Source organism: Streptomyces sp. NPDC037421 (assembly GCF_055602105.1).
In genome coordinates this window covers 525,619-580,832 of record NZ_JBVJWV010000001.1, presented here as the reverse complement: position 1 = coordinate 580,832, position 55,214 = coordinate 525,619, and the positions used below count along the sequence as shown (strand labels likewise).

Here is a 55,214-nt window from a genome sequence, read left to right as displayed (position 1 = left end):
GCCCCCGGCTACGGCTCCGACATCGACCCGCTGAAGTACCTCCGGAACAAGGGCGTCGGAATCTGACCCCCGCACGTGCGGCGGCACGGCCGTGAGCAGGATCAGGCCGGCCGCCGCCAGCGCGCCGCTCGCCAGCGCCGCCACCGCCCCGGCGGTCCCGTACCGGAAGCCCTCGTCGAACAGTGAGATCCCGACCGCGGCCGCGACCACCGGGTTGACCACGGTCACCGTGGCCAGCGGCGCGGTCAGGCCGGCGCCCCGGTAGGCCGCCTGCGACAGCAGCAGCCCCCCGGCCGCCAGTACGGCGATCGCCGCCAGGTCCGGCCACAGGGAGCCGAGCGCGCCCGGGGAGAAGCCCTCGGCCACCGCCTTGGTGAACACCGAGCCCATCCCGAAGGCCGTACCGGCCGCCGCGGCCAGCAGCACGCTGCGCAGCACCGCCCGGCGCATCCGCCCCGCCGCCAGCACCAGCACCGCCACCCCGGCCGCCGTCACCGCCAGCAGCAGGCTCCGCTCACCGCCCGCCAGGGCCTGCCGCCCCGCTCCTTCCCCGCCCGTCAGGGCCAGCAGCCCGGCCAGGCCCGCCGTCGCCAGCAGCGCCCCGCGCCAGGCGGCCGCACCGGCCCGGCGCCGTACGAACGCGGCCGCCATCGGGAGCGCGAAGACGATGGTCAGCGCACCCAGCGGCTGCACCAGGCTCAGCGGCCCGTACGCCAGCGCCACCACGTGCAGCAGCGCGCCCAGGCCGTTCAGCGCGACCGCCGCCCACCAGCCCGCGCGGCGCAGCGGCGCGTAGGGGCGGTCCGGCGAACTCGCCGCCACGTGTTCCTGGACGATCGCGCCACCCGCGTACGCGACGGCGGAGACCAGGCAGAGCAGAACCGACAGGGCCAGGGCACTCATGAGATCCACCATGCCCCAAAGGAACGCGCCGTTCATCCGCCCGCAGACCCCTTGATCGCGGGCCGAGTCATCCTCCTGGCATACACCAGCGGGAGTACGCGCAAGCCGCCCCAGAGGGACGAAGGGTCTTGATCCCCTCCATACCGTGACAGCTCACTCGCGGTCCGTGAGGCGGACGGGAACGGGTTTGGTCCCGGGCGTGTCGGATCCGTACAGTTTCCGTTTTGGGGACTTCCGCAGCAGGCGGACGCGGACGAGCGAGCAAGGAACGGCAGCGGCCATGACGGTGACCGAAGACAACCACGCATACGGGCCGGGCATCGACCCCGAGCGCCTCGCCGTCTGCCTCAGCGTGCTCGACGAGCTCGACAAGATCGACGTCGACCACCCCGACGCCATCACCGTACGCCGCGCCACCGCCGGCATCTACCGCACGGTCAAGCAGCGCCGCCGCCAGGAGCGCCGCGCCGCCAAGACCGCCAACGACAAGGCCGTCACCGAGGCGACCGCGACCGGCTCCGCCGAGCGCATCGACGACGAGACCGAGGGCATCCTGCCCTCCTCCGTCACCGAGGCCGGCCGGATCGCCGGGATACTCCAGCGCCCGCGCTCCTGCTACGTCTGCAAGACGCGGTACGTCGAGGTCGACTACTTCTACCACCAGCTCTGCCCGGACTGCGCCACGGAGAACCGCACCAAGCGGGAGGCCCGCGCGGACCTCGCCGGCAAGCGCGCGCTGCTCACCGGCGGCCGGGCCAAGATCGGCATGTACATCGCGCTGCGGCTGCTGCGCGACGGCGCGCACACCACGATCACCACCCGCTTCCCCAAGGACGCCATCCGCCGCTTCAAGGCGATGGAGGACTCGGCGGACTGGATGCACCGCCTGGAGGTCGTCGGCATCGACCTGCGCGACCCGGCCCAGGCCGTGGCGCTCGCCGACCAGGTGGCCGAGGCCGGCCCGCTCGACATCCTGATCAACAACGCGACGCAGACCGTGCGCCGCCTCCCCACCGCGTACGCCGCGCTCGTCGAGGGGGAGAGCGCCCCGCTGCCGGCCGGCGAGCTCCCCGCCCACCACGTCATCGGCGCCTTCAATTCGGGTGCGGTCGACGGCCTGGCGGCGCTGCCCGTCGGCGTCAGCGGGCTGGAGGCCCAGAAGGTCGCCGACCTCGCCCTCGTCGCGGGCAACGCCAGCCTGGAGCGGCACCTCGCCGGCACCGCCATCGACGCGGGCGGCCTGCTGCCCGACGTCGTCGAGAGCAACACCTGGGTGCAGACCATCGACCAGATCTCCCCGGTCGAGCTGCTGGAAACCCAGCTGTGCAACTACACGTCGCCGTTCATCCTGATCAGCGCGCTCCGGCCGGCCATGGCCGAGGCCGCCCGCAAGGCGTCCAGCGGGCGCGCGTACGTCGTCAACGTCTCGGCTATGGAGGGCGTCTTCAGCCGCGGCTACAAGGGCGCCGGGCACCCGAACACCAATGCCGCCAAGGCCGCGATGAACATGGTGACGCGGACCAGCGGCCAGGAGATGTTCCAGAGCGACCGCATCCTGATGACCTCGGTCGACACCGGCTGGATCACCGACGAGCGCCCGCACTTCGACAAGCTGCGCCTCGCCGAGGAGGGCTTCCACGCCCCCCTCGACCTGGTCGACGGCGCCGCCCGCGTCTACGACCCGATCGTCCGCGGCGAGGCGGGCGACGACCTCTACGGGGTCTTCCTGAAGGACTACGCCCCCGCCAACTGGTAAACGCCTCACGAGGGGCCGGCCGTCTCCCGGGACGGCCGGCCCCTCACTCGTACGGGCGAACCGTCCCGTGGATTCCGTAAGCCCCGGCCGCGACCAGTTCCAGCAGCGGCCGCCAGTCCTCCACCACCCCGGCGTCCAGGCCCGACGTGCCGCCCGACCGCACCGCCTGGCGCAGTGCCTCGGCCGCCGCGTCCCCGGCCGCCTCCGGCCCGTCGTGCCTTGTCAGGCGGGCCACCCGGTCGCCCAGCAGGGGGCGGACCGCCTCGGCCGCATCGCCCCCCTGGGCCGACAGCAGCGGGCCCAGGAAGTGGACCAGCCCGGCCACTTGGAGCTCCTTGTCGAAGGGGTGCGAGCGGCGGAGCAGGGCCGCCGTCCGGAGCCCCGGGCCGCCCTGGTGCGCGTGCAGGAGTTCCATCAGCTCGTCGACACTGTCGATCGTGGGCAACCCCGACATAGCCACAACGGCTCCCTCCGTCGTCCGCGCGCACGCGCCACCGCCGACGAGCAGATCAGCCCCGGCGGACACGCCGGCGTACGACTTCCTGAACTCGGGGCGAAAACAAGCGGTCCAGCGCGGATTTTACCGTTCCATCGAGCGGACCCCCGCTCATATGTGTACCCTAAGGCGCAAGGAGCCCCACCCGGGCACCGCTCCACCAAGGCGCCACCGCGTCCGGACGAACCTCTATTCCCCCCTATCCGGCGCGCGGTCCCGCCCGCCGGGTTACGCGACACATAGGGAGTGCGCGGTGACTGAGACCAAGAAGACCGACCCGACTCTGGAGCTCACGGGACGGGTGGCGAGCACGCGGTCCGACGAACTCGGCAGCCTCGAGGTCTGGGCCCGCTCCGCACCCATCCGGCTGGCCGGCTACGAGGACGACCTGGCGGAGCCGCACATCCTGCCCGGCATCGACTGACGGCACCGGCACCGGCACGGCCCCCGGGCCGCCGCCCCGCAGACCCGATCCGCGCCCCCGCGCCCCACGGCGACGGGGGCGCGGCACGTGAGACGGCCCCTTCCCCGAGGTTCCCGCGGGGCCCTACGCCGTCAGCGTCATCGCTCTGGGCGATCACGTCTTCCGCCGCCCCGCCGCGCCCGGCAGTGTCGGGCCCATGAGACTCCTGATGCTGGGTGGGACCGAATTCGTCGGGCGCGCGATCACCGAGGACGCCCTGGACCGGGGCTGGGAGGTGACCGTCTTCCACCGGGGGCACCACGCGCCGGCGCCCGGAACCTCCGCGCTGCACGGGGACCGCACCGCCCCCGACGGGCTCGCCGCCCTCGCCGAGGGGGAGTGGGACCTGGTCGTCGACACCTGGGGCGGCGCCCCCACCGCCGTCCGCGACAGCGCCCGGCTGCTCGCGGACCGGGCCGGCCGGTACGCGTACATCTCCAGCCGCTCCGTGTACACCTACCCCGCACCCGCCGGGCAGGGCGAGGACGGCCCGGTGGTGGAGGGCTCACCCGACGCCGGCTCGACCGCCTACGCCGAGGACAAGCGGGGCGCCGAGCTCGCCGCCCTCGCCGCCTTCGGCGACCGGGCCCTCCTCGTGCGCGCCGGGCTGATCCTCGGCCCGTACGAGAACGTCGGCCGGCTGCCCTGGTGGCTGAACCGCACCGCCCGCGGCGGCCCGATGCTCGCCCCCGGCCCCCGCGACCTCCCGCTCCAGTACATCGACGTACGCGACCTCGCGCGCTGGACGCTGGACGCGGCCGGGGCCCGTCTCGGCGGGGCCTACGACCTGGTCTCCCCGGCCGGCCACGCCACCATGGGCAGCCTCCTGGAGGCGTGTGCCGCCGCCACCGGCGGCACGCCCGAGCTGCGCTGGACCGACGCGGCCGCGATCCGGGAGGCCGGGATCGAGCCGTGGACCGAACTGCCGATCTGGCTCCCGGAGGGCGAGCTGCACGACTACATGTTCGGCAGCGACGTCACCAAGGCCCTGGGCGCGGGGCTCACCTGCCGGCCGGTCGGGGAGACCGTCGCCGACACCTGGGCCTGGCTCCGCTCGATCGGCGGGGAAGCCCCGCAGCGCCCCGACCGTCCGCGCAAGGGGATCTCCGCGGAACGGGAGGCGGCCCTACTCGGGCTCTGAGGAGGCGGCCTCCGCGAGGCGGGTCGGCGGCAGGTACTCGCGCAGCAGCCGGCGGTGCCACCAGGCACCCGTCTCGCGCAACTCCCGCCAGGTGGTGAACCGGTAGCGGTACAGCCTGGCCCGCACGAAGCGCGGCGGGGCGTCCGGGAAGGGATTGTGGCGGATCAGCCGCAGCGTGTCCCGGTCGCCCGCCAGCAGCCGCTCCACGAACGGCCCGAACCAGTCCCGGGCGTAGCCGGGGGAGAGGGCCGCGAACCACATCAGCCAGTCGAGCCGGAGGTGGTAGGGGGCGAACTGGCGCGGGATCCGGCGCAGTTCGGTCGGTTTTCCCTTGAAGCCGTACTCGCGCCAGTCGCCGTCCTCGCGGGGGACGCGGTCGGAGGTGCCCTCGACGACCACCTCGTCGCGGATCCGGCCGACGGTGCCGAAGGCCCCGTACGTGTTGACCAGGTGCAGGGAGTCGAAGGACCGGTTCATCACCTGGCGGCGCGAGAACAGGTTGGCCACCGGGTGCCGGCTGAGCACCAGGACCAGCACGGTCACCGCGCACACCAGGACCGCGTACCAGACGGGTGCCCCGCGCGAGGCGGCGGCGGGCGGGGGACCGGCGATCCCCGTGAAGTCGACCGCCGAGAGGGCGAGGGTGATCGTCAGCCAGTTCAGCCAGGCGAAGTTCCCGGACAGCACCAGCCACAGCTGGGTGGCCACCATGATCCCGGCGGCGTACGAGGCCACCGGCTGCGGGGTGAACAGCAGGACCGGCACCACCAGTTGGGTGAAGTGGTTCGCCGCGCACTCCGCCTTGTGCAGCGGTTTCGGCAGGCGGTGGAAGAACCAGCTCAGCGGGTTGGGCATCGGCTGCGTCTCGTGGTGGTAGTAGAGGCACGTCAGCCGGCGCCAGCAGGCGTCGCCCCGCATCTTGATCAGCCCGGCGCCGAACTCCACCCGGAACAGCACCCACCGCAGCAGCCACAGCACCAGCACGGGCGGCCCGGCCCGGGCGTTGCCGAGGAAGACGGCGAGGAAGCCGACCTCCAGCAGCAGGGACTCCCAGCCGAACGAGTACCAGGTCTGGCCCACGTTGACGATGGAGAGGTACAGCAGCCACAGCAGCGCCCACATCCCCATGGCGGCGCCCAGCGGCACCAGGTCCCCCACCCCGGCGGCCAGCGCCGCGGCCACGGCCGCCCCGGCCCAGGCGCAGCAGGCGAAGAGCCGGTCGGAGTAGCGCAGTTGGAACAGGCTCGGGGCGTGGCGGAAGGGCACGTACCGCACGTAGTGCGGGACGGGCAGCATGCCGTGCGCCCCGATCAGTGCCCGGAACTGCAGGGCGGCGCCGACGAAGGCGAAGACGTAGACACCGGCCAGGGCCCGCTGGAAGACCAGCCGGCCCAGCCAGTAGCCGGGCGCGGTGAACCAGTCCATCCCCTCCAGTATCAGCCGTGGGCGGCCAGGGCGCGCAGGTGGCGGCCGAGCAGCCGGGCGTAGCCCCGCTGGAGCACGGGGACGAGAGGGCCCGCGAGGCGGGTGTACCAGGCGGTGGGGCGGCTGAAGGCGGTGACCTCGAACCACACGGTCCCGTCGGCGGCGATTTCCACCACGAAGGACTCCTCCCCGCATTCGGGATGCCCGGTGAGGGTCCCGTACGCGAAGCCGGCCCGGTCGGGACCCTCCGGGGTCCAGATCACCTCGCACGGCACGGTGATCCGCAGCGGGCCGATGCCGAGGCCGATCTCCACGCGGGCACCCGGAACGGCCGGCCCGTCCGCCCGGACGCTCGCCCCGGTCGCCCGGTGCGCGCCGAAGGCGGTGACGGCCGCGCCGGCCGCCTCGAACACCACGCGGCCGTGCCCGATCCGGGTGCGGTGGTGGAGGTGGTGGTAGCCGTCGGGCAGCGGCCGCCGCAGCGTCGCGCCGCGGTCGGGGTAGTTGAGGACGGGACGGGCGGCGTTGATGAGGCGGGTCATGGCGGGATCTCCGATCGGGCTGGTGCGGGCGGCGGTCGTCCGGGCCGCGCGGGGTGGGGGTCAGGGGGCGGCCGGCGTGGGCCGGGCCCCGGCGGTGCGGTCTGGGGCGGGCGCGGCGGTGCGGTCCCGGGTGAGGCGGCGCCAGGCCAGCAGCGAGCACAGGGCGAAGCCGAGCGCGTTGCCGAGGCCGTGGGTGGCGGCCATCCAGGTCAGGGTGGGGTGGACGATCCCGGTGGCCTCGCCGGCGGCCCACCACAGGGCGAGCAGCATGGTGGCCACCAGCACCGCGGCCGAGGTGGCGAGCAGCGCCCCCGTGCCCCGGTCGCGGGCGCGGGGCCGGACGTCCCTCCAGGTCGCCAGGGCCACGGCCCACATCCCGGCGGTCAGCACCACCGCGCCCAGCAGCTCGGCCCAGTCGTCGACGAAGTAGCCGAGCAGGACCAGCAGGGTCCCCGCCGGGACGCTGTACGCCGCCCAGCGTGCCCAGTGCCCGGCCGTCGCCGCCCGGCACACCAGACCGGCGACCAGGGCGGCCGTGAACCCGGCGAAGTGGAAGTGCGGGACGGTCAGGGCCAGGACGTCCAGGTCGAAGCCGAACAGCCGGTACCCGGCGCGTTCGGCGACCAGGGCGCAGGCGGCCACCGAGGGCGAGGCCAGCGCGGTGAACGCGGCGACCTCGGCGGGCGCCGGCGGTCGGGTGCGCGGCAGCCGGGCGGCGCCCCGGCAGGCCAGGGCCAGGGCGGCCGCGGCGTAGAGCCCGGCGGGCACGGTGGCCGCAGGGCCGCGCGGCAGCCACAGGCACAGGGCCCCCGGGGCGGCGGCCAGGGGCCACAGCCGGGCGGCGGTCCGCAGGCCGGCCGGGTCGATCAGGCGCAGGCCCACGGGCACGACCCAGCCCATCCCGAGGGTGACGATCAGGTTCACGAGTACCGTCACGACCGCTCCTTTGAACGTGTTCAAGCAGTGCCCCCGACCCTAAGGGCTCTGTTGAACATGTTCAATACCGGGGTGGGGGCGCTCCGGTTGCGGTGCCGCGGGACATGCGTCAGACAAGAGGGAGCAACCGGGGCGAAAAGGGAGAGCAGCGTGAACGACCTGAACGACGTGCCCGCACCGACATCCCGTCAGGAACCGCCCCGTCAGACACCGCGCCGTCACGTGCCCGTCCGCACGGCCCTCTTGGCACTCCTCGGCCTGATCGCCGCGGGCTGCTCCGGCGCCGCCCCCGAACAGACCAAGGGCCCGGTCCCCGAGAGCCTGGAGCTCACCCTCCAGCCCGTGGGAGCAGCCGGACCCGACCCGTTCACCCCCTCCTCCGCCACCGCCGAGTCGGCCCCCCTCCAGCCCCCGCTGCCCAACGCGACCGGCCGCGGCATCCGTACGGTCGGCGCCGCCACCCCCGGCCTGTACGGCGGGACCAACCGGCTCGGCAGCTGCGACGTGGAACGCCAGGTCTCCGCCCTCACCTCCGACGACGCCAAGTCCCGCTCCTTCGCGCAGGCCGCCGGGATCGAACGGGAGAAGATCCCCGACTTCCTGCGGGCCCTCACGCCGGTGGTGCTGCGGGCCGACACCCGGGTCACCAACCACGGCTTCCGGGACGGACGGGCCGAGGGCTACCAGTCGGTGCTCCAGGCGGGGACGGCCGTCCTCGTCGACGACCACGGCATGCCCCGGGTGCGCTGCGGCTGCGGCAACCCCCTCGCCGCGCCGCGCTCCGCCAAGGGGAACCCGGTGCTCAAGGGCGACCAGTGGAACGGCTACCAGCCCACCCAGGTCATCGTGATCGAGCCGACCATCCAGGTGATCAAGAGGCTGGTCATCGTCAACATCGCCGACAACACCTGGATCGAGCGCAAGGCGGGCGACGACGGCGCCCAGGACAAGGTCCCGAGGACGGTTCCTCCCTACGACCCCGCCGACGGCATCCCGAACGCGCCCGCGACCCCGCCCGACGACCCCGCCGACCCCTGCGCCGGGGCCGACCCCGGCAACCGGCCCCGGACCACCCCGCCCCCAGTCCCTCCGACCCCGCCGGCCGGCCCCCCGGCTGCGGGAGAGCCCCCGGCCTCGGACCTGGTGCCGCCGCCCGGCCTGGACGTGGCACCGTCCCCCGCCGCGGACGCTGCACCGCCCCCCGCCCCGGACGCGGATGAGCCACCCGCCTCGGACCTGGTGCCGCCGCCCGGCCTGGACCTGGCAACGCCCCCCGCCCCGGACCTGGCAACGCCCCCCGCCCCGGACCCGGTACCGCCCTCCGGCCCCGGCGCCGCCGGCCCGCCGGCCGCCGCCCCCTCGCCCAGCCCCTGCCCGTCCCAGGCCGACACCGCGCCGCGCGCGCCCGCCAGCCCCCAGGAACGGCCCGGCGGCGCCCTGCCGCCGTCCGACGGCCCCGCAGCCACCCCGCCCGACGCCAACGGCGACCTCCCGCGCGACCTGCCCGGCAACGTCCCGCCCGACCAGGGCCTGACCCACACCCCCGACGACGGCCCGGGCACCGGCAACGATCCCGCCCTGCCCCCGGACCCGGCCGATCCCGCCGCTCCGGACGGCTTCCCCGACGGGCAGCAGGCCGACGACCAGCCCCCGTACCTGGAGAGCGCCTGACGCGGCGCTGTGTCATGGTGGACCGGTGCCGAGCACCGTATCGCTGCCGGAGGACTGGCCCGCACACGCGGACCGTTCCCTGTCACTGAACCGGATGGGCAGTTTCGACTGGGACCTGGTCACCGGGCTCATGCACATGGACGCGGCGGCCCTCGACGTCTTCGACACGACCCCGGACGAGTACGACGGACGGCCGGGATCGCTGTCCCCGCGCGTCCCGCCCGCCGAGTCCACCCGGCTGGACGCCCTCGTCTCCAGCGCCCTCAAGAGCGGCGTCGACACCTACGGCGCGTACTTCCGCATCCGCTGCCGCGACGGGAACCTGCGCTGGACCCACACCCAGGGCCGCGTCATGCGCGACCCGGACGGCCGCCCCTACCGGATCATCGGCATCGTCCGCGACGCGACCGAGGAGCTGAGCCACTCCGCCGAGCGCCTCGGCCTCGACGAGGAGCGCCGGCGCCAGACCTCCGTGGTCGAGAGCACCACCGCCGCCCTCGCGCACGCCCGGACCGTCCGCGACGTCATCGACGTCATCGGCGACGCCCACGGCCTGGAGCGGCTCGGCTCCATGGGCATGGTGATGGGCCTCGTCGAGGCCGGCCGGATCCACCTGGTGGCCGAAGGCCCCGCCGACAGCTTCGTCCCCGGCACCCGCTACACCCGCATCGACGAGCAGTACCCGATGAGCGAGGTCGTCCGCTCGCTCCAGCCCCGCTTCCTCGACTCCGCCGAGGAGTTCGCCGAGGGGTACCCCGACCTCTGGTCGAAGATCTCGTACATGCGGATATCGGCCGCCGCGTACCTGCCGCTGATCGCGCAGGCCCGGCCGATCGGCGCGATCGGACTGCTCTACCAGGACAAGGACGGCTTCACCCAGGACGAGCGGAACCTGCTGGTCGCCCTGGGCAGCAGCATCGCCCAGAGCCTCCAGCGCGCCATGCTGCTGGAACAGGAGCACGACCTCGCCGAGGGCCTCCAGCAGGCCATGCTGCCCCGCCGGATCCCGTCGGTCCCCGGGGCCGAGATCGCCGTGCGCTACCGGTCCGCCCGGATGGGCCAGGACATCGGCGGCGACTGGTACGACGTCATCCCGCTGCCCGGCGGCCGGGTCGGCGCCGTCATCGGCGACGTGCAGGGCCACGACACCCACGCCGCGGCCGTGATGGGCCAGCTGCGCATCGTGCTGCGCGCGTACGCCGCCGAGGGCCACTCCCCGGGCACCGTCATGGCCCGGGCCTCCGTGTTCCTGTACGAACTGGACACCGACCGCTTCGCGACGTGCACCTACGTGGAGGCCGACCTCTCCACCGGCGTCCTCCAGGTGGTGCGCGCCGGCCACATCGACCCGCTCCTGCGCACCCGCGACGGGGAGTGCCGCAGGCTGCCCGTGGAGGGCGGCATGCCGCTCGGCCTGTCGGCGGAGTTCGGGCGCCTGGAGTATCCGGTGACCACCGTGGAGCTGGACCCGGGCGAAACGCTCCTGCTGTGCACCGACGGGCTGGTGGAGCAGCCCGGCGCCGACCTCGACGACGGCGTCAGCCTGCTGACCTCCCTGGTCCGCGGCGGCCCGGCCGACCTCCAGCGGCTCGCCGACCGGCTGTGCGAGGTCGTCGACGACCGGGGCGGCGACGACGACATGGCCCTGCTCCTGCTGCGCCGCCAGGGCGAGGACACCCGGCCCGGCGGCGGCCGGCTCCAGCAGCACGTGGCCCCCGGGGACCCCGAGGCGCTCGTCGCCGCCCGGCACATGATCGGCGCTGCCGTCCGGTCGTGGGGCGCACGGGAGCGGGCCGACGAGATCGAACTGGTCGCGGACGAGCTGATCGTGAACGCCCTGATGCACACCGACGGCCCGGCGATCGTGACCCTGCGCGTCCTGGCCGGCCCGGAGCGCCGGCTGCGGGTGGAGGTGGAGGACCGCTCCAGCGCCCTCCCGCGCCGCCGCGAGGCGGGGGAGGCGGGGGTGTCGGGGCGGGGCCTGATGCTGGTGGACCGGCTGGCGGACGTCTGGGGCGTGGAGTCCCGGGGCAGCGGCAAGTGCGTGTGGTGCGAGTTCGTGATGGGCTGAGTGCCGGGCCGGGCGCCGGTCGAGCCCCCGCCCGGTTCCGGTCGCGGGCCGCGTGCCGGGGCGCCAGTCTGGGAGGGTGCCCGAGCTGCCGGAGGTCGAGGCCCTGAGGGAGTTCCTCGACGAGCACCTCGCCGGGCGGGTGGTCGAACGCGTCCTCCCGCTCGCGGTCAGCGTGCTCAAGACCTACGACCCTCCCCCCACCGCCCTCGAAGGGCAGCCCGCCGGACCCGTGTCCCGGTACGGCAAGTTCCTCGCCCTGAGCATCGGCCGGCTCCACCTCGTCACCCACCTGGCCCGGGCCGGCTGGCTCCGCTGGCGCGAGGACTTCCCCGCGCAGCCGCCCCGGCCCGGCAAGGGCCCGCTCGCGCTGCGCCTCGTACTGGACGGCGGCGGCGGCTTCGACCTCACCGAGGCGGGCACGCAGAAGCGCCTCGCCGTGTACGTCGTGCACGACCCCCGGGAGGTACCGGGCATCGCCCGGCTCGGCCCCGACCCGCTCGCCGAGGGCTTCGGCAGGGAGGCCTTCGCCGCGCTGCTGGCCGGGGAGCGGAGGCAGATCAAGGGCGTGCTCCGCGACCAGAGCGTGATCGCCGGGATCGGGAACGCGTACAGCGACGAGATCCTGCACGCCGCGAAGGTCTCGCCCTTCAAACTGGCCGCCTCCTTCGACGAGGAGCAGGTCACCCACCTGTACGGGGCCGTGCGGGACACCCTGCGGGCTGCCGTGGAGCGGGCCCACGGGCTGGCGGCCCAGGACCTGAAGGCCGAGAAGAAGAGCGGGCTGCGGGTCCACGGCCGGGACGGCGAGCCCTGCCCGGTGTGCGGGGACACCGTCCGCTCGGTGTCCTTCGCGGACTCCTCGCTCCAGTACTGCCCCACCTGCCAGACCGGGGGCAAGCCGCTCGCGGACCGCAGGCTCTCCCGCCTCCTCAAGTGACCGGGGCCCTGCGTAGACTCCGGCACCATGGCCGAGCAGCAGCCGCCGCCCCGGCGGGAGATCGTCACCGGCGTCCCGCGCGGCGCCCGCCGCCGTCCGCCCGCGCACACCCCCGCCCGCTCGGAGATCTCCGAGCAGACCAGCCTCGGCGCCACCTACGTACGGGCCCTGATGCGCAGCCAGCTGCGCGCGGGGCTGGGCGCGCTGGCGGTGCTGGCCCTCGTGCTCGGGCTGCTGCCGCTGGGCTTCCTGCTGCCCCGGGCGGCCGCGGGCCCGCTGGTCTGGGTCGCGCTCGGGCTGGTGGCGTACCCGGTGATGTGGCTGATCGCCCGCTGGTACGTGGGCCGGGCCGAGCGCAACGAGGCCGACTTCACGGGCCTGGTGACGGACCCGGCCGAGTCGGCGTAGGCCTTCCCGGCGCCGGGATCCCAAGGGCTGCCCCGTGATCCCCGGCGGGCGCACGACGCCGGCTACGGCACCTCGCCGCGCTGTCGGAACGCCCGAACGCGCCCAGTACGGGGGCGCCCCTGCGCCTTGCGGCGCACCGCATCCGACGCCGTGCGCCGGTCCACCGGGGAGTACGGGGCAGCCCTCAGAACAGGTGCATCGCCAGGTGCCCCAGCGGCAGGCCGAGCTGCCAGGCCGGGGTCCAGACGCGGGCGTTCTCGTCCAGGGCCGGCGGGTTCTCGCCCTGGCCGTGCCGGCCCGGGTCGAGGTTGGTGGCGAAGAGCTCCGTGTGGTCCAGCCAGCGCCATGCCGCCCGGGCCAGTTCGAGGTCCGGGTCCTCGCCGCGGCCGCGCTCGCGGGCCTCCTCGCCCAGCGCGAGGAACCGGGTGTGGACCCAGTCGCGCCAGGGGTGCCCGTACGCCGTCAGGGAGAGCCACTCGTCGAGCTGCGAGACCACCCGGATCCCGGACAGTTCGCCGGCCGCGTCCGAGAGGTAGATCGTCAGCGCGAGGGTGTCGCGCCCGGCCCGGAACTCCAGGGTGCTCACCGGGATCAGCCGCCCCGTGCGCAGCAGTTCGTCGGCGATGTACTCCGCGTAGAGCCACGCCATGGGCACAGCCAGTCCGCCGTCACTGGTGCCGTTCATACCCTCGGGCTGCACCGTGCCACCCTCTCCCGCGTGTCGAGCCTGCCGCCGTCACCCCCGAGCCTTCACCGGACGGCTCGCGGAACGGGGGATGTTTACTCAACTTGCACGGACTGGTGCCGATATCGGTGTGCTCCGTGTCCGGATCGTGCGCATCGGGGGCGTTCCTTGAGTGTTTCTCCACCGGGCCCGCGGTGCGGAGCACCCTTCAGGCGCCGAGCCCGTACCCCTGGAGCCCCTTCCGCAGGGCACGCAGGGCGTAGTACGTACGGGACTTGACCGTTCCGGCGGGGATGCCGAGCTCCGCCGCCGCCTCGGCCACCGAGCGGTCCTGGAAGTAGACCTGCATCAGCACGGCCCGGTGCTCGGGCCCGAGGCTCCCCACGGCCCGCCGTACGTCGATCGCGGTGACCGAGCCGGCCACCGCGTCCTCGGGGGCGGGCGCCTGCTCCAGACCGTCGGGGTCGACCTCCTGCGGCCGCGACAGCCGCGCCCGGCGGGCGTCGATCGCGAGCCGCCGCGCCACCGTGAACAGCCACGGCCGCATGGACTCGTGCCCGGTCGCCAGTACCTCCGGGTGCTGCCACACGCGTACGAGGGTCTCCTGGACGAGGTCCTCGGCGCGCTGGGCGTCCCCGGCGGTGAGGCCGAGCAGGAATCCGAACAGGGCCCGCCCGTGGTCGCGCTGGAGTTCGGCGAGCGCCTCGGGTTCCGTGCGCTGGAGGGTGGGGGAGGGCGACACGAGTGGCTCCTTCCGGGTCCGGGGTCCGCTGGGCTGCCGGGCCGAGGGCCGGGCCGTCCGCCGGGCGGTGGGCCGGGCCGCGTGCCGGGCTGTGGGCGTCCCACTCACCCTCACCTGCGCGGAGCCGCCCGGGAACCGTCCGGCGGGGGCGTTGCGCCCAAGGCCCCGGGTCGTCCGGTGGGCGGCCGCGCCGGGCGACGAACGGTCGAACGGCGCGGCGAACGGCCATGGGCCGTCGGGGTGCGACATGGCCGCAGGACGGCGCCGCTCCTTGACTTGAAAGCCCTTCTCCTATGGATTTCGGTTGATCCGACAGTCCTACAAAGGGGAGCTGGGACAGATGACCAAGCGCACCCGGCGGGCCCTCGCCCTGCTGACGGCCCTGCTGCTCCCGGCATCGGCGGCCGGCTGCTCCACCGCCGGTGACCGCGCCCCGGCGCGCCTCGGCCCCAGCGCCGCCGGGGCCCCCGCCGGCACGGCCCCGGCCGCCCCCTCCGCCGCCCGGGGGTTCACCCTGGTCGCGAGCGGAGACGTACTCCCGCACACCTCCGTCATCAAGCGCGCGGCAGCCGACGCGGGCGGCGACGGCTACGACTTCCGGCCGATGTTCTCCGGGGTCAAGCCGGTGGTCTCGGCGGCCGACCTCGCCCTGTGCCACATGGAGACCATCTACGGCGAGGACGACGGCCCCTTCAGCGGCTACCCCGCCTTCGTCTCCCCGCCCACCGTCGCCGACGCCCTCAAGGACGCCGGGTACGACGGCTGCTCCACCGCCTCCAACCACACCCTGGACGACGGGGCCGAGGGGCTGAAACGCACCCTCGACCGCTTCGACAAGGTCGGCCTCGGCCACGCGGGCTCCGCGCGCACCGCCGCCGAGGCGGCGAGGACCACCCTCTACACGGCGGGCCCGGCGAAGGTCGCGCACCTCGCGTACACCTACGACACCAACGGCTACCCCATGCCCGACGGACAGCCGTGGGCGGTCAACCTGATGCGCCAGGACGAGATCCTCGCGGACGCCCGCGCGGCCCGGAAGGCCGGGGCGGACGTGGTGCTGGTCAGCATCCACTGGGGCACCGAATGGCAGACCGAACCGGACGGGACCCAGCTCTCGCTGGGGAAGGCGCTCACCGCCTCGCAGACCGGCGGACGCCCGGACATCGACATGATCCTCGGAACGCACGCCCACGTCCCGCAGGCCTACGAGAAGGTCAACGGGACCTGGATCGTCTACGGGATGGGCGACCAGGTCGCGGGCGAGATGTTCAACCACTCCGGCGCCCGCGACATGCGCGGCAACTACGGCTCCATCGCCCGTTTCACCTTCGCCCCGCCCGCCGCCCCCGGGCAGCGCTGGCAGGTGACCGGGGCCGAGTTCGTCCCGCAGATGATGGACCTGTCCACCGGCAGGGTCGTCAACCTGCCCGCCGCCCTCGCCGAGGACCCCGGCGACGAGGAGTACGAGAGTGCCGACGAGGCCGTCACCGAGGCCGTCCTCAGCCGCGGCGCCGCCAAGGACGGCCTGAAACGCGCCCGGTAGGGGGCTTGCGGGAGGGGCCTGCGGGACGACCGTCACCGTCCCCGGTCGTGTCCGCCACCGGCGCGCCCAGGGAGGCCCCGGCAGCGAGCGCCGGCTGGACGCACACCAGGGCCGGCAGTGCGTTCTGCCGCCGGGCCGGCCCCGCCGCGCAGGCCGCAGACAGGAGCGAGGACTCCGAGCCGTCAACCCCGGCGAGGATCACCTTCGGCCCGTCGGTGCCGCGCTCGAATCCCGTGTTCACGTGCTCCGTCACCCTCCCGAGGCCATCCGGTTCGGCGCGCGGAGCGGCGCGGCCCTCCCTACAGTGCCAAGCATGACCGCCACGCTGGAGGAGACCCGGGGGACCCGCAACCGCTTCCTGCACCGGGTCCCGGACGCCTTCGGGGCGTTCTTCGGAACCCTGGGCCTGGTGTGCGCGCTGCTGGCGCTCTCCCCGACGCTGCGCAGGCTCCTGCGGCCGGTGGTGCGCTTCCTCGACGACTTCGTGGTGCCGGTCAGCGAAAACCTCGCGTACGCCGTCTTCCTCTTCCTCCTCGCCGCCGCCCTCGGCACCCGCAAGAAGATCGCCTGGTGGATCGTCGTCACCTATCTGGCCCTGCTGATCCTGGTCGACCTGCTGATCATCGCCGACGGCGACTTCTGGGTCGGGGGCCCCTCGATGGTCCTCGCGGTGGCCGCCCTCGGCGTCCTGGTCGCCGCCCGCAAGGAGTTCTACGCGGCCTCGCGCCCCGGCGCCGTCTGGCGGGCCATGCTGGTGCTCGGCCTCGGGCTGCTCGGCGCGGTGTTCCTCGGCTGGGCGCTCGTCGCGCTCTTCCCCGGGACCCTGCCCAAGGGGCAGTGGCTGGACTGGGCCGCCAAGCAGGTCTTCGGCGGGCTCTTCTCCGCCCGGCAGTTCGACGGCCGCCCGCCCCGCCCGCTCTACTTCCTGCTCGGCCTCTTCGGCGCCCTCGCCCTGCTGAACGCGGCCGCGACCCTGTTCCGCTCGCAGCGGCTGACGGCCGCCCTGCACGGGGACGAGGAGCCCCGGATCCGGGCGCTGCTGAGCGCCTACGGACGGGCCGACTCCCTCGGCTACTTCGCCACCCGGCGCGACAAGGCCGTCGTCTTCGCCCCGAACGGCAAGGCCGCCGTCACCTACCGCGTCGAGGCCGGGGTCTGCCTGGCCAGCGGCGACCCGGTGGGCGACCCCGGCGCCTGGACCCCCGCCATCGACGCCTGGCTCGCCGTCGCCCGCCGCCACGGCTGGCAGCCGGCCGTGATGGGCGCCTCCGAGGACGGGGCGACCGCGTACGCCCGCTCGGGCCTGAGCGCCCTCCAGCTCGGCGACGAGGCCATCCTGCACGTCGCCCACTTCGACCTCGACGGCCGTGAGATGCGGGTCACCCGGCAGGCCGTCAACCGGGTCAGGCGGACCGGCGCCACCACCGTGATCCGCCGCCACTCGGCCCTCACCGAGGAGGAGATGCGGACCATCGTCGACCGGGCCGACCACTGGCGCGACACCGAGACCGAACGCGGCTTCTCCATGGCCCTGGACCGGCTCGGCGACCCCGAGGACGGGGACTGCCTGCTGGTCGAGGCCTTCGACGCGGGCGGCGAGCTGATCGCCCTGCTGTCCTTCGTCCCCTGGGGCAGGGACGGCATCTCCCTCGACCTGATGCGCCGCGACCGGTCCGCCCCCAACGGGGTCATGGAGTTCATGGTGGCCCAGCTGTGCGCGGCCGCCCCCGGCCTCGGCGTGCGCCGGATCTCCCTCAACTTCGCCGTGTTCCGCTCGGCCTTCGAGGAGGGCGGGCGGATCGGCGCGGGCCCGGTGCTCAAGCTGTGGCGCCGGCTGCTGCTGTTCTTCTCCCGCTGGTGGCAGCTGGAGGCCCTGTACCGCTCCAACGTCAAGTACGGCCCCGAGTGGTACCCGCGCTTCCTCTGCTACCAGGACGCCGGCTCGCTCGCCCGGGTCAGCCTCGCCTCCGGCATCGCCGAGGGCTTCGTCTCCGTACCCAGCATGCGCAAGCTCTGGGGCAACGGCCACGCCAAGGGCCTCACCGCCCCCGCCAACACCGCCGGGCTGCCCTCCATCGACTCCCTGGGCCTGGACCTCGTCGGGGAGGACGGCGAGCGCGCCCAGGCCGAGCGGCTGCCCGAACAGGTCCGGGTGCGCCACGCCAAGCTGGAGCGGATCCGGGCCGCCGGGACGGACCCGTACCCGGTCGGGATCCCGCAGCGCACCCACACCGCCGCCGCCCTGAAGGCTGCCCCCCCCGGCCGGACCCCCGGCGCCCGCACCGGCGAGCAGGTCACCCTCGCCGGGCGGGTGATGGTCGTACGCGACCTCGGGGGCGTGGTCTTCGCCGTGCTGCGCGACTGGACCGGCGACGCCCAGCTGATGTTCACCCGCGACGAGTCCGGCCCCGGCGTGCTGGACGCCTTCACCTCCCAGGTCGACTTCGGCGACCACGTCGTGGCCACCGGCCGGGTCGGCGCCAGCCGCAGCGGGGAGCCGTCCGTCGTGGTCGGCTCCTGGCAGCTCACCGGCAAGTGCCTGCGCCCCCTCCCCGACAAGCGCAAGGGCCTGGCCGACCCGGAGGCCCGGGTCCGGCGCCGCTACCTCGACCTGGTCGCCAGTCCCGACGCGCGGGACGTCGTACGCGCCCGCTCCAGCGCGGTGCAGGCACTGCGCCAGGGGCTGCTGGACCGCGGCTACCTGGAGGTCGAGACCCCGATGCTCCAGCAGATCCACGGCGGCGCCAACGCCCGGCCCTTCCGCACCCACATCAACGCCTACGACCTCGACCTGTACCTGCGCATCGCCCCCGAGCTCTACCTCAAGCGGCTGTGCGTCGGCGGCATGGAGAAGGTCTTCGAGATGGGCCGCACCTTCCGCAACGAGGGCGTCTCCTACAAGCACAACCCCGAGTTCACGATGCTGGAGGCCTACCAGGCCTTCGCCGACTACGACGTGATGCTCGACCTCACCCGGGAGCTCATCCAGGGCGCGGCGACGGCCGCCTTCGGCTCACCGGTCGCGCACAAGGCGGGCCCCGACGGCAAGCTCGTCGTCCACGACATCTCCGGGCCCTGGCCGGTCAAGACGATGTACGGGGCCATCAGCGAGGCCCTCGGCGAGGAGGTCGACGCCGACACCGAGGAGCACCTGCTGCGCGTGCTCTGCGACCGGGCGGGCGTCCCGCACGGCCCCGACGACACCCGCGGTGACGTGGTCCTGGAGATGTACGAGAGGCTGGTGGAGGAGCGGACGAAACTCCCCACCTTCTACAAGGACTTCCCGACCGACGTCTCCCCGCTCACCCGGCAGCACCGCAAGGACCCCCGGCTGGCCGAACGCTGGGACCTGGTGGCCTTCGGCACCGAACTGGGCACCGCCTACTCGGAGCTGACCGACCCCGTGGAGCAGCGCCGCCGGCTGACCGCCCAGTCGCTGCTGGCGGCGGGGGGCGACGCCGAGGCGATGGAGCTCGACAACGACTTCCTCGACGCCCTGGAGTACGCGATGCCGCCCACCGGCGGGCTCGGCATCGGGGTCGACCGGCTGGTCATGTTCCTCACGGGCCTGACGATCCGCGAGACGCTGCCGTTCCCCCTGGTGCGACAGGGCTGATCAACGGAGTGGCTGGTCCGGGAGGGTGACGGGGGCCGGGCGCGTCCGCGCCTCTCGACATCTCCGGCGATGTCGTTGATACGTAGTAATAATGAAAAATGACGAGCCGACAGTGGGACGACGCGTGCTCCTGCGTACCGCCGTCTTCCTCGGAATCGCCGCCGCCTCCGGACTGCTCAGCGCCGGCGAGGGCGGCCCCCAGGGCGGGTCCACGGCCGGCGCCCCCGCACCCGGCACCCCCGCTCCCGCCCCCGGAGCCCCCGGGCTGCGCCCCGAAGGCCCCCCGGACAAGTCCTACCGGCTGCGGCCCATGACCGCGGAGGCCCCCGCCCGGCCCCCCGCCGCCAAGCCCGCCGTCCGCACCCGGCCCATCCTGGAACTGCCGGCCGGGCCGGACACCGGCAACGCCATGGTGCTCACCTTCGACGACGGCCCAGACCCCCGCTACACCCCCGCCATCCTCGACACCCTCGCCCGGTACGGGGTCCGGGCGATGTTCTTCGTCTGCGGGGAGATGGCCACCGAGAACCGCGACCTGCTGCGCCGGATGGCCGCCGAGGGCCATGTCATCGGCAACCACACCTGGACGCACCCGCTCATCCCCAGCCTTTCCCGTTCCGCCCTGGAGGCGGAGATCGGGCGCACGAGCGAGGTCGTGCACCAGGCGGCCGGGCAGGCCCCGCTGTGGTTCCGGGCACCCTACGGGGCGTGGAACCGGGCCGCCTTCGAGATCGGCGCCGAGCTGAACATGGAGCCCTTCGCCTGGACCGTGGACACCCTCGACTGGAAGGAGCCGGGAAGCGCCACGATCATCTCCCGGGTGCTGTCGGGCGCCGGGCCGGGGGTGATCGTGCTGAACCACGACGCCGGCGGCGACCGTTCGCAGACCGTCCGGGCGCTGGAGGCGTACCTGCCGCAGCTGCTCGGGCGCGGCTACCGGATGACGCTGCCGACCCGCTGAGGCCGGCCCCGGTGGTCCCCCTCCCGGTGCGCCCGGGGGACCACCGGGGCGGTGCGGCCCTCGTCTGGTGAAACGTTCCGTCAGCGGGCCGCCACCATCCGGGCGAAGACGACCACGTTGCCGTCGTAGCCCTTGGCCTTGGAGTAGCTGCCGCCGCAGGTGATCACGCGCAGCTCGGGGTGGCCGGTGTCCCCGTACACCCGGGAGCCGGGGAAGGCCTCCTTCGAGAACACCTCCACGCCGTACACCTCGAAGACCGCGGTCCGCCCGTCGTAGCGCTCCACCTCGATGCGGCTCCCCGGCTTGAGCGAGCCGAGGCCGTAGAAGACCGCCGGGCCCTGCGCGTTGTCCACGTGGCCCACGATCACCGCGGAGCCCTGCTGGCCCGGCGAGATGCCGTTGAGGTACCAGCCCGCGAGGTTGCGGTCCTGCGGCGGCGGGGCGTCGATCCAGCCCTGCGCGTCCAGCCCGACCGTCATCACCGGCGCGTCCACGTTGATCGTCGGAATCCGGATGCGCTGCACCGACGAGTGCTCCAGCACCTCCATGTCCGCCGGCGGCCTGGGCGCCTGGGCCGGCAGGTGTTCCGCGCGCGCGACCGCCGCCGCGGCGGTGGGCTGCGGCGGCCCTTCCTCGGCGTTCGCCCCGTTCCTGATCATGGCGAGGCCGCTGAGCATGACCAGCGCGAGCACTCCCCAGGGGGAGCGTCTCCTCGGCCGCTGCTCGCACTCGTCCTCGGTCATGGCTCTCCCTTCCCGACGCGGGGGTCCCGACCCGCGTTCCAGTCCCTCCCCGGTACGCCCTTCTTCACGCACGCTAAGGGTGCACGGTCGGGACGGCGATCGGGGAAGGGCGAACGGGTGGTCGCGTCCGGTTGGGGTGCGCCCATCCAGGTATTCGTCACATAAATGCCTGACGGCTCATGACCTGCGGATCCGTCAGATGATCAGTGTGCGCTTCGGCGTGTCGCTCAACCGGGCGGCCCAAAGGCGGAAATGCGCTGGTTGCACGGCGCCCCGAGGGTTCGTGATGGGAGGCGTTCTCGTCGATCTGCCCGGGCCACCGCTCCGGGGCGCTTCCCGCTGGAGGTTCCACCATGCGTGTTCTGCGCGCTCTCACCGTGACCGCGGCCGCCTGCGCCGCGATCGGTCTCAGTGCCTCGTTCGCCGCCGCGAACTCGCCGCAGGGCGGCGGCAACGGGCCCAGCAACGTCACCGTCAATCCGTACTCCGTGCACCAGGGCGCCTCGATGCAGGTCAGCGCCGCGGGCTGCGGCCACGGCGGCACGGTCTGGTCGAACGGCAACTTTCCGCAGACCAACCTGTCGGCCGGCTCCATCGGCTTCGCGACCGTCCGGATCTTCAACCACGCCTCGCCGGGCAACCACACGCTGTCCGTCAAGTGCCACGACAACAGCCTCGTCGCCACGCACCGGTTCACGATCCTGCCGGGCAACGGAGCACAGGGCGGCGTCGGCGGTTCCTTCGGCCCGTCCACCGCCGAGACGGCCATCGGCGCGGGCCTCGTCGGCGCCGCGGCGCTCGGCGCGGGCGCGCACGTGATCCGCCGCCGCCGTCCGGCCGGCTCCCGGGGCTGACGCGCCCGCGAGCCGCGGCCACGGTCCGCCCCGGGTCCGGGACCCGGGGCTGCCGTTCGGCCGGGCCGCCGGCATCAGGGGCGGGGCCTGGTGTTCGGTGCGGGGTCAGTGGCCGCGTGCCGGGCGGCGCCGGCGCAGGGCGTACGCGGCACCGCCCGCCGCGGTGGCGAAGAGCGCGGCGCCCACCCCGAGTTCCACGAGGTCCGTCCCGGCCACGCTGCCGCCGAGGCCGCCGCGCACGCCGAGGGCGGCCGCACTGCTGCGCGGGGCCGCGGCCGAGCCGCGCGCGGTGGGCGTGATCCGGGCGGCCGGGGCGGTGCGCGCGGTGGTGGGGGCGGTGGCTCGCGGCCGGACGCCGGTCGTGGTCTCCGCGGCGGGGGTGCGCCGGACGCCGCTGGTGGAGCTGGTGCTGGGAGTCGACGTACCGCCGGCGATGGTGAGGTCGGCGGAGCCGTTCTCCCCGTTGCAGGTGAACGTGACGGAGTACAGGGCTCCGCGCCGGGCGTCGCGGTCGATCGTGGCCCGGACGGTCTGCCCGCGCGGGATGCTCACGGTGTCGAAGACCCCGGAGGAGGCGGTGGCGTACGCGGCGTCGCAGCCGGTGACGGAGAGCACCACCTGGCCGCCGGGGGCGACCGTGGAGGGGGTGACGGCGAAGCCGAAGGAGGTGACGGGCGCGGCCTCGGCCGCCGTGGCGGCGGGCTGGCCGAACGCGCCGAAGGCGCCGAGCGCGAGGAAGGCGCCGGCGCTGAGCAGGGCGGTGGCGGAGCCGCGTATCGCACCCATGGTCGGTCCTCCGGATCCCCGAGGAGCAGTCGCGCAGCGTTTGCGCAGGTGAGGGTCGTGCACCTCGTTGTCCGCCACGCTAGGCGCCGGTCCGGTGACCCGCGATCAGGAGCGGGCGAATGGGGCACGGCCGTAGGCCGAACCGGCGACGGGAGGCCCGCTCCCGGTTTCCCGGGAGCGGGCGCGCGTTCAGTTCTTCAGCTCCAGGTGCGGGAACTGGGCGAGGAAGGGCTCCGCGGTGGCGGAGATGCCGCGGCCGAAGGGCGAGTCGAAGTCCCAGATGAGGAAGAGCAGGAAGGCGATCAGCGCGCTGAACAGGCCGGCCAGCAGCATCTCGCGGAAGGACCGGCGGATCTGCAGGGTGAAGATCAGGCCCACCGTCACCAGGGCCCCGGCGATCAGCCCGAACCACACCACGCCGGGCATGGTGGCCCCGGCGCTCTGGCCGCGCGAGTTGCGGGCGTCGTCCACGATCGCGACCTGGTCGACCAGCGGCTGATAGGCCTGTCCCTCGTGGTCGGTCTGCGGCTCGTAGTCGGTGACGTCGCGGCGGATCTTCTCCAGCAGCTCCCCGCTGCGTTCGGTGAGGTCGCCGCCGTCGGCCATCCTCTGCCACTCCGTGTCGACCACGTAGGTCACGTACGCGTCGACGTCGGAGCGGATCTTCCGGCGCACCTCGACGGGGTAGACCTCGGAGCGGACGCTGATCTCGTGCAGGGCCTGCGCCTCCTGGCGCACGTACTCCTGGGCGGCCCCGCGGCCCTCCCAGACGCCCGCGATCGCCAGGCCCAGGACGATCGCGTAGATCACCCCGATCATCATCGTCATGTACTCGATGACGTCCGGGGTCTCGTTCGGATCGTCGTCCTCGCCGATCCTGCGGTGGTTGAAGAAGGCGATGGACAGCACCACGGCACAGGCCGCGGCCATCGCGAGGGACAGGACGAGCCATTCCGACAAGATGACTCCCAATCGATGAGCGGTGGGTGCGGCCTACCGCGGGCGCAGCGCGACGATCGCGAGCACGGCCGGGGCGGCGGTCATGAGGGTGAAGGTGACCGGTGAGATGCGGTGCTCCACCGGTTTGCGGGCGGGGGCGTGGTATCGGGGACGGGCCACGGGCTTGGACGTGGGAGCCGGAGTCGGCGCCGGTGCGGGCGGCGGCTCGGGAGCGGGTGGCGGCGGGGCGGGTGCCTTGTACACCCGCGGTGGCGGTGGCGGTGGCTTGGGGGCCGGTTCGGGCGGTGGCGGCGGGGCCGGGGCGGGCCGGGACGGCTCGGGGGCCGGTGCGGGCGGCGTTGGCGGGGTGGGTTTGGGCGGCGGCTTCGGTGGCGGAGGGGGCGGCGGCGGAGGCGGCGGCTTGGGGGTCGGTTTGGGCGGGCACGGCGGGGGAGGCGGCGGCGGGCAGTCGTGCGCGTGCCCCTTGCCGGGGTGGCCGCAGGCGTGTCCGTGGCCGTGGCCGCCGTGATGTCCGCCACCCCGGCCGGCCCCGCTGCCGCCGCTGCCGGCGAACGCGTACAGCTCGACGGCGGCTCCGCCGTCCGCGGTGCCGATCGTTGCGTAGGCGCAGCTATCGGCCACGGCGGGCGTGGCGGAAAGCGACGCCCACAGCAGGACCGGGACCGCCAGCAGGCGTCTGGCACAGGCTCTGTTCACCCGGGGAGCATGGGCCCGCGCGCGCCCGCGCACGTGAGGCCCGGTGTCGGTTCGCCTGATCGGGTGGAGTGTGGAGCGTAGATGTTTGAGCCAGTTCCGGACCGCTTCTGAGTGTTCGCGGGTGAAATCTCAAATGGTATTTGTCGGCTTCTTCTTCGCAGGTGGCGGGGTCCGCACGTGCCTTTGGTGTGTGACCAAGAACGGACCGCCAATTTCCGCTTTTGCTCGCCCTGTTGGGAAATGATCAGTACATTCGGCTCGGACAGCAGTCCGACCACCGTCCCACCCCCCGGACGGAACCCGCCCGACCACGGCACGACGAGGCTTGGAGACCCCGATGGAACGCCCCGCCTGGGCCCCGCCGGGCATCGACATATCGGTGCCCAGTGTGTCCCGCATCTACGATTACTACCTGGGCGGCTCCCACAATTTCGAGGTCGACCGCCAGGCCGCCCGCCGTGCCATGGAGTTCATGCCGGGCCTGCCCAAGATCATGCAGGCCAACCGGGCGTTCATGCGCCGCGCCGTCCGCCACGCCGTGGCCGAGGGCGTCACCCAGTTCCTCGACATCGGCTCCGGCATCCCGACCTTCGGCAACGTCCACGAGATCGCCCGGGCCGCCAGCCCCGAGGCACGCGTCGTATACGTGGACCACGACCCGGTGGCCGTCGCCCACAGCCGTGCCGTCCTGGCCGGGGACGAGCGCACCGGCGTCGTCCCCGCCGACCTGCGCAAGCCGAAGGACATCCTCGGCTCCGCCGAGGCCGGCCGGCTGCTGGACCTCGAACGGCCCGTCGCGCTGCTGCTCGTCGCCGTACTGCACTTCCTGGAGGACACCGACCGGCCGTACGAGGCCGTCGCCGAGCTGCGCGACGCGCTGGCCCCGGGCAGCATGCTGGTCCTCACCCACGCCTCCTACGAGGGCATCCCGCTCACCGAGGAGGTCGCGGGCGGAGCCGTCGGCGTCTACCGGGACATCCGCAACCCGCTCGTCATGCGCACCCACGAGCAGATCACCGGCTTCTTCGAAGGGTTCGAGCTGGTGGAGCCGGGCCTGGTGTCCATGCCCGACTGGCGCCCCGAAAGCACCGGGCCCCTCGTGGAGGGCGAAGAGCCCGAGGACCCGTACGCCTTCTCGGGCTACGGCGGCGTGGGACGCAAGGCGTGAGACTCCCCGCCCCGACGCCCCCGCCCGCCGGCCCGCGCCCGGCCGGCCCCGCCCCCGTCACCGCCGCCCCCGTCACCGCCGCCTCCGTCACCCCCGGCCCCGGCGCCGCCTCCGCCGAGGCGGGGACCGCCGGACGGCAGGAGCCCCCGCAGGGTGCGGCGGACCGCGCCCAGCCGCCCGGCCCGCACAGGGGCCGGGCGCCGGTGCGTGAGCTGCGCAGCGGGCTGGAGGACCGGATCGCCCGCTTCGCCACCATCTGGGGCCGTGCCATCTTCCCCGTCACGGCGACCTCCCTGACCCGCCCCGAGTTCGAACAGCACCTCGTCCCCCTCACCCGGACCCTGACCGAGGCCCTGCACGCCCGCCCCTTCGACGCGGGCGTCGCCCAGCGCGTCGGCGAGGAACTCGTCGCCGTCCACTGCACCGACCCCGAGGCACTCGCCGGCACCCTCGGGGTGGTCGAGTCCTACCTCGTGCTCTACTGCGGCCCCGACGGCGCCGGAACCGAGGGCAAGGAGGAGTACCGCTCCCGCTGCGCCCGGCTCCAGCACGGCATAGCCGCCGGCTTCGCCCGCGCGCTGCGCGAGCGCACCCTGCGGGAGCAGGAGGCCATCGCCCGCTCCGCGCTGACCGCCCGCACGGACGCCCAGCAGGCCCTGCACGCCAGCGAGGAGCGCTTCCGGGCGGTCTTCGAGGGCGCGGCCGTCGGCATCGGCATCGCCGACCTGGAGGGCAACGTCCTCGAGGTCAACGACACCCTGCTGAAGATGTTCGGCGGCCTGGAGGGCCACGTCCGCAGCCGCAACGTCAGCGAATGGGGCCACCCCGACGACACCCCACACGTCTGGCGGATGTACGGGGAGCTCGTGCGCGGGGAACGCGAGCACTACCGCGTCGAGAAGCCCTACTACCGTCACGACGGCACCGTGCTGTGGACCAACCTGACGGTGTCCCTGCTGCGCGACGCCGACGGAGTGCCCCAGTACCAGCTGGCCCTGATGGAGGACACCACCGAACGCCGGCTGCTCAACCTCCGGCTGCGCTACGAGGCCACCCACGACGCACTGACCGGGCTGCCCAACCGCACGCTGTTCTTCGAGCGGCTGGAGAAGGCCCTCGGCGGCGCCCCCGGCAGCCGCTTCGGCCTCTGCTACCTCGACCTGGACGGCTTCAAGGCGGTCAACGACAGCCTCGGCCACTCGGCGGGGGACCGGCTCCTCGTCGAGGTCGCCGACCGGCTGCAGAGCTGCGCCACCGGACCGGGCGAGGTCGTGGCCCGCCTCGGCGGCGACGAGTTCGTGGCCCTCACCACCGGGCCCGCCGCCGGCACCGGCGAGGAACCCGGGGAGAAGGTCGCCGACCTCGCGGTGCGCATCCTGTCGGCGCTCTCCACCCCCATCCGGCTGGAGGGCCGGGAGCTTTCGGTGCGCGGCAGCATCGGCATCGTCGAGGGCCGCGCGGGGGAGCGCACCCCGGCGGAGGTGCTGCGCAGCGCCGACATCACCATGTACCGGGCCAAAGCGGCCGGCGGCAACCGCTTCGAGTTCGCCGACGCGGAGGCCGACGCCCGCGCCATCACCCGGCACGGCCTGACCAACGCCCTGCCGGCGGCGCTGGAGCGCGGCGAGTTCTTCATCGAGTACCAGCCCCTGGTGCACATGCACGACGGCAGCGTGCACGGCGCGGAGGCGCTGGTGCGCTGGTCGCACCCCCAGTACGGGGTGCTCGGCCCGGACCGGTTCATCCCGCTCGCCGAGCGGACCGGTCTGATCGTGCCGCTCGGCCGCTGGGTGCTGGAGGAGTCCGTCCGCCAGGCCCGCAACTGGCAGCGCCAGCACGGCGGGGCCGCCCTGCGCGTCAACGTCAACCTCTCGCCGACCCAGCTCCACCACCCCGGCCTCGTCGCCGACACCGTCCGGGTGCTGGAGGCCTCCGGGCTGGCCCCGGGCGCCCTGTGCCTGGAGGTCACCGAGTCGGCGCTGATCGGGGCCGACGACGAGCTCCTCGAACCGCTGCGCCGGCTCGCCGCGCTCGGCGTGGACATCGCCCTCGACGACTTCGGTACCGGCTACTCGAACCTGGCCAACCTGCGCCGCCTCCCGGTCAGCGTCCTGAAGCTGGACCGCTCCTTCACCCAGGGGATGCAGCAGCAGCCGGCCGACCCCGTCGACGTCAAGATCGTGGAGGGCATCGTGGCCCTGGCCCACAGCCTGGAACTGGCGGTGACCGTGGAGGGGGTGGAGACCGGCGCCCAGGCGGCCCAGCTCCGCGCCCTCGGCTGTGACACCGCCCAGGGCTGGTACTACGCCCGCCCCGGCGCCCCGGACCGGATCCACGCCCTCTCCCTCTCGGACGCCGTCCCCACCCCCTGAGCCGGCCCCTCCGGCCGGGGTCCGAGCGGGTCAGCCCAGGCCGGCCTCCGTTCCCCGGCCGGGCTCGCGCACCGCGGCCATGACCCGCCGGTGCCGCTCGGAGGTGTCGGCCAGCACCCGCGCGGCCTCCGGCAGCCGCTCGGCCTCGTACACGTCGAGCACCTGCGCCCCGGCCTCCCCGGTGAGGGCCGCGCCCAGCGTCCGGCCGAGGGCCATCGCGTCCTGGATACCGGTGTTCATCCCGAGCCCGCCGGCCACCGAGTGGACGTGCGCCGCGTCCCCGGCGAGGAAGGCCCGGCCCTCGCGCATCCGGGCGGCCATGCGGACGTTGACCCGCCAGGTGGAGAGCCAGGTCGCATCGGTCAGCCGTATCCCCTCCATCCGGGCGTGCCGGTCGAAGAGCCGCTGGAAGCCCTCCAGCGAGGGCGGCACCGGTTCGCCGTCGGCGTCCAGCTCGGGCGAGGCCTGGAGCTGGAACATCGGCGTCCCCGGTATCGGACAGAGCATCACGGCCCCGCCGTCCGAGGTGAACCACTGGTGCCAGCGGTCCCGGCTGAGCGCCGGCGCCGCGACGTCTCCGAGCACCATCACCTGGGTCTCGTCCGTGGTCCCCTCGAAGGGGATGCCGAGGAGCTTGCGGGTCGTGCTGTGGCCGCCGTCGCAGCCGGCGAGGTATCCGGCGCGGATCGAGCCGCCGTCCGCCAGCCGGGCGGTGACCCCCTCCGGGTCCTGGCCGATCCCGGTGACCCGGGTGCCGTACTCCACCCGGACGCCGAGGGAGGCGAGGTGTTCGCGGAGGATCTCCTCGATCTGCCACTGGCCCATGAAGAGGCCGCCCCCGGAGGGCGTGTCATTGATGTGCGCGCCGTCGAAGTACTTGCGCAGCACCAGCCCGCCGATGCCCACGGAGGCGAAGCGCCCGGCGAGGCCGAGCCCGGCGAAGACCTCCAGGCTGTCCGGGTTGAGGCCCTTGCCCCGGGATTCGCGGTGCGGACCGGGCCGCTGGTCGAGCACGCGGACCGGGATGCGCCGGCGGGCGAGGTCGCAGGCCAGCGTCAGTCCGGTGGGGCCGGAGCCCACGATCAGTACGTCGCTCATCGGAGTGTCCTCTCGTCGGGGCCGAATCGCTCGATGACACAAGGAAAGCGCGACCCGGGCAAAAATGCAACCCGGTCACGAAATTAACTTGGTCATTGTTTTGTGATACGGTGGAGGCATGGAGCACACCACGGGTCCGCGCACGGGACTGCGCGAGAGCAAGAAGGCGCGTACGCGGCAGCAGCTGGCCGCCACCGCGCTCGAACTCTTCCTCGAGCGCGGCTTCGACGCCGTGTCGGTGGCCGACGTCGCCGCCGCGGCCGAGGTCTCCAAGCCCACCCTGTTCCGGTACTTCCCGAGCAAGGAGGACCTGGTGCTCGACCGGTTCGCCGACCACCAGGACGAGGCGGCCCGGATCGTGCGCGACCGCCCGGCGGGCCTGACCCCGGTGCGGGCGGTCCACGATCACTTCCTGGCGGCGCTCGCCGAGCGGGACCCGATCACCGGGCTCTGCGACCACCCGAACGTGCTCGCCTTCCAGGGGCTGCTGTACTCCACCGCCAGCCTGCAGACGCGGATCGCCCACTACACGGCCGGTGAGGTGGAAGCGCTCGCGGCCGCCCTGGAGACGGAGGACGTCCCCCCGTTCACCGCGCGGCTGGCGGCGCTGCACCTGGTGACCGTCCGTCATGAGCTGGGCCGGGAGAACTGGCGCCGGATCTCCGCCGGCCAGAGCGCCGACGCGGCCTACCCGGCCGCCGCCGCGGAAGCCGACCACGCCTTCGCCATGCTGGCCGACGGCCTCGACCGGACCCTCGGGCCGCTCATACCCTCCTGACGACGGCGGACGGGTGCACCGCCGGGAAGCCGGGTCACGGAAGCGGGTGAGAGCGCATGGCCGCCAGGTATGTCAGCGAGCTGATCGGGGCGTTGGAGCGCCACGGGGAACGGCCGGCGATCGGCGCCGGCGCCGAGGTCCTGCGGTTCCGTGAGGTCCTGGACGCCGTGTACCGGCTGGCCGGGGCACTGGACGACGCCGGCGTCGGGCGGGGCACCGGCCTGGCCTGTGTGACGCGCGGGAACCGGCCGGAAGCGCTGCTGGTGCGGCTCGCCGCGCACGTGCTGGGCGCGCGGCTCACCCAGGTGGTGGGCGGTCCGGCCGTCCACGGCGTGGACTTCATCCTGCGGGACTGCCGTCCGGGCCTGGTCGTGCACGACGCTCCGGTGCCGGAGACCGGCGCGCCCCGGATCGGCCTGGACGAACTGCTCGCGGCGGCGGCCGTACGAGAGCCCGCCGAGGTGCCGGTGCGGGCGCGAGAGGAGGACCTGGCCCGCGTCATGTACACCGGCGGGACCACCGGGCGGCCCAAGGGCGTGGCCTCGACCTTCGGGGCCCTGGCGGCGCGTGACAGCGGGCGCGGGGCCCGCTGGACGGAGTCGGTGTACCTCTCGGTCACCACCCTGGCCCAGCGTTCCGGCGGCCGGTGCCTGGAGCAACTGCGGGCCGGCGGCAGGGTGGAGATCCTCGACCCCTTCGAGCCGCGGGAGTTCGCCGCCGCCTGCCGGCGCCTGGGCCGGGTGTCCACGTACCTGACGCCCCCGATGCTCTACCGGCTCCTGGACGACCCGGCCACCGCGGCGGGGATCCCGGGGCTGGAGGCCGTCTCCTACGGCGCCTCGCCCGTCCTCCCCGCACGTCTGCGCGAGGCCGTGACCCGGTGGGGCGTGCGGTGGCGGCAGGGCTACGGGATGAACGAGGCGGCGGTGATCTGCCGGCTCACCCCCACCGACCACGACGCGGCGATCGCCGGCCGCCCCGAGCTGCTGGCGTCGGCGGGCCGGCCCGCGGCCGGGGTGGAGCTCCAGGTGCGGGACGACCGGGGCGCCGTACTGCCCGCCGGGCGTGAGGGCGAGGTGTGGGTCCGTTCGGAGACGGTCATGGCCGGCTACTGGAACCAGCCGGACCTGACGGCCGAAGTGCTCGGCGAGGGATGGCTGCGCACCGGGGACATCGGGCACGTCGGCGACGGCGGGTACCTCTACCTCGACGACCGGGTCAAGGACATCGTGATCGTCAACGGCGTCAACATCTACTGCCTGCCGGTCGAGGCATCACTGGCACGGCACCCCGCCGTGGCGCAGGCGGTGGTCGTCGGCCGCCCCAGCCCGCACACCGGCGAGGAGGTCTGCGCCTTCCTGGTGCCGGCCCCCGGCTGCGAGCCGAGCGGCGCGGCGGCCGCCGGAGCCTGTGACCTGGTGGAGCGGGAGCTGGCCCCGGCCCACCGGCCGACCGCCGTGTTCTGGGAACGGGAGATCCCGCTGACCGGTCGCGGCAAGCCCGACAAGCGGCGCCTGCGGCAGCGCGCGGCATCCGGGACACCCACACCGCCCGCCTCCGGGGCCCCGCCGCGCCCGGCATGATCCGAAGGAGACGGCCTTAGGCGTCCGGGAACCAGGAGCGGCCCCGGGCCCAGTGGGCCGCCCAGCCCGTGAAGCCGGGGGTGCCCGGCATCACGGCGTCGGGCGAGTCCGGGCCGAAGGGCATCGCGCCCTCGCCGGCGATCTGCCAGACGTGGCCGCGCTGCGGGCCGGTGACGATCAGGTGCCAGTACATGCCGCAGCCGTCGGTGCCCAGCAGCAGCGAGCCGTGGTCGAACACGGAGTCCGTCAGGGCCTCGAACTCCTCCCCGGACAGTTCCGCCCCGTCGTCCTCCGCCTCCCACAGCCATGCCGCCGTCAGCGGGAAGGGCTCGGCGAGCAGGCGCTCGGGACGGTCCGAGCCCCAGTCCGGGGGCGTCTGCGCGAGCGGCAGCAGACCGTAGTGGGGCAGTCCGTCGCAGATCTCCGCCACGAACGTGCGGTAGGGCTCCGGCAGGACGACGCCGTGCTCCGCCTCGAAGGACCGAACCGCCCCCCAGCCGGCCGGCGGCGCGGCCTCGGGGCGGGAGGAGAAGACCTCCCGTAGGGCGGCCAGCTCCGCCGGGTCGGCCGTTTCCGTGTTCATGCCGGTCATCATGCAGGACCCGGGAGGCGGCCCGGGCTCCCGGGTCCGGCCTCCCGCCCCGTCCCGGCCTCCCGTGCGGACGGAGCGGCCGGCTCAGTCGCCGACCAGGATGCGCTTCAGCTCGCGGGCCGCCCGCGGGGGTGCCACGTCCGTGCGGTGGGCCAGGGCGATGGTGCGGCGCAGAGGGGAGCCCGCGAGGCGGGTGGCGCGCAGGCCCGGACCGGCGTGGTCCACGACCATGGCCGGGACCACCGCGATGCCCAGCCCGGCCCGTACGAAGCCCAGTACCGCGTCCATCTCCCCGCCCTCCACCGTGAACACCGGCTCGAAGCCTGCCGCCCGGCACGCCCCCACCGTCAGGTCCCGCAGGTCGTAGCCGTGGCGGAACATCACCATCGGCTCCTCGCGCAGGTCGGCGATGGCCAGTTCCCCGCCGCCCGCCGGGGGCGGGAGGTCCGCGGACGAGACCACCACCAGGTCCTCCGTCAGCAGCTCCACCGTGGTCAGGGCGGGCGCGGACGGCGGCAGCGGCAGCGCGATCAGGGCCAGGTCCAGCACCCCGCGCGCGAGTTCCCGTACCAGGTCCAGCGAGCCGCTCTCCTCGATCAGCAGCTCGATGCCCGGGTGCGCCGTGTGGAAGGCGCGCAGCACGGCCGGCAGCAGGCCCGTGCACACGCTCGGGGTCGCCCCCAGCCGCACCCGGCCGCGCCGCAGCTGTGCCAGCTCCTGCACCTCCAGCCGCGCCGTGTCCGCGTCCGCCAGGATCCGCCGCGCCAGCGGCAGCAGCGCCTCGCCCGCGTCCGTCAGCGCGATGTTCCCCCGCGCCCGGCTGAACAGCTCGGCGCCCAGCTCCCGTTCGAGCGCCTTGATCTGCTGGGACAGCGACGGCTGCGCCACGTGCTCCCGCTCGGCGGCGCGCGTGAAGTGCCGGGTCTCGGCGACGGCCACGAAATAGACCAGCTGCTGGAACTGCATGCCCCCAGGCTAACGCCCTCCATAGGCTTTGCCTATCGCGATCAGCTCCACCATGTCTTGGACCTCTCGGGACCTTGGTCCTTACGGTCAATGGCATGGCTCTGGCAACGCGGACGGATCGACGGCCGTCCACCACGCGCACGCTCTGGGACTCCACCGTCGGCAAGAAGTCCGTGATGGCCGCTTCCGGCCTGGTGATGCTCGGCTACCTCGTCGTGCACATGCTCGGCAACCTGAAGATCTTCTTCGGGGCGGACGAGTTCAACGGCTACGCCCACTGGCTGCGCACCCTCGGCGCCCCCTTCCTGCACCACGAGTGGGCCCTGTGGATCGTCCGCGTCGTCCTGGTCGCCGCCGTCGTCGCCCACGCCGTCTGCGCCTACCAGCTCAGCCGCCGCGACATCAAGGCCCGGCCGGTCAAGTACGCCCGCAAGCGCCGCCGCGCGAGCTACGCCACCCGCACCATGCGCTGGGGCGGCGTCATCCTCGGCCTCTTCATCGTCTGGCACCTCCTCGACCTGACCACCCTCACCGTCAACGAGCGCGCCTGGGCCGGCCACCCCTACGAGAACGTCCTGGCGACCTTCTCCACCTGGTACGGCAACACCGTCTACATCGTGGCCATGGCCGCCCTCGGCCTCCACGTCCGCCACGGCTTCTGGAGCGCCGCCCAGACCCTCGGCGCGGGCAACGCCCGGCGCGACCGGACCCTGAAGTCCCTGGCCAACGCCCTGGCCCTCGTCCTCTTCGCGGGCTTCGTGTCCGTCCCCGTCGCCGTCATGACCGGAGTGGTGAGCTGACCATGAGCACCGAGTACGCCGCCTACACCACCGGCGGGCCCGTCCGCGACACCAAGGCCCCCGAGGGCCCGATCGCCGAACGCTGGGACCGCCGCCGCTTCGAGGCCAAGCTGGTCAACCCGGCCAACCGCCGCAAGCACACCATCATCGTCGTCGGCACCGGCCTGGCGGGCGGTGCCGCCGGCGCGACCCTCGCCGAGCAGGGCTACCACGTGGTCCAGTTCTGCTTCAGCGACTCCCCGCGCCGCGCCCACTCCATCGCCGCCCAGGGCGGCATCAACGCCGCCAAGAACTACCGCAACGACGGGGACTCCGTACACCGCCTCTTCTACGACACCGTCAAGGGCGGCGACTTCCGCGCCCGCGAGTCCAACGTCCACCGCCTCGCCCAGATCTCCGTGGAGATCATCGACCAGTGCGTGGCCCAGGGCGTCCCCTTCGCCCGCGAGTACGGCGGCCTCCTCGACACCCGCTCCTTCGGCGGCGTCCAGGTCTCCCGCACCTTCTACGCCCGCGGCCAGACCGGCCAGCAGCTGCTGCTCGGCGCCTACCAGGCGCTGTCCCGGCAGATCGCCGCCGGCAACGTCGAGATGCACGCCCGCACCGAGATGCTCGACCTGATCACCGTCGACGGGGTGGCCCGCGGCATCGTCGCCCGCGACCTGATCACCGGCAGCATCGACACCTACTACGCCGACGCCGTGGTCCTGGCCAGCGGCGGCTACGGCAACGTCTTCTACCTCTCCACCAACGCCATGAACTCCAACGCGACCGCCGTATGGCGGGCGCACCGGCGCGGCGCGTACTTCGCCAACCCCTGCTTCACCCAGATCCACCCCACCTGCATCCCGCGCACCGGCGACCACCAGTCCAAGCTCACCCTGATGAGCGAGTCCCTGCGCAACGACGGCCGCATCTGGGTCCCGAAGGCCAAGGGCGACAACCGCCCCGCCGCCGAGATCCCCGAGGCCGAGCGGGACTACTACCTGGAGCGGACCTACCCCTCCTTCGGCAACCTCGTCCCCCGCGACATCGCCTCCCGCGCCGCGAAGAACGTCTGCGACGAGGGCCGCGGCGTCGGCCCCGGCGGACAGGGCGTCTACCTCGACTTCGCCGACGCCATCCGCCGCATGGGCCGCGACAGGGTCGCCGAGAAGTACGGCAACCTCTTCGAGATGTACGAGCGGATCACCGCGGAGAACCCGTACGAGGTCCCGATGCGGATCTACCCCGCCGTCCATTACACGATGGGCGGCCTGTGGGTCGACTACGACCTCCAGACCACCGTCCCCGGCCTGTTCGCGATCGGCGAGGCCAACTTCTCCGACCACGGGGCCAACCGCCTCGGCGCCTCCGCCCTGATGCAGGGACTCGGCGACGGCTACTTCGTGCTCCCCTCCACCATCAACGACTACCTCGCCCGCCACCCCCACCAGCAGGCGGTGGACGACACCCACCCCCAGGCGCGGGAAGCGGTCCGCGAGACCCGCGAGCGGCTGGAACGGCTGCTGGCCGTCGACGGCGACCGCACCCCTGACTCCTTCCACCGCGAGATCGGCGAACTCATGTGGGAGTACTGCGGGATGGCCCGCACGGAGCAAGGGCTGCGCAAGGCCCTCGCCCGCATCCCCGAGATCCGCGAGGAGTTCTGGCGGCGGATCAAGGTCCCGGGCAGCGGCGAGGAGTTCAACCAGTCGCTGGAGAAGGCCAACCGCGTCGTCGACTACCTCGAACTCGCCGAGCTGATGTGCCTCGACGCCCTCCACCGCGCCGAGTCCTGCGGAGGCCACTTCCGCGAGGAGTCCCAGACCCCGGACGGCGAAGCCGCCCGCCGCGACGAGGAGTTCGGCTACGCCGCCGCCTGGGAGTACCAGGGCACCGGCGCCGCCCCCGTCCTGCACAAGGAAGACCTCGTCTTCGAGTACGTCCACCCCACCCAGCGGAGCTACGCATGAAGCTCACCCTGCGCGTCTGGCGCCAGCAGAACCCCGACGCCCCCGGCGCCATGGCCTCCTACCAGGTCGACGGCATATCGAAGGACATGTCCTTCCTGGAGATGCTCGACACCCTCAACGAGGACCTCATCCTGCGCGGCGAGGACCCGGTCGCCTTCGACCACGACTGCCGCGAGGGCATCTGCGGCGCGTGCAGCCTCGTCATCAACGGCGACGCCCACGGCCCCGAACGCACCACCACCTGCCAGCTCCACATGCGCTCCTTCGCCGACGGCGACACCATCGACGTCGAACCGTGGCGGGCCTCGGCCTTCCCCGTGGTCAAGGACCTCGTCGTGGACCGCAGCGCCTTCGACCGCATCATCCAGGCCGGCGGCTACATCACCGCCCCGACCGGCGCCGCCCCCGAGGCGCACGCCACCGCCGTGCCCAAGCCGGCCGCCGACTCCGCCTTCGAACACGCCGAGTGCATCGGCTGCGGCGCCTGCGTGGCGGCCTGCCCCAACGGCTCCGCGATGCTGTTCACCTCCGCCAAGATCAACCACCTGAACGTGCTCCCGCAGGGCTCGCCCGAGCGCGAGACGCGGGTCCTGGACATGGTGGCCCGGATGGACGACGAGGGCTTCGGCGGCTGCACCCTGACCGGCGAATGCGCGACCGCCTGCCCCAAGGGGATCCCCCTGCCGTCGATCGCCGCGATGAACAAGGAGTGGCTGCGGGCCCTGCGCAAGGCCTGACCGCCGCGGCGCCCCGCCCGGGCGCCGCCCCCGCACCGCCGTACGAGCCGCCCCCGGCCCCCTGCCTGGGCCGATCGGCTGACCCGATCCGCCGACCGGGCGCTCGTACGGGCCGTACGCCGCGCCGCGCCCGGCCCGGTCCGGCGCGTGGGGTTCAGTGGACCCCATGCCCCAAGCCCCCGCCGGGTCCGGACCGCGCCGCCGCACCGCGCTGGCCGCAGCCCTCGCCTGCCTGGCCGCGGCCGGCTGCACGGCCGAGGACACCGCGACCCGCAAGAGGCCGCACGGCCCCGCCCCCGGCCAGCCCGCCGCCAGGGACGCCCTCGTCATGGTGATCCGGCACGCGGAGAAGCCCTTCGCCGGAGCCGCCGGCGAGGACGACGAGGGCAACGAGGACCCCGGCTCCCTCGCCGGCCGGGGCCGCCGCCGCGCGGAAGAGCTGCCCCGGCTCTTCGGCCCGGCCCACAGTGCCCGGCTGCCCCGCCCGGCCGCGCTGTTCGCGACCGGCGGGCCGGGATCCGCCCCCGCCCGGTCCAGGCAGACCCTGGCGCCCCTGGCCGCCGCCCTGCGGATCCCCGTACGCGCGCAGTTCGCGCTCGGAGCCGAAACCGGCCTGGCCCGGGCGGCGTTGGAGGCCCGGACACCCGTACTCGTGTGCTGGGAGGCCGCCGGCATCCCCCGCCTGGTCCACGCCCTCGGAGCCCACCGCGTCCTCGGCGTCCCCGCCGCCTGGCCCGACCGCTACGACCTCGTCTGGACGCTCACCCGCACGCGCGGCGAGTGGGCCTTCCGCGAACTCCCGCAGGAGCTGCTGCCCGGAGACGCCTGAGACACGCCTAGGTCCTGTCCGGGCGATCTTCGTGGATCAGGCCGCGGGGTCTGGTGCGGTGCATCGCAAGGCGGAGGAGCGCAGCTCGTACTCGGCCGTACTCGCGCGCTCCGACAACGCGGCGAGGTGCCGTGCCGGACGTCGCGGGCCCGCGAAGATCGCCCGGACAGGGCCTAGAGCCCCAGCGCCCGCGCCAGGTACGGGGCCGTGCGGGCGTCCGGCGAGGCGGCCACCACCGAGGGCGGGCCCGCGGCCGTGATCCGGCCGCCCTCCGTCCCGCCGCCCGGACCCAGGTCGATGACCCAGTCCGCGCCCGCCACCACCTCCATGTCGTGCTCCACGACCACCACCGAGTGCCCCGCGTCCACCAGCCCGTGCAACTGCCGCAGCAGCACCCGCACATCGGCCGGGTGCAGCCCCGTCGTCGGCTCGTCCAGCAGGTACAGGGTGTGGTCGCGGCGCAGCCGCTGGAGCTCCGTCGCCAGCTTGATGCGCTGCGCCTCCCCGCCCGACAGCTCCGTCGCGGGCTGCCCCAGCCGCAGGTAGCCCAGGCCGATGTCCTCCAGCGCCCGCAGGCTGCGCGCCGCCGCCGGGACCTCCGCGAAGAACCCTGCCGCCGCTTCCACGGTCAGGCCCAGCACCTCCGCGATGGTCAGCCCCGCGTAACGCACCTCCAGCGTCTCGGAGTTGTACCGGGCGCCCGCGCAACTCGGGCACGGGGCGTACGTACTGGGCAGGAACAGCAGCTCCACCGAGACGAAGCCCTCGCCCTGGCAGGTCTCGCAGCGCCCGCCCGGCACGTTGAAGGAGAACCGGCCCGCCTTCCAGCCGCGCGCCCGCGCCTCGGGAGCCGCCGTGAACAGCTTGCGGACGACGTCGAACAGGCCCGTGTACGTGGCCAGGTTGGAGCGCGGGGTCCGCCCGATCGGCTTCTGGTCCACCTCCACCAGCCGCCGCACCGGGAAGTCCGCCCCGGCCAGCCGCCCGGCGACCTCGCCCGCCAGCACCTGCCCCACCAGCGTGGACTTCCCCGAACCGGACACCCCCGTCACCGCCGTGAACACCCCGAGCGGGAACTCCACGTCCACGCCGCGCAGGTTGTGCCGGTCCACGCCCGAGAGGCGGATCCCGCCGGTGGCCGCGCGCGGGGTCCGCCCCCGGCCGGGGCCGGACGGCGCGAACAGGTGCCGTGCCGTCGCCGACTCCGCGACGCCCGCCAGCTCCGCCGGAGGCCCGCTGTACAGCACCCGGCCGCCGTGCTCCCCGGCCAGCGGCCCCACGTCCACCACCCAGTCGGCGCGGCGCACCACGTCCAGGTGGTGCTCCACGACGAAGACGGTGTTCCCCGCCCGCTTCAGCCGTTCCAGTACGCCGAGCAGCGCCTCGGTGTCCGCCGGGTGCAGCCCCGCCGACGGCTCGTCGAGCACGTACACCACGCCGAACAGCCCCGACCGCAGCTGGGTGGCCAGCCGAAGCCGCTGGAGCTCGCCCGCCGACAGGCTCGGCGCGGTCCGGTCCAGGCTCAGGTAGCCGAGCCCGAGCTCCGCGACCGGCGCGATCCGCGCCCGCAGGTCCCCGGCCAGCACCCGCGCCGCCTCACCCTCAAGGCGTGCGCTCGCCAGTACGCCGTCCAGTTCGCTCAGCGCCAGCGCCGCCAGCTCCGCGATCGTGCGGCCCGCGAACGTCACGGCCAGGGCCTCCGGCCGCAGCCTGCGCCCCTCGCACGCCGGGCACGGGGTGTCGGTGAGGAACTTCTCCGCGCGCGCCCGCAGGGTGGCGCTCTTGGTGTCGGAGAAGGTCCGCATCACATAGCGGTGGGCGCTCATGTACGTGCCCTGGTAGGGCCGTTGGATCCGGTCGGCCTCCCGCACCGGGTGCACGGTGACCACCGGCTGCTCGTCGGTGAACAGGATCCACTCGCGGTCCTCGGCCGGCAGCTCCCGCCAGGGCCGGTCCACGTCGTGGCCGAGCACGCCGAGGATGTCGCGCAGGTTCTTGCCCTGCCAGGCGCCCGGCCAGGCGGCGATGGCACCCTGACGGATGGACAGATCCGGGTCCGGTACGAGGAGTTCCTCGCTGGTGCGGTGGATCCGGCCCAGCCCGTGGCAGGAAGGGCAGGCGCCCGCGGCCGTGTTGGGGGAGAAGGCGTCCGAGTCGAGCCGCCCGGCGCCCGGCGGGTAGCTGCCGGCCCGCGAGTACAGCATCCGCAGGGAGTTGGAGAGCAGTGTCACCGTCCCCACCGAGGACCGCGAACCCGGGGCGGAACGGCGCTGCTCCAGGGAGACCGCGGGCGGCAGCCCGGTCACCGAGTCCACCTTCGGGGCGCCGATCTGGTGGATCAGCCGCCGGGCGTAGGGGGCGACCGACTCGAAGTACCGCCGCTGTGCCTCGGCGTAGAGGGTGCCGAAGGCCAGGGAGCTCTTCCCGGAGCCGGAGACCCCGGTGAAGACGGTCAGGGTGTCGCGCGGGATGTCCACGTCCACCCCGCGCAGGTTGTGCTCCCGGGCGCCGCGCACCCGTACGCAGGGATCGGGGGCGTCCGGCCGGCCGGGCTCGGCGGGGATGTCGGGGGAGTGGTGCATTCGCCCCAGTTTAGAGCCCCGGCTCAGGTCCGGCCCAGCCCGGTGATCCGGGCCAGCCGGGTGAAGGAGTCCAGCAGGGCCGTGCGGTCGTACGTGGAGGTGGTGACCAGCAGCTCGTCCGCCCCGGTGGTCTCCGCGACCCCGGCCAGGGCGGCGGCCACCTGCGGCTCCGTACCGGCGATGTGCCCGGCGAGGCCGCCCTGGTACAGCTCCCGCTCCCGGGGGGTCATCTCCAGCGCCGCGACCTCCTCGGCCGGGCGCAGGGGCGGGAAGCTGCCCCGGGTCCGGGACCGGGTGAGGGACCAGGCCTCCGGGAGCAGGATCCGCCGGGCGGCCTCCTCGGTGGCGGCTACCGCGACCGTCCCGGAGACCACCACGTACGGCTCCGCCGCCCACGGGGACGGCCGGAACTCCTCGCGGTACCGGCGCACCGCCTCCGCGACCTTGGCGCGGCCGCGCAGGTCGCCGACCACCACCGGGAGCCCGGCCCGGGCGGCGATCCCCGCACCCTCGCCGGTGGCCAGCACGAAGGGCGGGATCCGCAGCCCCTCGGCGGGACGGGCGTGCACCTCGGGGTGGGCGCGCTGGGTGCCGTCGATCCACCCGAGCAGCTCGGCCAGCCGCTCCTCGAAGCGGTCGGCGTCGGCGGTGTCCCGGCCCAGGGCGCGGCGGATGCCGCCGGTGAAGCCGACGGAGCGGCCGAGGCCCATGTCGATCCGGCCGGGGAACAGGGCCTCCAGGACCCCGAACTGCTCGGCTATGACCAGGGGTTGGTGGTTGGGCAGCATCACCCCGCCGGTCCCGACCCGGATCCGCCGGGTGGCGGCGGCGACGGCGGCGGCCAGCACCGTGGGCGCGGAGCCGGCGACCCCGGGCACGCTGTGGTGCTCCGACACCCAGAAGCGGTGGTAGCCCAGCTCGTCCGCCGCGCGGGCCAGCTCCACGGTGTCGCGCAGGGCTTGCGGGGCGGTGTGCCCCTCGCGGGTGCGGGACCGGTCGAGTATCGAGACTTTTCGGATCACACCCGTCTCAACGCGCGGCGGCGGCGGTGATTCCCCGGCTCGGTCGGGTTGTCGTACCGGCCGCCTAGGCTGCGGGGATGACACAGACCCCGCCCCGCCGTCCGCTGGCCGTCTTCGACATCGACAACACCCTCGCGGACACCAGTCACCGCCAGCACTTCCTGGAGGGCCGGCCCCGCGACTGGGCGGGCTTTTTCGGCGCGGCGCCGGCCGATCCGCCGCTCGCCCGGGGCGTGGCGCTGGCGGTGGAGAGCGCGGCCGACTGCGAGGTGGTGTACCTGACCGGCCGGCCCGAGCGCTGCCGGGCCGACACCGCCGACTGGCTGGCCCGGCACGGGCTGCCGGAGGGCCGGGTGTGGATGCGCGGCAACCAGGACCGGCGTCCGGCCCGGGTGACGAAGCTTGAGGTGCTCCGGCGCATCGCCCGGGGGCGCGAGGTGCGGGTGCTGGTCGACGACGACGAACTCGTCTGCGAGGCCGCCCGTGCGGCCGGGTTCCGGGTGCTGCTCGCGGACTGGGCCGCGGACGCGCCGGAACTCAAGCAGGCGCAGGAGGGCGAGGGCCGCACCTGACCGGCCCGCCGGTCCGCGGCCGCGCCGGTGCCCGCCCGGACCGTGAGGGCGGGCGCCGGCGTCCGGCCCGCCCGCCCTCGGTCCTCAGTCCTCGCCGTCGAGGCGGAAGCCCACCTTCAGCCCGACCTGGTAGTGCGCGACCTGCCCGTTCTCGATGTGTCCGCGCACCTGTGTGACCTCGAACCAGTCCAGGTTGTGCAGGGTCTGCCCCGCACGCGCGATCCCGTTCCGGATGGCCTGATCGATGCCCTCGGGGGAGGTGCCGACGATCTCGGTCACCCGGTAGGTGTGGTTGGACATGGGGGTCTCCCGCCAGTCGTCGCTGTTGCCTTGTTCCACGGTGCCCCAGTAAGCCCCGGTCCGCGAACTTTGCGTGAACAATCCCGGGTGAAAGGGGGTTGACCCGCCCATTGGTCTATGCCAATTTCAAGCCATCTGAGATCCATCCCCAGAAGGTGACCCCCCGTGAAGATGCGCTTCCTCGCCGTGTGCACCGCCCTCGCGGCCGCGACCGCCCTGACCGGCTGCGGCCAGTCGGCGGGATCCGGCGGGGGCTCCGACAAGGTGACCCTGTGGCTGATGAAGGGGAGCGCCTCCGAGGACTTCATCGCGAGGTTCACGGCCGACTTCGAGAAGCAGCACCCCGGCATCGACCTGGAAGTGAGGATCCAGGAGTGGAAGGGGATCGGCGACAAGGTCAACTCCGTCCTCAGCGGCAAGGCCAAGGACGGCGCCGACGTCATCGAGGTCGGCAACACCCAGGTCGCCCAGTACGTCGAGACCGGCGGCGTCTGCGAAGTCACCCTCGAAGGCCTGCGGGAATGGGGCAGCAAGGACTGGCTCAAGGGCCTCTCCGACCCGGGAAGCGTCAACGGGGCCCAGTACGGCGTCCCGTGGTACGCCGCCAACCGGGTGGTGATCTACAACAAGGACCTGTTCGCGGCCGCCGGGATCAAGACCCCGCCCAGGAACCGCCAGGACTGGATCGCCGCCACCCAGAAGCTCGACAAGGGCGACCAGCAGGGCATCTACCTGCCCGGCCAGAACTGGTACGTCCTCGCCGGGTTCGTCTGGGACGAGGGCGGCGACCTCGCCGTCGAGACCGGCGGCCAGTGGGTCGGAGCCCTCGATGACGAGAAGGCCCTCGCCGGAATGGACTTCTACAAGCAGCTCCAGGCCCTCGGCGACGGCCCCAGGGGCGGCGACGAGGAGACGCCCCCGCAGTCCGAGGTCTTCGCCCGCGGGCAGGTCGCCCAGATCATCGCCACCCCCGGCCAGGTCGCCCAGATCGAGGCCGCCAACCCCGCGCTCAAGGGCAGGCTCGGCTTCTTCCCCATCCCCGGCAAGACCGCCGACAAGGCGGGCTCCGTCTTCACCGGCGGATCCGACCTGATCATCCCGGAGAAGACCGGCAACCGGGCCCGCGCCGTGGACGTGATCACCGCCCTGGTCAGCGAGAAGTGGCAGACCGAACTCGCCCGCAGCATGAGCTACGTCCCCAACAAGACCACCCTCGCCCGCGTGGTCGAGGGCAACGACGGCGCCGCCGCCATGGCCCCCGGCGCCGCCCAGGGCCGTGCCACCCCGAAGTCCGCGCGCTGGGCCGAGGTCGAGGCCAACAACCCGATCAAGCCGTACATGACGGCCGTGCTCGGCGGCCAGGACCCCCGCCAGGCGGCGAAGACGGCCTCCGACACCATGAGCCGGGTCCTCAACTCCGACCGCTGACCCCTCCGGCCAGCGAACCCGCCGGGGCACCAACCGCCGAGTTCAGCCTCCGCACATCCGGGAGCCGCCGATCGGTCATGTCGAATCCAGCCGGTCACGGAAGAAGTAGAGGAGCCGGGCCCACCACCTGCGGCCCGGCTCCCCGTGCCCGGATCAGGAGCAGCCATGACCATCGCCCCCCTGTCCCCGTCCCCCCTCGCACACCCAGCCCCGGCCGCCGCCCCCACGGCTCCCGCGGCACCCACCGCCCCCCGCTACACCGTCCGCCTCGCCCGCGACGAGGACGAGGTCCGCGCCGCCCAGCGGCTGCGCCACCAGGTCTTCGCCGGAGAGCTCGGCGCCCGCCTCGACGGCCCCGAGCCCGGCCTGGACGCCGACGCCTTCGACGCGTACTGCGACCACCTCCTCGTCCTCGACGAGGAGACCGGGCAGGTCGTCGGAACCTACCGGCTGCTGCCGCCGGAGCGCGCCGCCGTCGCCGGACGCCTCTACTCCGAGGGCGAGTTCGACCTCACCGCCCTCGCCCCGATCCGCCCCGACCTGGTCGAGGTCGGCCGCTCCTGCGTCCACCCCGACCACCGCAACGGCGCCGTCATCGCCCTGATCTGGGCCGGCCTGGCCCGCTACATGGAACGCACCGGTCACAACTGGCTCGCCGGGTGCTGCTCGATACCGCTGGCCGACGGCGGGGTGCTGGCCGCCGCCACCCGCGAGACCGTCCTCGCCCGCAACCTCGCCCCGCAGGAGTACCGCGTCACCCCGCACCTGCCCTGGAGCCCCGAGGGGATCACCGTGCCCGGCCGCATGGAGCTGCCGCCCCTGCTGCGCGGCTACATCCGCCTGGGCGCCTGGGTCTGCGGGGAGCCGGCCTTCGACGCCGAGTTCGGCTGCGCCGACCTGTACGTGCTGCTCTCCCTGCGCCGGACCAACCCGCGCTACCTGAACCACTTCCTCTCGCTCGCCCCGGGCGCATGAGCACCTGGCTGCCCACCTCCCCCTGCACCCCCGAGGCCTGCGCCGGCCACCCGGGGGCGAGCGCGAGCGCGGCCCGCGCGGTGCTCCGGCTCGCCACCGCCCTCGCCCTGGTCCTGCTCGCCGTCCCGGCCGCCCCGCCGGTCCGGCTGCTCCCCGCCGGGCCCAGGCGCGCCCTGGTCCGGGCCTGGTCCGCCGCGCTCGTGCGGTCGATGGGGATACGGATCACCGTGCACGGCATCCCGGGCCCGGACGGGGGCCGCCTGATCGTCGCCAACCACATCTCCTGGCTGGACATCCCGCTCGTCGCCGCCGTCCTGCCCAGCCGGATGCTGGCCAAGAGCGAGATCGGCGCATGGCCGGTGCTCGGCCCGCTCGCCGCCCGGGCGGGCACCCTGTTCATCGAACGCGACCGGATACGGGCCCTGCCCCGCACGGTCGCGGCCCTCGCCGGCGCGATGCTGGCCGGGGACCGGGTCACCGTCTTCCCCGAGGGCTCCACCTGGTGCGGGCGGGCCCAGGGGCCCTTCCGGCGGGCCGCGTTCCAGTCGGCGCTGGACGCGCGGGTACCCGTACAGCCCGTGCGGATCGCGTACCGGCTGGCGAACGGGGGGCTCGCCGGGGCGCCCGCCTTCGTCGGGGAGGACCCGCTGACCGCCTCCCTGTGGCGGATCGCCCGGGCGCGCGGGGTGCGGGCCGAGGTACGGCTGCTGCCCCGCATCCCGCCCGGACGCCACACCGACCGCCGCGAACTGGCGGCGGCGGCGCGGCGGGCCGTACTCGGCGCCCCCGGGCGGGAGCTGCCGCTGCTGACGGGCGTACCCGCGCAGCAGCGGCCCGGCGGGGAGCCGGATCAGCCCCCGGCCACCGACAGGGACAGCGCGAAGCGGCCCGCCGCGTCCGTCCACCAGTGCGTCAGCTCAAGCCCGGCTCCGGCCAGCTCCTTGCGCACCCCGTCCTGACGGAACTTCGCGGAGATCTCCGTCAGGATGTCCTCGCCCGCCTCGAACGGAACCAGCAGGTCCAGCCCCCGGACCTTGACCGTCACCGCCTGCCGGGCCCGCAGCCGCATCTCGATCCACTCCTGCTCCCGGTTCCACACCGCCACGTGGTCGAAGCCGGCGGTGTGGAAGTCCGCGCCCAGCTCCCGGTCGATCACCGCCAGCACGTTCTTGTTGAACTCCGCCGTCACCCCCTGCGCGTCGTCGTACGCCGCCACCAGCACCGCCTCGTCCTTCACCAGGTCGGTGCCCAGCAGCAGCGCGTCCCCGGGCGACAGCATGGCCCGTACGGACGCCAGGAACACCGCCCGCTCCGGCGGCAGCAGATTGCCGATCGTGCCGCCCAGGAACACCACCAGCCGGGGTCCCTCGGAGTCCGGCAGGTGCAGCGGCTTCGTGAAGTCGGCCAGCAGCGCGTGCACCCGCAGGCCCGGATGCCGCGCCGGCAGCAGCTCGCCCGCGCCGGTCAGGGCGCTCTCGCTCACGTCCACCGGTACGTACGTCCGCAGCGCGGGCATCGCCTCGATCAGGTGCCGGGTCTTCTCCGAGGAGCCGGAGCCCAGCTCCACCAGGGTGCGCGCCCCGCTCGCCGCCGCGATCTCCCCGGCCCGCTCCAGCAGGATCTCCCGCTCGGCACGGGTCGGGTAGTACTCCGGCAACCGGGTGATCTCCTCGAAGAGCTCACTGCCCCGGGCGTCGTAGAACCACTTCGGCGGCAGCTCCTTCGGGAAGCGGGTCAGTCCGTTCAGGACGTCGCCGCGCAACGCCTCGTCGGCAGCGTGCTCGTCCAGGGTCCGGGTCAACTGGAAATCGCTCACGGGGAGGTCTCCTTGAGGGGGGTCAGGGCGACCCGCGTGCGGGTTGCGGTCAGCAGGGTCCGGTCGGGCACCTCGCACCAGCGGGCGTCGTCGTCATGGGGCTCGGACGCCACGACCACGCGCCCCGCAGCCGGGTCGGCCAGGTACCAGAGGGAGTCGCCCCAGGCGGTCGCCGCGATCGCGGAGCCGTCGGTCAGCAGCAGGTTCAGCCGGGAGCCCGGAGCCGCCGCGGACAGCTCGCGGACCGGCTCCGCCAGGGCGGTGCCCACGTCGTCGCCCTGCCGCAGCCGGCGCAGCACCAGCGCCCAGACCAGCGCCGAATCCGTGCGCGCCGCCAGCTGGAGCAGCTCCCGCGGCGGCAGGGCGGCGGCGAGCGGGCCCGCCGCGTCGGGCCAGTCCCGCACGGCCCCGTTGTGACTGAACAGCCACGGCCCCGAGGCGAAGGGCGCCGCGGCGGCCTCCCCGTCCGCCCCCGGCAGCGTGGCGTCGCGTACGGCGGCCAGGAACGCGCCGCTGCGCACCACCCGGGTGAGGTCGGCGAAGGTCAGGTCGCCCCAGACGGGCCCGGCACGCCGGTAGCGGGCCGGCACCGGATCGCCCTCGGCGTACCAGCCGACGCCGAAGCCGTCCGCGTTGACGGTGCCGAACCGCTGGCGGCGCGGCTGCCAGGACTGGCGGACCAGGGAGTGCTCGGGCTCGCTCAGCAGCCGCTCCAGGGCCACCGCCGGCCCCAGATAGGCGAGGTGGCGGCACATCAGACGTCCCTCGCGGTGCGGAAGCCGCAGAAGATCTGCCGCCGCACGGGAAGGTCCCAGTTGCGGAAGGTGCCCCGGCAGGCGACCGGGTCCACGGCGAAGGAGCCGCCGCGCAGCACCTTGTGCGCCGGGCCGAAGAACACCTCCGAGTACTCCCGGTAGGGGAAGGCGCGGAAGCCGGGGTAGGGCAGGAAGTCCGAGGCCGTCCACTCCCACACGTCGCCGATCAGCTGGCGCACCCCGAGCGGGGAGGCCCCGGCCGGGTAGCCGCCCGCCGGGGCCGGACGCAGGTGGCGCTGGCCCAGGTTGGCGTGCGCGGGGGTCGGGTCGGCGTCGCCCCAGGGGTAGCGGCGGGAGCGGCCGGAGGCCGGGTCGTGGCGGGCGGCCTTCTCCCACTCGGCCTCGGTGGGCAGCCGGCGGCCCGCCCAGCGGGCGTACGCGTCCGCCTCGTACCAGCTCACGTGCAGAACCGGTTCTTCTTCGGGGACGGGCTCGGTCACCCCGAAGCGGCGGCGCAGCCACTGGCCGCCCTCGCGGTGCCAGAACAGCGGGGCCCCGATGTCGTGCGCCCGGACCTGCTCCCAGCCCTCGGGGGCCCACCAGCGGGGCTCGCGGTAGCCGCCGTCCGCGATGAAGGCCTGATAGGCGGCGTTGGTCACCGGGACCGTGTCGATCCAGAAGGACGCCACCTCCCGTACGTGCGCGGGCCGTTCGTTGTCCAGCGCCCAGGGCTCGGTGGAGGTGCCCATGGTGAACGGGCCGCCCGGGACGAGGACTTCGGCCGCCGCCGGCGGCGGGCCCTGCGGAGGATCCGGGTCCGGTGCGGCCAGCACCGGTGCGCCTGCCCGTAGCTGATGGGTGATCAGCATCGTCTCGTCGTGCTGCTGTTCGTGCTGGGCGATCATCCCGAACACGAAGCCCTCGTCGAGCAGCGCCGTACCCTCCAGCGGAGTGCGCTCCAGCAGGGCGAAGACGCGGCCGCGCACCTCGGCCGCGTACCGGCGGGCCGCCTCCGGGCCCAGCAGGGGCAGCTTCGGCCGCTCGGAGCGCGGATGCTCGAAGGCGTCGTACAGGGAGTTGATCTCCGGGTGCATGGACTCCCGGCCGGCCACCCGGCCCAGCAGCCACAGCTCCTCCTGGTTCCCGATGTGCGCCAGGTCCCAGACCAGCGGGGACATCAGGGGGGAGTGCTGCGCGGTCAGGTCCCGGTCGCTCACCACGTCGGTCAGCGCGGCGGTACGGGCCCGGGCCGCGGTCAGGGCGGCCGCGGCGCGCTCGCGCAGCAGCTCGGGGTGGATCCCGGGGCGGGTCTCGGCGGTCACGGGCGCTGTCCCTTCGCGGCGGTCGGCCGGCGCCGGTGTTCTCCCGGGCCGGTTCCGGCGGTGGCGGTGGCGGTGGCGTGCGCCTTGACGGCTTCGGCTTCGGCTTCGTCGGCGGGGCAGCGCCCGTGCCGTACGTAGCGCTCCGCGAAGGCCCCCACCGCGTCCTGGACCTCCCTGCCCGCCCCGAGCCGGGGCAGCGCCGCGCCCGCCGCCCGGAAGCACGCGGCGGCGGCCGCGCGCAGCTCCGGATCGGCGAGCCCCGACCGGGCGGCGGTCCGCCACAGGGGGTTGCGCGGCGCGCACCGGGGTCCGTACGTGTCGGCCAGCGCCTTCACCGCCCGGTAGGCGGTCTCGGAGGCCTCCGGGTCGTCGAAGAGCGCGTGCACGAGCGCGACCGGGACCAGCCAGCCGTCCTCGCCCGGCTGCGCGTCGATCATCCGCAGCTCCAGGTGGCCGCGCGGCCGGACGGGCGGGAAGAGGGTGGTGAGGTGGTACCCCAGGTCCTCGGCGGTGGGCCGCCGCCCCGTGTCCGTACGCGGCCCCGTGCGCAGCCAGTCGCGGAAGCTCAGCCCGCTCGGCACCGTCCAGGGGCCGTCGCCGGGCGCGCGTACGCACATCACCTCGGTGTCCAGCGCGTGCCGGACCCAGCCGGCCCGGGGCTCGGCCGTCAGCGGCGGGGCGAGCGCGCGCCGCGGGTCGATGTCGCTCCAGATCCCCTGCCGGGCGCACCGCCAGCCCCGGTAGGGGCCTTCGCGGCCGGGGGAGTTGGCGAAGGCGGCCACCAGCACGGCGCCCAGCAGGTGGGCGAGGTGCCAGCGCCGGCCGTGCCCGAGCGGGCCGGGCTCCTCGTGGCCGGCGTCCACGCAGACCTGTACGGAGGCGGAGGAGCGCATCATGGCGCGCCCGGCGGGGCCGGTGCGGTCGAAGTAGGCCTCCATCGCGTCGTAGCGCGGGCTGGCCAGCAGGCGGTCGAGCGGTGCCCGGGGGTCCTGGCCGAGGCCGCGCAGGACGAGGCCCTGGCCGTGCAGGGCGCCGCGGACGGCGGCGAGGTCGGCCCGCAGGCCGTCCAGGCAGGCGGTGAGGGAGTCGGCGGGGGCCGAGCTGAGTTCCAGCTGGCCGCCGGGCTCGACGGTGAGACGGGAGTTCAGGGGCAGTGCGGCCGCGGCCGCGTGGGCGGCGGTCAGCCTCTCGGGGGGCAGTGTCAGCCAGGGCCGCTCGGCGTCCAGGACGAGCCATTCGAGTTCGGCGCCGAGGAGGCGGGGCGGTCCGGTCTTGAAGCAGATGCCGTGGACGAGGTCCTCGGCGGCCGCCTCGGTCAGGGGGGTCTGATCGGCGTTCTGGGCGAATGGAGCGGGCGAGTTCTCGGGCATGACCGGAACCTCGTCTCCTGTCGTCGGCCGTGATGTCACCCGTGCCCTACCCCTCATCGGAGCGCTAATTCCTTTGCCGTCCCGGGGCCATGGGGCCGAGGATTCCGGCGTGAGCAGCAGATTGCGCGAGATCGCGCGGGAGAACGCACTGATCGCGGCGTCCGGGGAGTACCGGACGCGGTCGGGGCGGCGGGTCTCCCTCGCCGCCGACCTGGCGGAAGCCAAGGCCGGAACAAGAATATATGGGCCAAGTCGGGTCATACCGGACGGTGAGTCCGTCCGGGGAGGCCGCGCGACGGTCTTCGAGGTCACGGGGGAGAGCAGCACGGTCGCGGCGCGCCGCCTCGCGGGGGAAGGCGGCACGGCGGTCCTGAACTTCGCCTCGGCCCGCAATCCCGGGGGCGGGTACGTCCGCGGGGCCAAGGCCCAGGAGGAGGCCCTGTGCCGCGCCTCGGCCCTGTACGAGACCCTGCTGGAGGCCCCGGAGTACTACGAGGTCCACCGCGCGGGAAAGAGCACCTTCTACACCGACCGGGTGATTCACTCCCCCGGGGTGCCGGTCTTCCGCGACGACCGGGGCGAACTGCTGGACACCCCGTTCCGCGCCGGGTTCCTCACCTCCCCCGCCCCGAACGCGGGCACCATCCGCCGCCAGGAGCCGGAGCGCGCGCACGAGATCCCGGCCGCCCTGGCCCGGCGGGCCGGGCTGGTCCTGGAGGTGGCCGCACTGCACGGGTACCGGCGGCTGGTGCTGGGCGCGTGGGGGTGCGGGGTGTTCCGGAACGACCCGGCGCAGGTGGCGGAGGCCTTCCGGGCGGCCCTGACCGGCCGCTTCGCGGGGACCTTCGAGCGGGTCGTGTTCGGCATCCTGGACCGCGACCCCCGCACCCGCGAGGCCTTCGCCGCGGCCTTCGACGGCCGCTGACCGGCGCGGCCCCGGGCGCGCGGGTCAGCGTACGACCTTGATCCCGAACGGGCTCCCGAATCCGAGGGCGAAGCCGATGGCGCCGTGCAGGCGGGCGTTGCACCTCCATGCCGCGGGGGACGCCGGGGGGCCCGGGCGGCGCCGCCGGTTCCGAGAACAGCGATCTTCATGGGGTTCCTCCCGCTTCGCTCCGTCTGGACAAGTCCAGGGCAGGAGCACTTCAGGACAGGACATGTCCTTTGACCCGGGCACAGTGGAACCCATGACGAGCGACATGACCGTACGCATGCTCCGGCTGCTGTCCCTGCTGCAGACCCGGCGGGAATGGCCCGGCACCGACCTGGCGGGCCGGCTGGAGGTCACCGTCCGCACCGTCCGCCGCGACATCGACCGGCTGCGGCAGCTGGGCTACCCCGTCGACAGCACCCGCGGCCACGCCGGCGGCTACCGGCTGGCCGCCGGCACCGACCTGCCGCCGCTGCTCCTGGACGACGAGGAGGCCGTAGCGGTCACGGTCGCCCTGCGCACCGCCGCGGGCGGCCTCACCGGCATGGAGGAGACCGCCCTGCGGGCGCTGGCCAAGCTGGAACAGGTCCTCCCGCGCCGCCTGCGCGGGCAGGTCGGCGCCCTCCAGGCCTCCCTGGCCGGCATCACCTGGGAGGACCGCGGGCCCCGGATCGACCCCGCCCTGCTGACCACGCTCGCCGCCGCCTGCCGCGACCACGAGGTCCTCACCTTCACCTACACCACCCGCCAGGGCCCGCCCGCGCCGCGTCGGGTGGAGCCCTGCCACGTGGTGGCCTCCGGCGGCCTCTGGTACCTCCTCGCCCACGACACCGGCAAGGAGGACTGGCGCCTCTTCCGGCTCGACCGCATCACCGACCCCGCCGCCACCGGCCGGCGCGTCCCGGCGCGCGAGGTACCCGGCGGCGACCCGGCCGCCTTCACCGCCCAGCGCCTGACGGCGGCCCCGACCCGCCACCGGGCCGTCGCGACCGTCGAGTGCCCGGCCGGGCGCCTGAGCCGCCTGGGTACCCGCGTCCGCCCCGTCACCGCCGCCACCTGCCGCGTCGACGCCTCCGACGACTTCCTGCCCCGCATCGCCCGTACCCTGGCGGGCCTCGACGCGGACTACGTCCTGGACGCCGACTCGGCGGTCCTCGCCCACCTCCGGGCGGCGGCGCACCGGATGCTGGCCGCGGCGGGCTGAGGGACTACTGCCAGCCGTAGCGCTCGCGCAGGCGGTCCGCCACCAGGCGGAAGCGGGGGAGGTCCAGCGCGCAGGCCTCGCGGCGCATGCCCGACTCGTGGACCCGCAGCACCCGGTCCAGGTCCACCCAGGACTCCCGGCCCGCGCCGTCCCAGGGGCCCGAGCCGATCGGCACCCACTCCCGGTCGCGGTCGTGCCGCTTGCTGGAGAGCTGGACGGCGAGCAGCGTCGCCCCGCCCCCCTCGCGCGCGACCACCAGCACCGGGCGGTCCTTGCCCCGCCCGTCGTTCTCCTCGAAGGGGACCCAGGTCCACACGATCTCGCCGGGATCGGGATCCCCGTCCGGGTCCGGGGCGTACTCGGTGCGGACCGGGCCGATGGCGCGGGGATCGGCCTCGGTGGTGGCGGTGAGGCCGTCCCGGCCGGGCTGCTCGACGTGGCTGCTGCCGTGGTGCGAAAGTGCCGTCATGCGGGCGAGGTTAGTGGTTCCCGCCACGGCCGCGGGCCACGAGCGGCGCGCGCCGTCCCGTACGGGATGACGCGGGGCTCACCGCACCCGGGCGAGGAAGAGGTCGCTGAAGTGCTCCATGGCGATGCCGCCGCCGTGGGCGTCCAGGACCCGGGCGGTGTCCGCGAGGACCTGTTCCCGCCGGCCGGGGGAGAGGACGCGGTAGCGCGAGGGCGAGGCCAGGTAGCGCTCGGTGTCGTAGTACCGGTCCTGCCGGTGGCGGACGCCGCGCAGGCCGGTGAAGCGGCCGTCTCGGCGGCACTCGTCCTCGGGCCAGCCCGGCAGCCCCGCCCAGTTCCCGGCCGCGTCGCCGTAGGAGGACGCCGGCTCGCCGTGCGGAGTGCCGGTCATCCCGTGGCGGGCGTCCAGCTCCGCCAGGGCGGCGTGCACCCGGGGGTCGCGTACCCCTTGCGGGTTCCAGAACAGCGCGACCGCCCCGCCGGGCGCGAGCGCGGTGCGGGCCAGGTCCCAGTGCCGCTCCGGGTCCACCCGGTGCCAGGACGCGGCGGCCGGCAGCAGCCCGAACCGCCGCCCGCCCGGCCGCCACTCCTCGAACCCGCCCACGTGGACCCGGACCCCCGGGAAGCGGGAGGTGTTGCGGCGCAGCACCTCCGCCATGCGCGGGTCGGGCTCGACGCACACGAGCGGCGTGCCCAGCTCGGCGAACGCCACCGTGGCCTTGCCGGTGCCCGCGCCGACCTCCAGCGCCGTACGGCCGCCCAGCTCCGCGTAGGCCAGCACGTCCGCCACCAGGGCGTCCGCGTACCCCGGGCGCGCGGCGTCGTAGAGCTCGGCCACCTCGCCGAACACCTGGCGGCGCGCCATGTCGACCGGCTCCACGTCGTCGTGCACGCCCATGTACGCGAACTCCCCCTTCGGATCCCGTCCGAGATCGACGATCCACCCGATCCACCCGATCGACCCGCCGTGAGCACAGGCGGACCGGGCGCGCGGGCGGCCGGCCGCCTCCGACTCGCGCCGGAGAATCCGGGAGCGCCGGGGGAACTCCGCCCGGCCGCCGGGCGTCTCACCTGTCGAGAGGACGATCACGGAGCGTGCGGGGGTAGCGGTATGGCGATCACACTGGCGGAGGAGATCGTGCTGCTCTCGCTGGACGACGAGTCCGGCTCGGCGCAGCAGCGGCAGGCGGCCGGCTGGGCCGTCGCCGGGGGGTTCCTGTTCGAACTGGTCCTGGCCGAACGGGTCTCCGTCAACGGCAAGGACCTCACGGTGACGGACCCGACCCCGACCGGGGAGCCGCTGCTCGACGGCCGCGCGGAGCTGATCGGGACCTGGCTGCGGGGGCGCGGCCGGCACCGTGCGACGGACTGGCTGACGAAGGACCAGCCCAAGGCCGTCACCGCGGCCGTGCAGCGCCTCTGCGAGCGCGGGGTGATCGTGGAGGAGAAGCGCAAGGTCCTCGGGATGTTCCCGGTGCGCCGCTACCCGGAAGCGGACGGCACGATCGAGCGCGAGCTGCGCGCCCGCCTCGCCGCCGTAGTGCTGGACGGCGAGGAGCCGGACACCCGGACGGCCGGCCTCATCGCACTGATCCACGCTGCCAAACTGCACGGCCTGGCCTTCCCCGACGGCCCGCGCAAGGCGGTGGCCGCGCGGATGGCGGAGATAGCCGACGGCCAGTGGGCGGCCGAGAGCGTCCGCACCGCGATCCGCGACACGCAGGCGGCGATGGCCGCGATCACGGTGGCGACGACGACCGCGACCATCATCTGAGGCCCGAACCGCGCACGTGCCCGGCCGCTTAGGGTGCACCACATGGACTCCGCAGTACTCGACCAACGGACCCGCATGCACCGGGACTGCGTACCGCCCGACCTCGTCGAGCGGCTCCTCGACCTCGGGCACGCCGACCTCGTGCGCGCGCAGGCCCTGGCGGAGGACGGCGACTGGTTCTGCGCCCGGGCCTGGGCACGCCGCCTGGCCGGGCAGGGCGAACCCGAAGAGGCCCTTGCCGTGCTGGCCCCCTACCTCGCGACGGGCTGGTTCACCGCGGCCGCGGAAGCCGCCCGGCTGCTCGACGCGGAGGGCCGGGGCGAGGAGGCCATCGGCCTGCTGCGCCCCTTCGCGCTGGAGGGGGAGCGGTCCGCGCTGCGGGAGCTGGCGCCGCTGCTGGCCCGCCACGGCCGGGCCGAGGAGGCGTACGCACTGCTCGTGCCGCACCTCGCGGACTGGTACCTGGCCGAACCGCTGGCCGACGTGGCCCTCGCGCTGGGCCGGGGCGACGAGGTCGCGGAGCTGCTGGCCGCCCGGATCGCGCCGGGCCGCCCGTGCGACCGGTGCGGCAGCCCGGAGTGCGGCGGACGCCACCTGGCGCCGTTCAACGCGGTGAACCTCATCGCGTCCGTCCGCGAGCGGCAGGGCCGCACGCAGGAAGCCTTCGATGTGCTGTACGCGCACGGCCCGGTCCCGGTCAACAACCGGGACCCGCTCGCCGAACTCCTCGTAAGACACGGCCGGATCGACGAACTCCGCGCCTACGCGGCCGACGGAGACCACCCGTCGGCGGTCCGCCGGCTGGCGGAGTTCCTGGAGGAGCGGGGGGACGTGGCGGGCGCGGCCGAGGTCTACCGGCCGCACGCGGAACAGGACTTCGGGCACGCCCGGACCCTGCTCGCGCAACTCCTCGCCCGGCACGGCCGGGGCGGCGAGGCCATCGAGGTGATGCGGGCCCGCGAAACCCACGACGACTGCTCCCTCGACCTGCTGTGCGGGCTGTTCGCCGCCGAGGGCCGGGCCGAGGAGGGCCTCGCCCACCTGGACGCCCTCAAGGCCCGGCGCGGCGAGGAGGAATGGGAACTGTTCCGGCTGCGGGGCCCGCTGATGGCGGCCTGCGGGCGGCTGGACGAGGCGGCCGAGCAGGCCCGCGCGCACCCCGAGGGCGCGAGCTGGTACGCGGTGGAGGAACTGGCCCGCCTCTTGGCCGGCTCCGGCCGCCCGGAGGAAGCCGTAGCCCTCCTGGAGACCGACCGCACGCAGCACCGCCGGACCCTCGCCCCGTTCCTGGTGGAACTGGGCCGCCCGGAGGAGGCCGTCACCCTCCTGCGCACCCCGCTCCCCGAAGTCCCCCCGCCGGTGCCCTGGGGCTACAGCGACTGCCCGCCGTTCTAGTGCCGTGGGGGGGGGGGGGGGGGGGGGGGGGGGGGGGAGCCGCCAGGTGGAGGACAGAACCCCAACAAAGACAAAAAGGCAGCGGGG

50 protein-coding genes and 2 pseudogenes (1 of these 52 running past the window's edge) are annotated in these 55,214 nt (G+C 74.3%); 28 read left to right on the top strand and 24 right to left on the bottom strand.

Translation table 11 applies throughout. The annotated features are described in order from the left end of the window. A protein-coding gene (locus tag ACZ7IF_RS02575) for a transglycosylase family protein (RefSeq protein WP_470961764.1) crosses the window boundary here: on the top strand, positions 1-66 show its 3' portion. It extends 1,350 nt beyond the left edge of the window; 66 of the gene's 1,416 nt are visible here — the last part of the coding sequence; the start codon falls outside the window, past its left edge; it ends in the stop codon at positions 64-66. A 111-nt stretch (positions 67-177) separates the two neighbouring features. Here the strand turns inward: ACZ7IF_RS02575 and ACZ7IF_RS02570 are convergent. Next, a pseudogene (locus tag ACZ7IF_RS02570) lies at positions 178-903 on the bottom strand (DMT family transporter); the annotation flags it as partial. Between the two features lie 280 nt (positions 904-1,183). Here ACZ7IF_RS02570 and ACZ7IF_RS02565 point away from each other — a divergent pair. Continuing rightward, entirely contained in the window at positions 1,184-2,659 is a 1,476-nt protein-coding gene (locus ACZ7IF_RS02565) for an SDR family NAD(P)-dependent oxidoreductase (protein WP_470961761.1), read from the top strand. Between the two features lie 43 nt (positions 2,660-2,702). On the opposite strand, the gene ACZ7IF_RS02560 is transcribed toward ACZ7IF_RS02565, so the two are convergent. Beyond that, positions 2,703-3,113 carry a hypothetical protein gene (locus ACZ7IF_RS02560; RefSeq protein WP_470961758.1) on the bottom strand — a complete coding sequence of 137 codons (411 nt, stop codon included), beginning with the start codon at positions 3,111-3,113 and terminating at the stop codon, positions 2,703-2,705. 295 nt (positions 3,114-3,408) lie between these two features. On the opposite strand from ACZ7IF_RS02560, the gene ACZ7IF_RS02555 reads away from it, so the two are divergent. Together ACZ7IF_RS02555 and ACZ7IF_RS02550 are read left to right on the top strand one after the other, a co-directional pair. Further along, the gene (locus ACZ7IF_RS02555; RefSeq protein ID WP_470961755.1) at positions 3,409-3,579 is read left to right on the top strand and encodes a hypothetical protein; all 171 of its coding nucleotides are present in this window, start codon (positions 3,409-3,411) and stop codon (positions 3,577-3,579) included. Between the two features lie 196 nt (positions 3,580-3,775). After that, a complete protein-coding gene (locus tag ACZ7IF_RS02550) occupies positions 3,776-4,759 on the top strand; it encodes an NAD-dependent epimerase/dehydratase family protein (RefSeq protein WP_470961752.1) in 984 nt (327 codons plus the stop codon). Here the strand turns inward: ACZ7IF_RS02550 and ACZ7IF_RS02545 are convergent. Genes ACZ7IF_RS02545 through ACZ7IF_RS02535 form a run of 3 tightly spaced genes read right to left on the bottom strand, consistent with a single transcriptional unit; the run spans position 4,745 to position 7,662 of the window. After that, positions 4,745-6,184: a lipase maturation factor family protein gene (locus ACZ7IF_RS02545; RefSeq protein WP_470961749.1), complete on the bottom strand. Its 1,440-nt coding sequence runs from the start codon at positions 6,182-6,184 to the stop codon at positions 4,745-4,747. The two genes, ACZ7IF_RS02550 and ACZ7IF_RS02545, sit on opposite strands and share 15 nt — an antisense overlap. Positions 6,185-6,195: 11 nt before the next feature. Then, positions 6,196-6,726 carry a DUF1990 family protein gene (locus tag ACZ7IF_RS02540; RefSeq protein ID WP_470961747.1) on the bottom strand — a complete coding sequence of 177 codons (531 nt, stop codon included), beginning with the start codon at positions 6,724-6,726 and terminating at the stop codon, positions 6,196-6,198. A gap of 60 nt (positions 6,727-6,786) precedes the next feature. Beyond that, positions 6,787-7,662 (bottom strand): YndJ family protein, encoded by an 876-nt coding sequence (locus ACZ7IF_RS02535; protein ID WP_470961745.1) that lies wholly within the window; start codon positions 7,660-7,662, stop codon positions 6,787-6,789. A gap of 150 nt (positions 7,663-7,812) precedes the next feature. Here ACZ7IF_RS02535 and ACZ7IF_RS02530 point away from each other — a divergent pair, with 150 nt between their 5' ends. The 4 genes from ACZ7IF_RS02530 (at position 7,813) to ACZ7IF_RS02515 (ending at position 12,749) form a co-directional block, all read left to right on the top strand. Next, positions 7,813-9,333 (top strand): DUF6777 domain-containing protein, encoded by a 1,521-nt coding sequence (locus tag ACZ7IF_RS02530; protein ID WP_470961743.1) that lies wholly within the window; start codon positions 7,813-7,815, stop codon positions 9,331-9,333. Positions 9,334-9,340: 7 nt separating this feature from the next. Next, complete coding sequence (locus ACZ7IF_RS02525) at positions 9,341-11,404, top strand: SpoIIE family protein phosphatase (protein ID WP_470962300.1); 2,064 nt, start codon at positions 9,341-9,343, stop codon at positions 11,402-11,404. Between the two features lie 76 nt (positions 11,405-11,480). Further along, positions 11,481-12,341 carry an Fpg/Nei family DNA glycosylase gene (locus tag ACZ7IF_RS02520; RefSeq protein ID WP_470961740.1) on the top strand — a complete coding sequence of 287 codons (861 nt, stop codon included), beginning with the start codon at positions 11,481-11,483 and terminating at the stop codon, positions 12,339-12,341. Between the two features lie 27 nt (positions 12,342-12,368). Further along, a complete protein-coding gene (locus ACZ7IF_RS02515; RefSeq protein ID WP_470961738.1) occupies positions 12,369-12,749 on the top strand; it encodes a hypothetical protein in 381 nt (126 codons plus the stop codon). 184 nt (positions 12,750-12,933) lie between these two features. Here the strand turns inward: ACZ7IF_RS02515 and ACZ7IF_RS02510 are convergent, their stop codons facing one another. Both ACZ7IF_RS02510 and ACZ7IF_RS02505 read right to left on the bottom strand, forming a co-directional pair. After that, positions 12,934-13,434: a hypothetical protein gene (locus ACZ7IF_RS02510; RefSeq protein ID WP_470961735.1), complete on the bottom strand. Its 501-nt coding sequence runs from the start codon at positions 13,432-13,434 to the stop codon at positions 12,934-12,936. A gap of 208 nt (positions 13,435-13,642) precedes the next feature. Continuing rightward, entirely contained in the window at positions 13,643-14,176 is a 534-nt protein-coding gene (locus ACZ7IF_RS02505; protein WP_470961732.1) for a sigma-70 family RNA polymerase sigma factor, read from the bottom strand. A 340-nt stretch (positions 14,177-14,516) separates the two neighbouring features. On the opposite strand from ACZ7IF_RS02505, the gene ACZ7IF_RS02500 reads away from it, so the two are divergent. Further along, the gene (locus ACZ7IF_RS02500; RefSeq protein ID WP_470961729.1) at positions 14,517-15,719 is read left to right on the top strand and encodes a CapA family protein; all 1,203 of its coding nucleotides are present in this window, start codon (positions 14,517-14,519) and stop codon (positions 15,717-15,719) included. Between the two features lie 37 nt (positions 15,720-15,756). On the opposite strand, the pseudogene ACZ7IF_RS02495 reads toward ACZ7IF_RS02500, so the two are convergent. Then, a pseudogene (locus ACZ7IF_RS02495) lies at positions 15,757-15,972 on the bottom strand (universal stress protein); the annotation flags it as partial. Positions 15,973-16,032: 60 nt separating this feature from the next. Between ACZ7IF_RS02495 and lysX the strand changes: the two are divergent. Together lysX and ACZ7IF_RS02485 are read left to right on the top strand one after the other, a co-directional pair. After that, positions 16,033-19,335, top strand: coding sequence for a bifunctional lysylphosphatidylglycerol synthetase/lysine--tRNA ligase LysX (lysX, locus tag ACZ7IF_RS02490; protein WP_470961726.1), 3,303 nt, complete (start codon positions 16,033-16,035; stop codon positions 19,333-19,335). 91 nt (positions 19,336-19,426) lie between these two features. Next, on the top strand, positions 19,427-20,296 hold the full coding sequence (locus ACZ7IF_RS02485; RefSeq protein ID WP_470961723.1) for a polysaccharide deacetylase family protein: 870 nt from the start codon (positions 19,427-19,429) through the stop codon (positions 20,294-20,296). 80 nt (positions 20,297-20,376) lie between these two features. Here the strand turns inward: ACZ7IF_RS02485 and ACZ7IF_RS02480 are convergent, their stop codons facing one another. Continuing rightward, positions 20,377-21,039: a class F sortase gene (locus tag ACZ7IF_RS02480; protein WP_470961720.1), complete on the bottom strand. Its 663-nt coding sequence runs from the start codon at positions 21,037-21,039 to the stop codon at positions 20,377-20,379. 353 nt (positions 21,040-21,392) lie between these two features. Here ACZ7IF_RS02480 and ACZ7IF_RS02475 point away from each other — a divergent pair, with 353 nt between their 5' ends. Next, complete coding sequence (locus ACZ7IF_RS02475; protein ID WP_470961717.1) at positions 21,393-21,893, top strand: hypothetical protein; 501 nt, start codon at positions 21,393-21,395, stop codon at positions 21,891-21,893. Between the two features lie 105 nt (positions 21,894-21,998). Here ACZ7IF_RS02475 and ACZ7IF_RS02470 read toward each other — a convergent pair whose 3' ends face one another. The 3 genes from ACZ7IF_RS02470 to ACZ7IF_RS02460 all read right to left on the bottom strand — a co-directional run bounded on the left by ACZ7IF_RS02470 (position 21,999) and on the right by ACZ7IF_RS02460 (position 23,798). After that, positions 21,999-22,679: a hypothetical protein gene (locus ACZ7IF_RS02470; RefSeq protein ID WP_470961714.1), complete on the bottom strand. Its 681-nt coding sequence runs from the start codon at positions 22,677-22,679 to the stop codon at positions 21,999-22,001. Positions 22,680-22,868: 189 nt separating this feature from the next. After that, positions 22,869-23,639, bottom strand: a complete 771-nt coding sequence (locus ACZ7IF_RS02465) for a bestrophin-like domain (RefSeq protein WP_470961711.1) — start codon at positions 23,637-23,639, stop codon at positions 22,869-22,871. Between the two features lie 33 nt (positions 23,640-23,672). Further along, positions 23,673-23,798 carry a hypothetical protein gene (locus tag ACZ7IF_RS02460; RefSeq protein WP_470961708.1) on the bottom strand — a complete coding sequence of 42 codons (126 nt, stop codon included), beginning with the start codon at positions 23,796-23,798 and terminating at the stop codon, positions 23,673-23,675. An 874-nt stretch (positions 23,799-24,672) separates the two neighbouring features. On the opposite strand from ACZ7IF_RS02460, the gene ACZ7IF_RS02455 reads away from it, so the two are divergent. Both ACZ7IF_RS02455 and ACZ7IF_RS02450 read left to right on the top strand, forming a co-directional pair. Next, positions 24,673-25,503, top strand: a complete 831-nt coding sequence (locus ACZ7IF_RS02455; RefSeq protein WP_470961705.1) for an SAM-dependent methyltransferase — start codon at positions 24,673-24,675, stop codon at positions 25,501-25,503. 203 nt (positions 25,504-25,706) lie between these two features. Then, the gene (locus ACZ7IF_RS02450; protein WP_470962297.1) at positions 25,707-27,875 is read left to right on the top strand and encodes a putative bifunctional diguanylate cyclase/phosphodiesterase; all 2,169 of its coding nucleotides are present in this window, start codon (positions 25,707-25,709) and stop codon (positions 27,873-27,875) included. A 30-nt stretch (positions 27,876-27,905) separates the two neighbouring features. Here ACZ7IF_RS02450 and ACZ7IF_RS02445 read toward each other — a convergent pair whose 3' ends face one another. Then, the gene (locus ACZ7IF_RS02445) at positions 27,906-28,973 is read right to left on the bottom strand and encodes an FAD-dependent monooxygenase (protein WP_470961702.1); all 1,068 of its coding nucleotides are present in this window, start codon (positions 28,971-28,973) and stop codon (positions 27,906-27,908) included. A 118-nt stretch (positions 28,974-29,091) separates the two neighbouring features. Here ACZ7IF_RS02445 and ACZ7IF_RS02440 point away from each other — a divergent pair, with 118 nt between their 5' ends. Continuing rightward, a complete protein-coding gene (locus ACZ7IF_RS02440) occupies positions 29,092-29,751 on the top strand; it encodes a TetR/AcrR family transcriptional regulator (RefSeq protein WP_470961699.1) in 660 nt (219 codons plus the stop codon). Between the two features lie 56 nt (positions 29,752-29,807). Next, positions 29,808-31,334, top strand: a complete 1,527-nt coding sequence (locus ACZ7IF_RS02435; protein WP_470961696.1) for a class I adenylate-forming enzyme family protein — start codon at positions 29,808-29,810, stop codon at positions 31,332-31,334. A 16-nt stretch (positions 31,335-31,350) separates the two neighbouring features. Here ACZ7IF_RS02435 and ACZ7IF_RS02430 read toward each other — a convergent pair whose 3' ends face one another. Together ACZ7IF_RS02430 and ACZ7IF_RS02425 are read right to left on the bottom strand one after the other, a co-directional pair. Beyond that, positions 31,351-31,929: an SMI1/KNR4 family protein gene (locus tag ACZ7IF_RS02430; protein ID WP_470961693.1), complete on the bottom strand. Its 579-nt coding sequence runs from the start codon at positions 31,927-31,929 to the stop codon at positions 31,351-31,353. Between the two features lie 81 nt (positions 31,930-32,010). Then, on the bottom strand, positions 32,011-32,892 hold the full coding sequence (locus tag ACZ7IF_RS02425; RefSeq protein WP_405977476.1) for a LysR family transcriptional regulator: 882 nt from the start codon (positions 32,890-32,892) through the stop codon (positions 32,011-32,013). A 95-nt stretch (positions 32,893-32,987) separates the two neighbouring features. Here ACZ7IF_RS02425 and ACZ7IF_RS02420 point away from each other — a divergent pair, with 95 nt between their 5' ends. From ACZ7IF_RS02420 to ACZ7IF_RS02405, 4 genes are all read left to right on the top strand, one after another. After that, positions 32,988-33,692 carry a succinate dehydrogenase gene (locus ACZ7IF_RS02420; protein WP_470961690.1) on the top strand — a complete coding sequence of 235 codons (705 nt, stop codon included), beginning with the start codon at positions 32,988-32,990 and terminating at the stop codon, positions 33,690-33,692. Positions 33,693-33,694: 2 nt separating this feature from the next. Continuing rightward, complete coding sequence (locus ACZ7IF_RS02415; protein WP_470961687.1) at positions 33,695-35,647, top strand: fumarate reductase/succinate dehydrogenase flavoprotein subunit; 1,953 nt, start codon at positions 33,695-33,697, stop codon at positions 35,645-35,647. Next, positions 35,644-36,384 (top strand): succinate dehydrogenase/fumarate reductase iron-sulfur subunit, encoded by a 741-nt coding sequence (locus ACZ7IF_RS02410; RefSeq protein WP_470961684.1) that lies wholly within the window; start codon positions 35,644-35,646, stop codon positions 36,382-36,384. The genes ACZ7IF_RS02415 and ACZ7IF_RS02410 overlap by 4 nt, the downstream gene beginning before the upstream one ends. 166 nt (positions 36,385-36,550) lie before the next feature. Then, positions 36,551-37,213 carry a hypothetical protein gene (locus ACZ7IF_RS02405; protein ID WP_470961681.1) on the top strand — a complete coding sequence of 221 codons (663 nt, stop codon included), beginning with the start codon at positions 36,551-36,553 and terminating at the stop codon, positions 37,211-37,213. Positions 37,214-37,386: 173 nt separating this feature from the next. On the opposite strand, the gene ACZ7IF_RS02400 is transcribed toward ACZ7IF_RS02405, so the two are convergent. Both ACZ7IF_RS02400 and ACZ7IF_RS02395 read right to left on the bottom strand, forming a co-directional pair. Next, the gene (locus tag ACZ7IF_RS02400; RefSeq protein ID WP_470961679.1) at positions 37,387-39,795 is read right to left on the bottom strand and encodes an excinuclease ABC subunit UvrA; all 2,409 of its coding nucleotides are present in this window, start codon (positions 39,793-39,795) and stop codon (positions 37,387-37,389) included. A gap of 23 nt (positions 39,796-39,818) precedes the next feature. Further along, positions 39,819-40,817, bottom strand: coding sequence for an MsnO8 family LLM class oxidoreductase (locus ACZ7IF_RS02395; RefSeq protein WP_470961676.1), 999 nt, complete (start codon positions 40,815-40,817; stop codon positions 39,819-39,821). A gap of 77 nt (positions 40,818-40,894) precedes the next feature. Between ACZ7IF_RS02395 and ACZ7IF_RS02390 the strand changes: the two genes are divergently transcribed. After that, positions 40,895-41,389, top strand: a complete 495-nt coding sequence (locus ACZ7IF_RS02390) for a phosphatase domain-containing protein (protein WP_470961673.1) — start codon at positions 40,895-40,897, stop codon at positions 41,387-41,389. 84 nt (positions 41,390-41,473) lie between these two features. Here ACZ7IF_RS02390 and ACZ7IF_RS02385 read toward each other — a convergent pair whose 3' ends face one another. Further along, the gene (locus ACZ7IF_RS02385) at positions 41,474-41,689 is read right to left on the bottom strand and encodes a dodecin (protein WP_405982935.1); all 216 of its coding nucleotides are present in this window, start codon (positions 41,687-41,689) and stop codon (positions 41,474-41,476) included. 165 nt (positions 41,690-41,854) lie between these two features. Between ACZ7IF_RS02385 and ACZ7IF_RS02380 the strand changes: the two genes are divergently transcribed. The 3 genes from ACZ7IF_RS02380 (at position 41,855) to ACZ7IF_RS02370 (ending at position 45,051) form a co-directional block, all read left to right on the top strand. Next, the gene (locus tag ACZ7IF_RS02380; RefSeq protein ID WP_470961671.1) at positions 41,855-43,117 is read left to right on the top strand and encodes an extracellular solute-binding protein; all 1,263 of its coding nucleotides are present in this window, start codon (positions 41,855-41,857) and stop codon (positions 43,115-43,117) included. A gap of 165 nt (positions 43,118-43,282) precedes the next feature. After that, positions 43,283-44,092, top strand: a complete 810-nt coding sequence (locus ACZ7IF_RS02375; protein ID WP_470961668.1) for a GNAT family N-acetyltransferase — start codon at positions 43,283-43,285, stop codon at positions 44,090-44,092. Then, entirely contained in the window at positions 44,089-45,051 is a 963-nt protein-coding gene (locus tag ACZ7IF_RS02370) for a lysophospholipid acyltransferase family protein (protein ID WP_470961667.1), read from the top strand. The genes ACZ7IF_RS02375 and ACZ7IF_RS02370 overlap by 4 nt, the downstream gene beginning before the upstream one ends. On the opposite strand, the gene egtD is transcribed toward ACZ7IF_RS02370, so the two are convergent. Genes egtD through egtA form a run of 4 tightly spaced genes read right to left on the bottom strand, consistent with a single transcriptional unit; the run spans position 44,943 to position 49,355 of the window. Then, complete coding sequence (egtD, locus tag ACZ7IF_RS02365) at positions 44,943-45,908, bottom strand: L-histidine N(alpha)-methyltransferase (RefSeq protein ID WP_470961665.1); 966 nt, start codon at positions 45,906-45,908, stop codon at positions 44,943-44,945. The genes ACZ7IF_RS02370 and egtD overlap by 109 nt on opposite strands. Further along, positions 45,905-46,663, bottom strand: coding sequence for an ergothioneine biosynthesis protein EgtC (gene egtC, locus ACZ7IF_RS02360; protein ID WP_470961662.1), 759 nt, complete (start codon positions 46,661-46,663; stop codon positions 45,905-45,907). Before egtC ends, egtD begins: the two co-directional genes overlap by 4 nt. Next, positions 46,663-47,985: an ergothioneine biosynthesis protein EgtB gene (egtB, locus tag ACZ7IF_RS02355; RefSeq protein WP_470961660.1), complete on the bottom strand. Its 1,323-nt coding sequence runs from the start codon at positions 47,983-47,985 to the stop codon at positions 46,663-46,665. Before egtB ends, egtC begins: the two co-directional genes overlap by 1 nt. Next, on the bottom strand, positions 47,982-49,355 hold the full coding sequence (egtA, locus tag ACZ7IF_RS02350) for an ergothioneine biosynthesis glutamate--cysteine ligase EgtA (RefSeq protein ID WP_470961659.1): 1,374 nt from the start codon (positions 49,353-49,355) through the stop codon (positions 47,982-47,984). The genes egtB and egtA overlap by 4 nt, the downstream gene beginning before the upstream one ends. Positions 49,356-49,464: 109 nt before the next feature. Between egtA and ACZ7IF_RS02345 the strand changes: the two genes are divergently transcribed. Together ACZ7IF_RS02345 and ACZ7IF_RS02340 are read left to right on the top strand one after the other, a co-directional pair. Further along, positions 49,465-50,280, top strand: a complete 816-nt coding sequence (locus tag ACZ7IF_RS02345; RefSeq protein ID WP_470961657.1) for a TIGR02452 family protein — start codon at positions 49,465-49,467, stop codon at positions 50,278-50,280. A 262-nt stretch (positions 50,281-50,542) separates the two neighbouring features. Beyond that, positions 50,543-51,490: a helix-turn-helix transcriptional regulator gene (locus ACZ7IF_RS02340; RefSeq protein ID WP_470961656.1), complete on the top strand. Its 948-nt coding sequence runs from the start codon at positions 50,543-50,545 to the stop codon at positions 51,488-51,490. A gap of 4 nt (positions 51,491-51,494) precedes the next feature. On the opposite strand, the gene ACZ7IF_RS02335 is transcribed toward ACZ7IF_RS02340, so the two are convergent. Both ACZ7IF_RS02335 and ACZ7IF_RS02330 read right to left on the bottom strand, forming a co-directional pair. After that, complete coding sequence (locus ACZ7IF_RS02335) at positions 51,495-51,959, bottom strand: type II toxin-antitoxin system PemK/MazF family toxin (RefSeq protein ID WP_470961653.1); 465 nt, start codon at positions 51,957-51,959, stop codon at positions 51,495-51,497. A 78-nt stretch (positions 51,960-52,037) separates the two neighbouring features. Continuing rightward, entirely contained in the window at positions 52,038-52,856 is an 819-nt protein-coding gene (locus tag ACZ7IF_RS02330) for a class I SAM-dependent methyltransferase (RefSeq protein ID WP_470961651.1), read from the bottom strand. A 213-nt stretch (positions 52,857-53,069) separates the two neighbouring features. Here ACZ7IF_RS02330 and ACZ7IF_RS02325 point away from each other — a divergent pair, with 213 nt between their 5' ends. Then, a complete protein-coding gene (locus ACZ7IF_RS02325; RefSeq protein ID WP_470961649.1) occupies positions 53,070-53,732 on the top strand; it encodes a GOLPH3/VPS74 family protein in 663 nt (220 codons plus the stop codon). A gap of 42 nt (positions 53,733-53,774) precedes the next feature. Next, the gene (locus ACZ7IF_RS02320) at positions 53,775-55,127 is read left to right on the top strand and encodes a tetratricopeptide repeat protein (protein ID WP_470961646.1); all 1,353 of its coding nucleotides are present in this window, start codon (positions 53,775-53,777) and stop codon (positions 55,125-55,127) included. The last annotated feature ends 87 nt before the right edge of the window (positions 55,128-55,214 follow it).

Excerpts from the sequence above, each read along its gene's own strand:
- ACZ7IF_RS02565 (WP_470961761.1), top strand. The coding sequence starts at position 1,184 with ATGACGGTGACCGAAGACAACCACGCATACGGGCCGGGCATCGACCCC.
- ACZ7IF_RS02560 (WP_470961758.1), bottom strand. The coding sequence starts at position 3,113 with ATGTCGGGGTTGCCCACGATCGACAGTGTCGACGAGCTGATGGAACTC.
- ACZ7IF_RS02550 (WP_470961752.1), top strand. The coding sequence starts at position 3,776 with ATGAGACTCCTGATGCTGGGTGGGACCGAATTCGTCGGGCGCGCGATC.
- ACZ7IF_RS02545 (WP_470961749.1), bottom strand. The coding sequence starts at position 6,184 with ATGGACTGGTTCACCGCGCCCGGCTACTGGCTGGGCCGGCTGGTCTTC.
- ACZ7IF_RS02540 (WP_470961747.1), bottom strand. The coding sequence starts at position 6,726 with ATGACCCGCCTCATCAACGCCGCCCGTCCCGTCCTCAACTACCCCGAC.
- ACZ7IF_RS02515 (WP_470961738.1), top strand. The coding sequence starts at position 12,369 with ATGGCCGAGCAGCAGCCGCCGCCCCGGCGGGAGATCGTCACCGGCGTC.
- ACZ7IF_RS02510 (WP_470961735.1), bottom strand. The coding sequence starts at position 13,434 with ATGAACGGCACCAGTGACGGCGGACTGGCTGTGCCCATGGCGTGGCTC.
- ACZ7IF_RS02500 (WP_470961729.1), top strand. The coding sequence starts at position 14,517 with ATGACCAAGCGCACCCGGCGGGCCCTCGCCCTGCTGACGGCCCTGCTG.
- lysX (WP_470961726.1), top strand. The coding sequence starts at position 16,033 with ATGACCGCCACGCTGGAGGAGACCCGGGGGACCCGCAACCGCTTCCTG.
- ACZ7IF_RS02485 (WP_470961723.1), top strand. The coding sequence starts at position 19,427 with ATGAAAAATGACGAGCCGACAGTGGGACGACGCGTGCTCCTGCGTACC.
- ACZ7IF_RS02480 (WP_470961720.1), bottom strand. The coding sequence starts at position 21,039 with ATGACCGAGGACGAGTGCGAGCAGCGGCCGAGGAGACGCTCCCCCTGG.
- ACZ7IF_RS02475 (WP_470961717.1), top strand. The coding sequence starts at position 21,393 with ATGCGTGTTCTGCGCGCTCTCACCGTGACCGCGGCCGCCTGCGCCGCG.
- ACZ7IF_RS02470 (WP_470961714.1), bottom strand. The coding sequence starts at position 22,679 with ATGGGTGCGATACGCGGCTCCGCCACCGCCCTGCTCAGCGCCGGCGCC.
- ACZ7IF_RS02455 (WP_470961705.1), top strand. The coding sequence starts at position 24,673 with ATGGAACGCCCCGCCTGGGCCCCGCCGGGCATCGACATATCGGTGCCC.
- ACZ7IF_RS02445 (WP_470961702.1), bottom strand. The coding sequence starts at position 28,973 with ATGAGCGACGTACTGATCGTGGGCTCCGGCCCCACCGGACTGACGCTG.
- ACZ7IF_RS02440 (WP_470961699.1), top strand. The coding sequence starts at position 29,092 with ATGGAGCACACCACGGGTCCGCGCACGGGACTGCGCGAGAGCAAGAAG.
- ACZ7IF_RS02435 (WP_470961696.1), top strand. The coding sequence starts at position 29,808 with ATGGCCGCCAGGTATGTCAGCGAGCTGATCGGGGCGTTGGAGCGCCAC.
- ACZ7IF_RS02430 (WP_470961693.1), bottom strand. The coding sequence starts at position 31,929 with ATGATGACCGGCATGAACACGGAAACGGCCGACCCGGCGGAGCTGGCC.
- ACZ7IF_RS02425 (WP_405977476.1), bottom strand. The coding sequence starts at position 32,892 with ATGCAGTTCCAGCAGCTGGTCTATTTCGTGGCCGTCGCCGAGACCCGG.
- ACZ7IF_RS02420 (WP_470961690.1), top strand. The coding sequence starts at position 32,988 with ATGGCTCTGGCAACGCGGACGGATCGACGGCCGTCCACCACGCGCACG.
- ACZ7IF_RS02415 (WP_470961687.1), top strand. The coding sequence starts at position 33,695 with ATGAGCACCGAGTACGCCGCCTACACCACCGGCGGGCCCGTCCGCGAC.
- ACZ7IF_RS02410 (WP_470961684.1), top strand. The coding sequence starts at position 35,644 with ATGAAGCTCACCCTGCGCGTCTGGCGCCAGCAGAACCCCGACGCCCCC.
- ACZ7IF_RS02405 (WP_470961681.1), top strand. The coding sequence starts at position 36,551 with ATGCCCCAAGCCCCCGCCGGGTCCGGACCGCGCCGCCGCACCGCGCTG.
- ACZ7IF_RS02400 (WP_470961679.1), bottom strand. The coding sequence starts at position 39,795 with ATGCACCACTCCCCCGACATCCCCGCCGAGCCCGGCCGGCCGGACGCC.
- ACZ7IF_RS02390 (WP_470961673.1), top strand. The coding sequence starts at position 40,895 with ATGACACAGACCCCGCCCCGCCGTCCGCTGGCCGTCTTCGACATCGAC.
- ACZ7IF_RS02385 (WP_405982935.1), bottom strand. The coding sequence starts at position 41,689 with ATGTCCAACCACACCTACCGGGTGACCGAGATCGTCGGCACCTCCCCC.
- ACZ7IF_RS02375 (WP_470961668.1), top strand. The coding sequence starts at position 43,283 with ATGACCATCGCCCCCCTGTCCCCGTCCCCCCTCGCACACCCAGCCCCG.
- ACZ7IF_RS02370 (WP_470961667.1), top strand. The coding sequence starts at position 44,089 with ATGAGCACCTGGCTGCCCACCTCCCCCTGCACCCCCGAGGCCTGCGCC.
- egtC (WP_470961662.1), bottom strand. The coding sequence starts at position 46,663 with ATGTGCCGCCACCTCGCCTATCTGGGGCCGGCGGTGGCCCTGGAGCGG.
- egtA (WP_470961659.1), bottom strand. The coding sequence starts at position 49,355 with ATGCCCGAGAACTCGCCCGCTCCATTCGCCCAGAACGCCGATCAGACC.
- ACZ7IF_RS02340 (WP_470961656.1), top strand. The coding sequence starts at position 50,543 with ATGACGAGCGACATGACCGTACGCATGCTCCGGCTGCTGTCCCTGCTG.
- ACZ7IF_RS02335 (WP_470961653.1), bottom strand. The coding sequence starts at position 51,959 with ATGACGGCACTTTCGCACCACGGCAGCAGCCACGTCGAGCAGCCCGGC.
- ACZ7IF_RS02330 (WP_470961651.1), bottom strand. The coding sequence starts at position 52,856 with ATGGGCGTGCACGACGACGTGGAGCCGGTCGACATGGCGCGCCGCCAG.
- ACZ7IF_RS02325 (WP_470961649.1), top strand. The coding sequence starts at position 53,070 with ATGGCGATCACACTGGCGGAGGAGATCGTGCTGCTCTCGCTGGACGAC.
- ACZ7IF_RS02320 (WP_470961646.1), top strand. The coding sequence starts at position 53,775 with ATGGACTCCGCAGTACTCGACCAACGGACCCGCATGCACCGGGACTGC.